At 59.2% G+C, this 46,243-nt stretch carries 34 protein-coding genes, 1 tRNA gene and 1 rRNA gene; 10 read left to right on the top strand and 26 right to left on the bottom strand.

Going from position 1 to position 46,243, the window contains the following annotated elements:
* Positions 1-127 precede the first annotated feature (127 nt).
* A complete protein-coding gene (locus AAA021_RS04560; protein ID WP_349088200.1) occupies positions 128-2,254 on the top strand; it encodes an MMPL family transporter in 2,127 nt (708 codons plus the stop codon).
* Between the two features lie 32 nt (positions 2,255-2,286).
* Entirely contained in the window at positions 2,287-4,716 is a 2,430-nt protein-coding gene (locus AAA021_RS04565; protein WP_349088202.1) for a hypothetical protein, read from the top strand.
* A gap of 438 nt (positions 4,717-5,154) precedes the next feature.
* Here AAA021_RS04565 and AAA021_RS04570 read toward each other — a convergent pair whose 3' ends face one another.
* From AAA021_RS04570 to AAA021_RS04620, 11 genes are all read right to left on the bottom strand, one after another.
* The gene (locus tag AAA021_RS04570; protein ID WP_195193108.1) at positions 5,155-6,216 is read right to left on the bottom strand and encodes an SIS domain-containing protein; all 1,062 of its coding nucleotides are present in this window, start codon (positions 6,214-6,216) and stop codon (positions 5,155-5,157) included.
* A 267-nt stretch (positions 6,217-6,483) separates the two neighbouring features.
* Entirely contained in the window at positions 6,484-7,329 is an 846-nt protein-coding gene (locus tag AAA021_RS04575) for a sugar phosphate isomerase/epimerase family protein (protein ID WP_006235884.1), read from the bottom strand.
* 111 nt (positions 7,330-7,440) lie between these two features.
* Positions 7,441-8,265: a PTS system mannose/fructose/sorbose family transporter subunit IID gene (locus AAA021_RS04580; protein ID WP_197032845.1), complete on the bottom strand. Its 825-nt coding sequence runs from the start codon at positions 8,263-8,265 to the stop codon at positions 7,441-7,443.
* A complete protein-coding gene (locus AAA021_RS04585) occupies positions 8,255-9,028 on the bottom strand; it encodes a PTS sugar transporter subunit IIC (protein ID WP_006235882.1) in 774 nt (257 codons plus the stop codon). Before AAA021_RS04585 ends, AAA021_RS04580 begins: the two co-directional genes overlap by 11 nt.
* Before the next feature lie 294 nt (positions 9,029-9,322).
* On the bottom strand, positions 9,323-9,805 hold the full coding sequence (locus tag AAA021_RS04590; protein WP_055252644.1) for a PTS sugar transporter subunit IIB: 483 nt from the start codon (positions 9,803-9,805) through the stop codon (positions 9,323-9,325).
* 57 nt (positions 9,806-9,862) lie between these two features.
* Positions 9,863-10,282, bottom strand: a complete 420-nt coding sequence (locus AAA021_RS04595) for a hypothetical protein (RefSeq protein ID WP_006235880.1) — start codon at positions 10,280-10,282, stop codon at positions 9,863-9,865.
* Between the two features lie 21 nt (positions 10,283-10,303).
* On the bottom strand, positions 10,304-11,365 hold the full coding sequence (locus tag AAA021_RS04600; RefSeq protein ID WP_195193108.1) for an SIS domain-containing protein: 1,062 nt from the start codon (positions 11,363-11,365) through the stop codon (positions 10,304-10,306).
* Between the two features lie 275 nt (positions 11,366-11,640).
* The gene (locus AAA021_RS04605) at positions 11,641-12,354 is read right to left on the bottom strand and encodes a GntR family transcriptional regulator (RefSeq protein WP_006235877.1); all 714 of its coding nucleotides are present in this window, start codon (positions 12,352-12,354) and stop codon (positions 11,641-11,643) included.
* Entirely contained in the window at positions 12,339-13,106 is a 768-nt protein-coding gene (locus tag AAA021_RS04610; protein WP_349088204.1) for a GntR family transcriptional regulator, read from the bottom strand. Before AAA021_RS04610 ends, AAA021_RS04605 begins: the two co-directional genes overlap by 16 nt.
* A 35-nt stretch (positions 13,107-13,141) precedes the next feature.
* Complete coding sequence (locus tag AAA021_RS04615; protein WP_117770536.1) at positions 13,142-13,633, bottom strand: hypothetical protein; 492 nt, start codon at positions 13,631-13,633, stop codon at positions 13,142-13,144.
* Between the two features lie 248 nt (positions 13,634-13,881).
* Positions 13,882-14,910, bottom strand: coding sequence for a LacI family DNA-binding transcriptional regulator (locus AAA021_RS04620; RefSeq protein WP_349088206.1), 1,029 nt, complete (start codon positions 14,908-14,910; stop codon positions 13,882-13,884).
* A 183-nt stretch (positions 14,911-15,093) separates the two neighbouring features.
* Here AAA021_RS04620 and murB point away from each other — a divergent pair, with 183 nt between their 5' ends.
* Complete coding sequence (gene murB, locus AAA021_RS04625) at positions 15,094-16,056, top strand: UDP-N-acetylmuramate dehydrogenase (protein WP_349088208.1); 963 nt, start codon at positions 15,094-15,096, stop codon at positions 16,054-16,056.
* A 218-nt stretch (positions 16,057-16,274) separates the two neighbouring features.
* Here the strand turns inward: murB and AAA021_RS04630 are convergent, their stop codons facing one another.
* A complete protein-coding gene (locus tag AAA021_RS04630; RefSeq protein WP_349088210.1) occupies positions 16,275-17,480 on the bottom strand; it encodes a hypothetical protein in 1,206 nt (401 codons plus the stop codon).
* Positions 17,481-17,746: 266 nt separating this feature from the next.
* Between AAA021_RS04630 and galE the strand changes: the two genes are divergently transcribed.
* The 3 genes from galE (at position 17,747) to glgP (ending at position 22,930) form a co-directional block, all read left to right on the top strand.
* Positions 17,747-18,808 carry a UDP-glucose 4-epimerase GalE gene (galE, locus tag AAA021_RS04635; protein WP_006235870.1) on the top strand — a complete coding sequence of 354 codons (1,062 nt, stop codon included), beginning with the start codon at positions 17,747-17,749 and terminating at the stop codon, positions 18,806-18,808.
* 208 nt (positions 18,809-19,016) lie between these two features.
* Positions 19,017-20,534, top strand: coding sequence for a 4-alpha-glucanotransferase (malQ, locus tag AAA021_RS04640; protein WP_349088212.1), 1,518 nt, complete (start codon positions 19,017-19,019; stop codon positions 20,532-20,534).
* A 128-nt stretch (positions 20,535-20,662) separates the two neighbouring features.
* On the top strand, positions 20,663-22,930 hold the full coding sequence (glgP, locus tag AAA021_RS04645) for a glycogen/starch/alpha-glucan family phosphorylase (RefSeq protein WP_349088214.1): 2,268 nt from the start codon (positions 20,663-20,665) through the stop codon (positions 22,928-22,930).
* A gap of 456 nt (positions 22,931-23,386) precedes the next feature.
* Here glgP and ugpC read toward each other — a convergent pair whose 3' ends face one another.
* The 5 genes from ugpC to AAA021_RS04670 all read right to left on the bottom strand — a co-directional run bounded on the left by ugpC (position 23,387) and on the right by AAA021_RS04670 (position 28,779).
* Entirely contained in the window at positions 23,387-24,586 is a 1,200-nt protein-coding gene (ugpC, locus tag AAA021_RS04650; protein WP_035137764.1) for a sn-glycerol-3-phosphate ABC transporter ATP-binding protein UgpC, read from the bottom strand.
* A gap of 68 nt (positions 24,587-24,654) precedes the next feature.
* Positions 24,655-25,494 (bottom strand): carbohydrate ABC transporter permease, encoded by an 840-nt coding sequence (locus AAA021_RS04655; RefSeq protein ID WP_022095055.1) that lies wholly within the window; start codon positions 25,492-25,494, stop codon positions 24,655-24,657.
* Complete coding sequence (locus AAA021_RS04660; RefSeq protein ID WP_006235864.1) at positions 25,494-26,348, bottom strand: sugar ABC transporter permease; 855 nt, start codon at positions 26,346-26,348, stop codon at positions 25,494-25,496. The genes AAA021_RS04655 and AAA021_RS04660 overlap by 1 nt, the downstream gene beginning before the upstream one ends.
* A gap of 88 nt (positions 26,349-26,436) precedes the next feature.
* Positions 26,437-27,753, bottom strand: coding sequence for an ABC transporter substrate-binding protein (locus tag AAA021_RS04665; RefSeq protein WP_006235863.1), 1,317 nt, complete (start codon positions 27,751-27,753; stop codon positions 26,437-26,439).
* Positions 27,754-28,059: 306 nt separating this feature from the next.
* Positions 28,060-28,779, bottom strand: a complete 720-nt coding sequence (locus AAA021_RS04670; protein ID WP_055285612.1) for a GntR family transcriptional regulator — start codon at positions 28,777-28,779, stop codon at positions 28,060-28,062.
* A gap of 229 nt (positions 28,780-29,008) precedes the next feature.
* Between AAA021_RS04670 and AAA021_RS04675 the strand changes: the two genes are divergently transcribed.
* The 4 genes from AAA021_RS04675 (at position 29,009) to AAA021_RS04690 (ending at position 33,752) form a co-directional block, all read left to right on the top strand.
* Complete coding sequence (locus tag AAA021_RS04675; RefSeq protein ID WP_349088217.1) at positions 29,009-31,459, top strand: PTS transporter subunit EIIC; 2,451 nt, start codon at positions 29,009-29,011, stop codon at positions 31,457-31,459.
* Positions 31,460-31,584: 125 nt separating this feature from the next.
* Entirely contained in the window at positions 31,585-32,598 is a 1,014-nt protein-coding gene (locus tag AAA021_RS04680) for a polyprenyl synthetase family protein (protein ID WP_349088219.1), read from the top strand.
* 138 nt (positions 32,599-32,736) lie between these two features.
* Positions 32,737-33,642, top strand: coding sequence for a peptidoglycan-binding protein (locus AAA021_RS04685; RefSeq protein WP_022094145.1), 906 nt, complete (start codon positions 32,737-32,739; stop codon positions 33,640-33,642).
* Between the two features lie 38 nt (positions 33,643-33,680).
* Positions 33,681-33,752: transfer RNA gene (locus AAA021_RS04690), tRNA-Gln, on the top strand.
* Positions 33,753-34,098: 346 nt separating this feature from the next.
* Here AAA021_RS04690 and AAA021_RS04695 read toward each other — a convergent pair.
* The 9 genes from AAA021_RS04695 to rrf form a co-directional block, all read right to left on the bottom strand.
* A complete protein-coding gene (locus AAA021_RS04695; protein WP_349088221.1) occupies positions 34,099-36,273 on the bottom strand; it encodes a hypothetical protein in 2,175 nt (724 codons plus the stop codon).
* Positions 36,274-36,456: 183 nt separating this feature from the next.
* The gene (locus AAA021_RS04700; protein ID WP_196033790.1) at positions 36,457-38,346 is read right to left on the bottom strand and encodes a carbon starvation protein A; all 1,890 of its coding nucleotides are present in this window, start codon (positions 38,344-38,346) and stop codon (positions 36,457-36,459) included.
* 792 nt (positions 38,347-39,138) lie between these two features.
* Positions 39,139-41,523, bottom strand: a complete 2,385-nt coding sequence (gene tsaD / locus AAA021_RS04705) for a tRNA (adenosine(37)-N6)-threonylcarbamoyltransferase complex transferase subunit TsaD (protein ID WP_260699345.1) — start codon at positions 41,521-41,523, stop codon at positions 39,139-39,141.
* The gene (tsaE, locus tag AAA021_RS04710) at positions 41,510-42,016 is read right to left on the bottom strand and encodes a tRNA (adenosine(37)-N6)-threonylcarbamoyltransferase complex ATPase subunit type 1 TsaE (RefSeq protein ID WP_006235849.1); all 507 of its coding nucleotides are present in this window, start codon (positions 42,014-42,016) and stop codon (positions 41,510-41,512) included. Before tsaE ends, tsaD begins: the two co-directional genes overlap by 14 nt.
* Before the next feature lie 12 nt (positions 42,017-42,028).
* Complete coding sequence (locus AAA021_RS04715; RefSeq protein ID WP_349088223.1) at positions 42,029-42,649, bottom strand: uracil-DNA glycosylase; 621 nt, start codon at positions 42,647-42,649, stop codon at positions 42,029-42,031.
* Positions 42,650-42,657: 8 nt separating this feature from the next.
* Positions 42,658-43,803 carry an alanine racemase gene (gene alr, locus AAA021_RS04720; protein ID WP_349088225.1) on the bottom strand — a complete coding sequence of 382 codons (1,146 nt, stop codon included), beginning with the start codon at positions 43,801-43,803 and terminating at the stop codon, positions 42,658-42,660.
* Between the two features lie 2 nt (positions 43,804-43,805).
* Positions 43,806-45,422 carry an NAD(P)H-hydrate dehydratase gene (locus AAA021_RS04725; RefSeq protein ID WP_082222952.1) on the bottom strand — a complete coding sequence of 539 codons (1,617 nt, stop codon included), beginning with the start codon at positions 45,420-45,422 and terminating at the stop codon, positions 43,806-43,808.
* Positions 45,423-45,962 (bottom strand): holo-ACP synthase, encoded by a 540-nt coding sequence (acpS, locus tag AAA021_RS04730; protein WP_006235843.1) that lies wholly within the window; start codon positions 45,960-45,962, stop codon positions 45,423-45,425. It lies immediately after the preceding gene.
* A gap of 174 nt (positions 45,963-46,136) precedes the next feature.
* Positions 46,137-46,243, bottom strand: a 5S ribosomal RNA gene (rrf, locus tag AAA021_RS04735); the annotation flags it as partial.

Below are 46,243 nucleotides of genomic sequence, written 5' to 3' on the forward strand. Positions count from 1 at the left end.
TTTTGGCTCCGGGACCGCGTCAATCGCATATCTTTATGGCGCCTTTATCCTACACATGTTGTATAACTACCAAATGTGGAATATAACAAAGAGCAAAACATAGGCTGAGCGTTATGGAGGATTGAGGTTGAAAGAGAAGCTATTTCGATGGGTCGTGAAGCACCGCAAACCCATCATCGCGTTCTATGCGGTGGCAGCACTGGTATGCCTGTTCCTGCGCCAGTTTGTAGGCGTTAACTACGACATTACGAGCTATCTGCCCGACGAAGCGGCGTCGACCGTCGCTCTGAATACCATGGGTGATGAGTTTGAGGGTGACGTTCCCAACTGTCGCGTTATGGTGCCCAATGTCTCGATCGCTCAGGCGCTCAAATACAAGGACAAAATCAAAAAGGTCGACGGCGTCGAGGAGGTCCTATGGCTTGACGACGCGGCAGATATCGATCAGCCGCTTGCCACGCAAGACAAAGACACCGTTGAGACCTATTACAAAAAGAACAACGCCCTGTTTACGGTGACGGTTAATTCCGAAAAGGAGATCGAGGCAACCGACGCTATTCGAGATATCGTGGGCGACGAGGGCGCCATTACGGGCTCGGCCATGTCTAACGCGCTCGCCACCACATCGACCGAGCAGCAGATCAGCATTATCACGGTCGCTGTCATAGCGATTATCTTCGTGATTCTGGTCATCACGACTACCAGCTGGGCCGAACCCATCCTGGTGCTGCTGGGCCTGGGCGTCTCGGTGTTTATCAACTGGGGCACCAACCTCATCTTTGGCGAGATTAGCTTTGTCACCAACTCTGCGGGCTCCATTTTGCAGGTTGCCATCGCGCTGGACTTCTCGGTCTTTTTGCTGCACCGCTTTAACGAGGAGCGTGGCCGCCACGGCAGCGTTGCCGAAGACATGGTGCAGTCGTGCTGCCTGTCCTCGGTCGCCGTGTTTTCGAGCGGTTGCACGGTCTGCATCGGCTTTATCGCGCTTGCCGCCATGCAGTTTAAGATCGGCCCCGACCTTGGTCTTGCCCTTGCAAAGGGTATCGCCATCAGCCTGGTATCGGTCTTTACCTTTGTTCCTTCGATGTTCGTTCAGTTCGATGGCTTTGTGCAAAAATCGCAGCACAGGCCCTTTGTCCCGCCGCTGGGTAAGTTCGCCCGTCTGGTGCTCAAGGTCTGTATCCCCGCTGCCGTCGTGATCCTCGCCGTGGTTTACCCTGCGCGTGTGGCATCGACCTCCAGCGATATCACGTACTACTACGGCACTTCGCACATTTTTGGTTCGGATACGCGGCTTGGTCAGGATATGGACAAGGTCAAGGAGGTCTTTGGCAACTCCGATACCTACGTTGTGCTCGTTCCCCGTGGAGAGGTGAGCGAGGAGCAGGCACTCTCCAATGAGCTCAAGGCGCTCCCCGAGGTCAAGTCCATCCAGAGCTATGTTGACGTTGCGAGTCCCTATATCCCCACGGGCATGGCCGAAAAGGACACGCTCGATCTGGTGGAGGGAGAGCACTACAGCCGTTTGGTGCTCACGGTTACCGCGCCCTACGAGGGTCCGAGTACATTTAAGCTGGTCAAGAAGATTCGTTGTATCGCGGACAAACATTATCCGGGTAAGGCAATGCTCGCCGGCGAGGGCGTGAGCACCACCGACCTTAAGGACACCATCACCGTCGATAAGGGCAAGGTCGACCTCATCGCCGTCGTGGCCGTGTTCGCGGTCTTGCTGCTGGCCACCAAGTCGCTGAGCCTGCCGATCATCTTGGTGCTCGTGATTGAGACCTCGATCTGGATCAACTTTGCTGCACCGCTCTACACCGATATGCACGAGTTCTTCCTCGCCTACTTAATTGTGAGCTCCATCCAGCTGGGCGTTGCCGTCGACTACGGCATCCTGATTGCTGACCGCTATCGTGAGGACCGCGTGACCATGCATAAGCGCGAAGCGCTACTCGAGACCATGGAAGCTTGCACGATTCCTGTTTTGACCTCTGGATCGGTTCTGCTGATCAGTGGCTTCCTGATCCATGCGATCTCGAGCCACGGCGTGCTCAAGCAGATCGGCTGGTTCCTGGGCGTCGGCGTGAGCATCTCCCTAGTCGCCGTACTCTTTGCGCTGCCGGGTTTCCTGTATGTGCTCGATGGCCTCATCGGCAAGACCACGCTCAAAGCTCATTTTTTGCCCAAGGATGCCCAGGATCCGGTTTCGGATACCACCGAGGCATCGGCTGCGGACGGCTCCGCTCAGTAACGTTTTACAAAGCAGTTGGAAGGAATACCGCAATGCATACCCATACCACTGATGCCGCTTCGAAAGAGCTCAAAGCCCAACGCGATCTTGTACGTCGTCCCCATAAGCGCATCGCTGCGCTCGCTCTTGCCGCCGGTCTGACCGTGGCCCTTACCGTTCCCGGTGCCGTTGTGTTCGCCGACGGCGTAGGGTCGACGAGCGCTGCCTCGGCTACGAGTGAACAGATGGCGACGGACTCCGATAACAGCACGCCGGGATATAAGAAAAACCAGGTCGTATACGTCAAAACCGATGCCGACGGCAATCGCACGGGTGTTTACGTGGTCAATAGCTTCGAGGCCAATAAGGGCGTCAAGATCGACGATGCCGGCACCTATAACAAAGTGACCAACCTATCGACGACTCAAAAACTAACGGACGACAGCGGGTCGGTTGCCGTTACGGGCCAGGGAGTGCAGGACTTTGTCTACCAGGGCGATCTGGACAAGAACACTCAGATGCCGTGGAACGTCACCGTGGCATACCAGCTCGATGGCCGCGATATCGACGCCAAGGATTTGGCGGGCAAGAGCGGCAAGCTCACCATGAAGCTCAAGGTCGAAAAGAATGACGCCTATACCGGTGGCGATTATGCCGATAACTACCTGGTTCAGATTACCGGTCAGCTTAAGGATGCCGAGGCACACGATATTGAGGCTGAGGGCGCCACGGTTGCTGCCAACGGCTCCAACACGCAGCTTACCTACATGGTGATTCCCGGCAGCACCGGAGACTACACCATTACGACCGATGTTGAGGATTTTGAGTTTGATGGCTGGCAGATTGTCGGCGTGCCGCTGAATCTTGCCATCGATGTGGACTCGAGCAGCATGGATACGAGCCAGCTCGTGGAGCTCTCCAACGGTATTGCTACGGCCAATAGCGGTGCTGGCCAGGTTGCCGACGGTGTCAAGACGCTCGCGGCCTCGCTTGCCACGGCCAATACCGGTGCCGGCACGCTGTCCAGTGGCGCCGCTGCGCTCGCGGCGGGTACGAGTCAGCTCAACGCGCAGGTCCCCACGCTGGTCGAAGGCGTGAGCAACCTTAATGCCGGTGCCGAGGGGGTTAATGCCGGTGCCGTGCAGCTTAAGGGCGGTACGTCCGATCTTTCGGCGGGCCTTTCCAAGCTGCAGGGGAGCGCACAGCAGATCTCGGGCGGCATAAGTGGAATTGCCGCTGGGTCCGATACGTACGTCGACGCGCTGACGCTGGGCAAGCAGGCTCAGGAGGCAAACCTTGCCAAGGCGCAGGCTGCGGCCAAGGCGGCCCAGGACGCCGTGACCGCTACGTCGGGCAACGCCTACAGCGCGCTGTACGGGCCGCAGGGTCTTACGGCGGCGCTCAGCGGCGAGGGGCAGTACCTTGCCGGTGCACAGCAGGCGCTCGGCGGGGCAAAGCAGGCCGCAAGCGCCATGGGCAACGATGCGGCAAAGGCTAACGCCGAGAGCGCAAAGGCTGGCGCCGAGAGCACCGTTGCATCTATTGCCGCTGCCAAGGCGGCGGTCGCCGATGCTCAGGACGCGCTGGATAACGCGGCCGATCTCGACTCCGCCAAGGCTGCGGCAGCCAAGCTAAGCGAGGCTACGGCACAGCTGGATGCCGCCACCGCAAGTGCCGGCAGTGCTGCTACCAGCGCGGGTGCCGCCGCCACGGCGGCATCGAGCGCCGATGCGACGGGTCTTACCGCGCTTCTCGATTCTGCATCCAATGCCGTTGCGGGCGCGCAGGGTCTTAACACGCAGGTGTCGCAGGGCCTTAAGGGTGCCGAGTCCATGTTTGGCACGCTTACCGATCAGGTTACGACTTTGGCCCAGGCGGCCGGCGCCCAGGGCGGCGCCCAGGGTGCCGTCACCGCGCTCGATAGCGCCATTCAGGGCTACACCACTGTCCAGGATGGCCAACAGCTGAGCCTGGCCGGAGCCATCGCCTATATGAACAGCGCGATCAACCCGGCAAACCCCACGGCCGTGAACCCCGGTCTTGTCGCCGGTGTTGGCTCTGCAGCAACGGGCGCGGGTCAGCTGAGCGATGGCGCCGCGGCTCTTGCCGCGGGCACCGACCAGCTTGCTGCGGGCACACAGCAGCTCAACGGTGCCACGCCCGCGCTTGCCAACGGCGCATCACAGCTCAACAACGGTGCGGCGCAGCTCAAGACAGGTGCTGCTAGCCTTGCTAGCGGCATGAATCTTCTCTCCTCGGGTGCAGGTACGCTTGCCAGCGGCGCATCCGAGCTCGGCAACGGCATGCAGGAGCTTACCGACCGAACGAGCAATCTCGATACTCAGGTCATCGACACCGTTAAGGACAAGATCGAGGAAATGCTCAACCCCGGCTTTACGCCGACGGACTTTGTCAACGGCGAGCAGGGCGGACATATAAATCGCGTGCAGTTTATCTATATGACGGGCGCGATCAGCAAGTAGGCAGCCGCGCCCTTGTGGCGATTGGCATCGATAGCAAGTTATGAGGGGAGGGCCGTCGGGCATTGTCTCGGCAGCCCCTCTTTGCTGTCAGCGGCCACTTCGCGTCTTTGCAGAAGCTGTACCGCAAGATTTGTGTTTGGAAGGAGACGCGCTTTCTGCAAGGGGCGGAGCGCGGAAAGCATGTCCCGGATTTGATGCTCGGAACGGGATGAGTTTTCCGGATCGGACCCCAAGCGGAAAGCGCGTCCCGTTTCGGGGCTTCAGAATGGGACGCATCCGGAAACCGCATCCCACTCTGAGCCGAAATTCCGGGATGAGATTTCCGCCGAGGACACCCTGCGCCGACGGCAACGCAAAAAGGGCGCCCGCGCGAATGCGGACGCCCTTGTGTAGGGTCGAGATATCAACCAGCCAAGATATCGGCCCTGCGGCCAGCTCTTAGTAGTCGAACTGGTGGTAGTAGCGGCGGTACTTGAGGTTGTGCTTGGTGACCAGCTCGTAGTTGCGCGCGAGGCGGTCGGTGGTCAGCACGGACAGGATCCAGGGGGACACGATGACGCGGAAGTCGTCGTCCAGGCCCGGGATCGCGTACTCGGCGGTGTCGATGATGACGTAGTCCTCGTCGCCGGTCACGCCGCTGGTGAGGAAGGCGCGGACGCGCTCGTCGAGGGCGCGGCACTCGTCCTCTCCCATGAACAGGAACACCGGGACGCCGGGCTCGAGCAGCTCGAGCGTGCCGTGGAAGAAGTCGTGCGAGGTGATGTGGCGGATACGCTTCCACTGCATCTCCTCGAGCAGGCACATGGAGTACAGGATGGTCTCGCCCCACAGCGCGCCCGAGCCGATGAACATGGTGTAGTCGGCCAGCGCGTACTTCCTGGCGAGCTCCTCGGCGCGCGGCTCGAAGCGTTTGCGGATGTCGAGCATGTCCTTCCAGACGTCCTTCGTCTGCTCGATGAACAGGTCGAACTTGGGGAAGCAGCCGCGGCGGTTGAGCAGGCGCAGGCCGAAGCAGTCGGCGAGGTAGTAGCCCTTCTCGCAGCCGCCGGCGCCGTGGTCGGAGGCCATCATGACGCAGTTCTCGGCGCCCACGGCCTGCCCGATCTTGCCCTCGGGGTTGGTCATGGCGAAGACGCGCACGCCCATCTCCCTCATCTTGCCGACGGCCTCGAGCACCTCGGGGGTGGTGCCGGACTCGGAGGCGGTCAGCACGACGGACCTGTCGGTCATGCGCTTGTGGCCCATGACGTTCCACTCGGCGGCGTGGATCAGGTAGACCTCGAGGTCGCGGTCGCCGAACTTGTTCATGAGGTACTCGAGCTGCATGAACTCGTCCCAGGTGCCGCCGACGCCCATCAGGAAGACGGCGTCGTAGCCCTCCTCGTGCACGCGGTCGGCCAGGGCGGTCATCCGCTTGCCGGCCTCGTAGACGTTCCTGCCGTCCTCGAGGTAGCCCTCCTGGTCGAAGTGCATGATCTCGATCTTCTCGGTCTCCTTCATGTGTGTCCTCCCATCACATGTGCGCAATTCTATACATCGCGCTTCTTGCTGATACCAATTATAGCCATACGATTGCTTGTTATTTAATACCAATCCAAACTCACGGAGATTTGCGGCGAACGGTCGGTTTCCTCGCCCGAGTGGTATTACAACGCCAATAGTTGTCTATTTCGAGCGCTACTGCCAACGGGTTCCCCACAACTCGCCAGCTATAAAAGCGTTGCGCCAGACCCGCCCAAGCGTTTCCGGCGCAACCGCGCAGTTTAGTTATTCGGCTTCCATCTCCGCTGTCACACGGCGATACATCTCGATAACCTGAGTCGTCGCCTTGGACGGATCCTGATAGTAGCGGCCATCACACGTCTCGGCCGAGACATAGCCCGTATAGCCGTGGCGCATGAGTGCCTCGAGGTCGGCACGCATATCACGCTCGCCGTCGCCCCAGGCAAGATGCGTCGTGCCGCCGCCCACATCTACAAAGTGGGTGTGAACGATCTTGTCGCCCAAAACCTCAAAGTAGCCGTCGATCGTGTCGCCGGCAACTTCCATGGCGCCAAAGTCGATACAGGCCTTCAGGTTGGGACGATCGACCGCCTCGAGGATGCGCGCGACATCCTGTGCGGTGTTGACCAACACGGACTCCGACGGCTGCAGGGCCTCGAGCGCGACGCGAATACCGCGCGTATCGGCGTAGGCGCACACCGAGCGCAGCATGGCAACGCTGCGGGCCCAGGCGTCCTCAGCCGGCTCGTCCAGATAGGCCCAACCACTCGTCACCAGAATCTGCGGCACGCCCAACTCAACGGCAACGTCGATCACATTCTTAAAGTACGAGAGGATGCGTTTTTGGCCCGCCTCACCGCGCACCGCGACGTTCCACGGCTTGGGGTTGTTCTGCTCGGGGCACACGCACACGATCTTGATACCGTATTGGGCGGCAAGATCGCGAATCTTATCCACCGAATCGTGCTCATGGCAATCCACATACAGGTGCATCGAGCCGGTCCACAGCTCGATATTGCGATAGCCGGCCTCACCTGCAGCCTTAAAAAACGTCTCGATGCTGTAGTAACGATGGTTGATGTTCATGAGCGAAAGCTCGGGTACGACCATAGCCCTCCCCTTTCGTACGGAGTTTTAAAAAACAGGGGGCCGCCGCAGATGCGACAAGCCCCCAAAGATCGACGCAACCGTTAGACGCGATGGAAGCGCGATTCGAACATATTAGGCAAGCACGCCAAAGTAAGCGCCGATGATGCCCACGACCATGGTGCAGAGGATCAGGACCATCGGGTTGATCTTCTTGGAGAGCAGCCAGTAGTAGAGCCAGAAGGCGGCCATACCGAGCATACCGGGCATGATGCCGTCCAGGATGTCCTGGAGAGTCTGGGCGGAGTCGCCCTGACCAATGGCGATGGGCAACGAAGCCCAGAACATGTCCTTGCTCATGGCGCCGACGACCATGACGCCGACAATGCCGACGCAGGCCATGATCTTTTGCATCAGGCCGGTCTTCTGAGCCTCGTCGAGGAAGCCAATGCCTAGCTCATAACCCTTAATAGCGCCAAAGATACGAATCAGGAACGCCGGGATGTTGTAGACGAGCAGGAAGGCGATGGGGCCAAAGACGTTGCCGGCCTGGCACAGGCTGATGCCCACGGCAGCGGCGACGACGCGCAGGGTGGACAGGAAGAAGGAGTCACCCAGGCCGGAAAGCGGACCCATGAGGGCGGCCTTGATGTCGTTGACGCTCTCGGGCTCAACCTCGCCACGAGCGACCTTTTCTTCCATGGCCATCGCGATGCCACCCACGAAGGGAGCGAGCTGCGGGGTGATGTTGAAGAATGCGCTGTGACGGTGCAAGGCCTCGGCGTAATCATCGGGACGGCCGGCATAGATCTTCTTGAGCATGTTGGCGACCATCAGGCAGAAGGCAATGTTCATCTGCTTGTAGTAGGTCCAGGAGAATTCCATGCCCAGGGCGCCGGTGTTCACGGCGCTCTTAATGAGGTCGGAGCGAGTAATCTGGTTCTCGGAATTAGAAGTCATCGTCCTCATCCCCTTCCACAGAAAGCTGGGACTGGGCGCCACCAAGGCCCAGCAGGTCGTACTTGTCGATGCCGATGATGATTGCGATCAGGGCGACGCCGAGGACGGGCACGTTGGCATAGGAGCACAGCAGGAAGCCCAGGAAGTAGAACGGCACGAGCTGCTTGGTAAGCACCAGACGGCCGAGCATGGCGAAGCCCATGGCAGGCAGGATGTTGGCTGCGACGCCAAAGCCATCGAGGACGAACGTCGGGATGAAGTCGAGCAGGCCCTGAACGGCGTCGGCACCCAGATAGAAGGAGACCGAGCACAGGATAAAGGCCAGGACGACAATCACGAGACCGATAATCCAGTGCATAGCGTAGATACCCTTGAGGTTACCCTTGCTGGCGAAGACGTCGGCACGGTCGACCAGAAGGGGCATACCGGCGTTGACGACGTTCTTAATGGCCAGGCACAGAGTGGCGATGGGCATCGCGAGCGCGATAGCGGCCTCGGTGCTCTGACCCAGCTGAATAGCGAAGGCGCAGGCGAGCACACCGCCAATACACTCATCGGGCGGCACGTAAGCGCCGATGGAGATTGAACCCATGAAGAGCAACTCGAGGCTCGCACCGATGGCGAGGCCGGACTGCAGGTCCCCGAGGACTATGCCGACGAGCGGGCACAGAACGATCGGGCGGAACGCATAGAGCGTACCGAGCTGATAATCGAGCTTACCGAAGGCAGCGATAAGTCCGATGAGGATCGCTTGAACAAGCATTGTTCCTCCCTTTGATCCCTCTTGGATCCGCGCGGCGATTCCCGACTTGTCAGCGCGCCCTTTTCCATGCCGACAATCGCCTAGACAGATCCAGCTTGTACCGGTGTGCTGTTAACACCTAAACCGGTGCAAATGATTTGATACCAATTATATAGTCATGAGAAAACTATTTAATACCAATCGCTCAACGGGCGTGTACTCCCGGTGAACGGTAGATGGGGGTAACGGGTAAAGCGTTTATCCGGTACGCCCACGAATAGGGGCGGCGCCGTGCGCGCCGCCCGTGGTTCTCAATTAGAGGGCGCTTAGGGCATCGACCTTGGGGTCGTCGGCCAGAGCGCGAATCTCGACCTCGACACCGCGGCCGACGAGCTCGCGAATGTCCTCTTCCTCGGCAGCAGTCACAAAGATCTGGCGGGAGATCTTACGGGCATCGGGACGCTGCTCGTCCTTGGACTTGGTGTTGCCCAGGTTGATGGAGGTGATCTGCGGGCAGCCGTCGACAAGCTGCTTGGCCTCGGCGATGCTGGCGACGCAGATGATCATCTTGTACTTATCGGTAACACCGGAGTTGATGGCCTCGATGGCGTGCTCCATGTCCTTAATGACGAGCTTGACGTTGGCCGGCTTTCCCATCTTGAGCGTAGTCTTCCAGACGGGATCGTTGGCAACCTTGTCGCCAACGCAGAAGATGCAGTCGGAGCCCAAGCCCTGGACCCAAGAGACGGCCACCTGGCCATGAAGCAGACGATGGTCGACGCGAAGCAGTTGAATCATGATTGACCCCCAAAGGTCTCATGCCGGAAACCCGGCCCCATTAATAGCAGGCGGTGACTAGAACTCTTCCTCGTCATCCGCATCGGTCAGCAGGTCGTTGACAAACTTGACGCGCGTATCGTCAGCCGCGAGGATCTCGCGGATAACCTGATCGGCGGGAGCCTCCTGGTCCGAAAAGAGCAGCTGGATCAGCAGCGGCAGATTCATGTTGGCAACCAGGTAGGTGTTGGGGCGCGTCTGGACGATCTTGGTGAACTCGTTGTTGACGCTGCCGCCAAACAGGTCGGTGCACACGATTACGTCGTCGGCGGGGTCGAAGGTCGCCAGGAGCTTGGCGGCCTCCTCGGCGACGTCGGTGCGGCCGTCGACAAACATCGACAGGTCGTGGACGTTATCGCGCGCGCCCGAGAGCAGCTCGGTGCTCTCTTTGATGCCTGTCGCAAAATGCGCGTGGCTGGCAAAGATGTATTGCCTCATTGCGGTTTCCCCCAAATGAAATTAGTAGTCGAACTGGTGGTAGTAGCGGCGGTACTTGAGGTTGTGCTTGGTGACCAGCTCGTAGTTGCGCGCGAGGCGGTCGGTGGTCAGCACGGACAGGATCCAGGGGGACACGATGACGCGGAAGTCGTCGTCCAGGCCCGGGATCGCGTACTCGGCGGTGTCGATGATGACGTAGTCCTCGTCGCCGGTCACGCCGCTGGTGAGGAAGGCGCGGACGCGCTCGTCGAGGGCGCGGCACTCGTCCTCTCCCATGAACAGGAACACCGGGACGCCGGGCTCGAGCAGCTCGAGCGTGCCGTGGAAGAAGTCGTGCGAGGTGATGTGGCGGATACGCTTCCACTGCATCTCCTCGAGCAGGCACATGGAGTACAGGATGGTCTCGCCCCACAGCGCGCCCGAGCCGATGAACATGGTGTAGTCGGCCAGCGCGTACTTCCTGGCGAGCTCCTCGGCGCGCGGCTCGAAGCGCTTGCGGATGTCGAGCATGTCCTTCCAGACGTCCTTCGTCTGCTCGATGAACAGGTCGAACTTGGGGAAGCAGCCGCGGCGGTTGAGCAGGCGCAGGCCGAAGCAGTCGGCGAGGTAGTAGCCCTTCTCGCAGCCGCCGGCGCCGTGGTCGGAGGCCATCATGACGCAGTTCTCGGCGCCCACGGCCTGCCCGATCTTGCCCTCGGGGTTGGTCATGGCGAAGACGCGCACGCCCATCTCCCTCATCTTGCCGACGGCCTCGAGCACCTCGGGGGTGGTGCCGGACTCGGAGGCGGTCAGCACGACGGACCTGTCGGTCATGCGCTTGTGGCCCATGACGTTCCACTCGGCGGCGTGGATCAGGTAGACCTCGAGGTCGCGGTCGCCGAACTTGTTCATGAGGTACTCGAGCTGCATGAACTCGTCCCAGGTGCCGCCGACGCCCATCAGGAAGACGGCGTCGTAGCCCTCCTCGTGCACGCGGTCGGCCAGGGCGGTCATCCGCTTGCCGGCCTCGTAGACGTTCCTGCCGTCCTCGAGGTAGCCCTCCTGGTCGAAGTGCATGATCTCGATCTTCTCGGTCTCCTTCATTCCCGCTCCTTTCACGAGCAGTTTGAATTGTCGCACGGAATGGACAGGCTTGCCGCCCCGTCTCGCCGCTTAACCTTGTGGACATCTTGGCCCCAAGCTCAACAATTCAAAGGTTCTTAATACCAGTAAACGATTACAGGTTAGCCGTTTTTAATACCGATTTTATGATTTCATCCTCCCCTCTCGGTAGACGGTCAGTTTTTGCCGCTCATCGGTCAAGCGACATATATCCGTAAAAACGAGCGCCCCCGCCATGCGCAGGGACGCTCTAGACGCTAATAGTTGTAGGTATATCCGCCGGCGTCGCCGCGGGTAAAAGACTTGGCATGCTCGATTGCCTGCCCACTCGAGTCATAGGTCAGGCCTTCCAGCACGAGCGCCAGATCGCCCGGCTCAAGATTGAGCAAACTCGCATCGCGTGCGCCCAGCGCCTCGATATCGAGTTTCTCTACCGACTGATCTGGCTTGCGTCCCAACATATCGTAGGTCTCGAACAGGCTGAAGACCGAAATGTCCACGTCTTCGATGCCCGGAAACAGCAGGCACGGAATCAGTGTCATCTCGATCGATACGGGCTCACCATCGATGCAGTTGAGGCGGCGCACCGAGTAAAGCAGATCGTCCTCGGCGATGCCAAACAAGTCGGCATAATACGGGCCGGCGTAGCGTTTGGAGCGCGCCAGGATGCGCACCGACGGCGTCGCGCCCGATGCCAAAACCGACTGGCGGAAGCCGCCCTTGCGTTCGTGCTCGTCAAACCACTTGTGTCCCACAAAGGCGCCTTTGCCCTGCACGCGACGAATCTGGCCACTTTTGACCAGCTCGTCCATGGCGCTTCGGATTGTCAGGCGTGTCGTGCCAAACTCCTCGGCCAGCTCGTTTTCGGACGGAATCATCGAGCCCGTCGGGTAGTCGCCGCGCTCGATTCGCTCCGCAATGCAGCGGCGAATTTGTTTGTAAACCGGCAAGTCTTCTACTGCATCAGCCATTCGACACCCACCTTCGTCGCAACGCCGTCTGCCTCGCCGTTATCGGCAAAACGATACTTGGTCGGCAGAATCACGGACTTGCAATACTCGACAAAGCCATCGGTCTCGTCGCGCTCGTGCGAAGCCTTGTAAAACACCGGCGTGCCCTCCTGAGCATTCAGCAACTTGGCCTCGTCGGCGTTCAGACGGCTGATGGAAATATGCTCCTTGCCGTGCGTCACATGGACATTCCCCTCCTTGAGCAAAACGTCGTAGAGGCTTTCCTGCTCAAAATCGTGATCGGGAAGCGAGGGGCACAAAGACAGATTGACGTAAGCCGTCTCGATCGATGCCGGGGAACCGTTGACCACACGCACGCGCCGAATGCAGAAGAGCGGCATGCCCAGGTCGATCTGGGCTTTTTGGGCAAGATCGATATCGGCATACACGACCTTGGACCAAACCAGGCGCGCGGTCGACTTTGAGCCAACCCTCTCCACCGCCTGCGTATAGTTCCATGTTTCCTGAAAGATGTTCAGCGGTTTGGGAGGACACACATAGGTGCCCGAACCGCGGCGGCTTTCCAAAGTTCCGCACGAAATAAGGCACGTGATCGCAGCACGCAACGCCGTGCGCGACACGCCCAGCTCTTCACAGAGCACACGCTCGGCGGGCAGCCGGTCGCCACTCTGCAGGTCATAATGTTTGATATACCAAAGAATGCCCTCAAAGGCGCGGTCTTTGGGCGGAATCGCATATGGTTCACTCGACATGGGCAAGGCTCCTCAACTGCTTGATGCTGCAGGAATCATTGCTCCGGACGCCTCATGGCGTCGAAGGCTTCTTTGATCTGCTCCGCAACGTTCCGATACGACCGATATAGGCCGGAGTCTCGCTTGACTTCGCCCGCGGTCACCGGAATCTCAAGCTTCGAAATCTCATCCTTGCCGGTTTGCACGACAACGATGACACCCATACCAAGGCACATATTACGCTTGGCAGCGTTGTTTTTGGTAGCCTGAGCTGGATTAATCAAAATCTGCTGAGCCAGTTCGCGTTTGCTGAGCTCCGGCACATCCTCGGGATTTCCGGTCTCGGCAATCTCGCACTGCAGCACATCCGCATAGTCAAAAATCTTCGGCTCGCCGCCGCGCTGATGCACGGCCCACTTGCGGCGCGTGGCATCCTGGTAGATAGCCGGCAAAAACGTAAACCGCGGTGGGTCCAAAATCGTATCCGTGATGGTAAACACATCGGGATCAAAGGCATCCTGCGGGTTTTTCTTCTTGAACAGCCCCATATCACCCTCCCGTACTAGCATTAAACAACTCAAGCTGAATATAGCACCAATTTCAAGCCGCCACTTTACCGTATCGGTACGCGGCGTCTATGGCTCGCCCAGCGGAAGAGTTTACGGACGAGGGCCGGGGTGCCTGCCTTGTTTTGAGAAGTTCGCGGAGCCCACTTTTCAAAACAAGGCAGGCACCCCGGCCCCGCCGGCAAATAGCGGACACTCCGCATGCAATCTATGCAAACAAACAAGTACGCTTAGCTACATTCGGTAAGCTCGAGCACGCTGCCCTTAACGATAAGCGCCGGCTCCAGGACGACCTCTTCGGCACGCCTGCCGCCCCTACCGGCAAGACGCTTGGACATGCAGCCAAAAGCATGCTCCGCAAGGACACCAGGATCCTGCTCAATCGCGGTCAGCGCCGGCTCAAAGAGAACGTCGGCCGCCGAGTTGTCATAGCTCACCACCGAGATATCGCCCGGGATGCTCTTCCCCATCTCGTGCAAGCGCTTGAGCAGACCGAGGGCGATGTTATCCGAACTTGCGAACACAGCGGTGGCATCAGTTGCGAGCACCGCCTCCGAGGCCTCATAGGCACTCGGAATGTAGTACTCGCTCTCAAACTCCAAACGTGCGTCGATAGGCAGGCCAACCTCGCGCAGCGCGCGCTCATAGCCGGCAAGTCGCTTACGCCCCGTATTGGAACGGCGCGCGTTAACCAAGCAGGCAATGCGACGGTGGCCCTGCTCGATCAGATAGCGAGTGACCATGTAGCCACCCATCTCGTGGTCGAACATCACCTTGTCGCACTCGAGCCCCTCAATGGCACGGTCGACCATCACGGCAGGGATAGGCAGATGGCTGACTTCTTCGCGCAGGGCGCGGTCGTCGGAGAACTCGTCGCCTACGACCAGGAAGACGCCATCAACGCCGCGCGTCACCAGCTGGCGCAGCAGCTCCAGATCGTCATCGGCGCTTCCGCCCGAGCTGGTAATGAAGAGCGCATAGCCGTCCTCGCGGCAGCGCTTTTCCAGGCTACCGGCGAGCGAGGCAAAAAAGCGGCTCTCGATGTTAGGGACGATAAGGCCCAGGGTGCGCGACTCGCGCATGACCAGGCTGCGCGCGATCTGGTTGGGAACATAGTGGTTGCGCGCCGCGACCTCTTTGATGAGCTTGCGGTTTTCTTCCGAGATGCGACAGGGCCGATTATTGAGCACAAGCGAGACCGACGAGGGGGAAAGCCCCACCTCCTGGGCGATCTGCTTGAGGGTGACTTTGTTGGCCATCTCGCTCCTTCCGGGTTTACGCGCAATCTCTTGAAAGTATAGCGACTACCCCTCTACCTCGGTGATAAACACTTTACCAATCCGGTAGACGGCTGTTTTATCGCCGCCAGCGCACCAAATCCGTCCGGGTGGGGTATATTGCAATCGATTGATGACAACGACCACCAAAAGGCGGATATTCGTATGCACGAGAACGACTTTTTTAACGAGGACCTGCTGTGCGCGCTTGCTGGCGTTGCCGGCGAGGACAACGTACTGATGAGCGAGCCCATGCGCGAGCACACCACGTTTAAGATCGGCGGCCCGGCCGACGTCTTTGTCACGCCCGATACCGAGCAGGGCCTCGTCGCCACGCTCGATACCTGCTATCGCTGCGATCTGCCCCTCACCATCGTGGGCAACGGCTCCGACCTACTCGTCGGCGACAAGGGCATCCGCGGCGTCGTCGTGGCGCTGGGCGAAGGCCTCTCCGACATTACGATCGACGGCACGCACGTCACGGCGGCAGCCGGCGCGCTGCTTTCCGATGTCGCAGCCGCGGCAGCCGAGGCCGGTCTCACCGGCATGGAGCCCATCTCGGGCATCCCCGGATCGGTCGGCGGCGCCTGCTACATGAACGCCGGTGCCTACGGTGCCTGCATGGCCGATGTGCTGGAGTCCGTGCGCGTCTACAAACCCGCTCGCCAGCTCGACGACGGCACCCGCGGCAGCGGCAATATCATCGAGTTCGATGTCGACGAGCTCAACCTGGGTTATCGAAAGAGCCGCATCGCCGATGACGGCTTTATCGTGCTTTCGGCCACCTTCAATCTCGCCCCGGGCAACGCCGCGATGATCAAGGCCGACATGGACGACTACCGCCAGCGCCGCGAGGACAAGCAGCCGCTCGACATGCCGAGCGCCGGCTCCACTTTCAAGCGCCCCGAGGGTTACTTTGCCGGCAAACTCATCATGGATGCCGGCCTGCGAGGACACGCCGTTGGCGGCGCGCAGGTGAGCGAGAAGCACTGCGGCTTCATCGTCAACGCCGACCACGCCACCGCCGCCGATGTCGACGAACTCATCCGCCACATCCAGGCAACCGTCAAAGACCAATTCAACGTAGACCTAGAACCCGAAGTCCACCGAGTCGGCGAATTCCTTTAACAAAGAAGGCCCCGAAAGGGGCCTTCACCATATTTATTCAGATAACCCAGTCCGGTGTGTCGCGCTCAGGACCCGAGAGGGCCGGGACAGTCCGAGAGGCATAAGGTTGATCGCGAGTTCCGCACGAGCCGGAGAGCACTTAATGTGCTCTCCGTGCGAGCAGGACTGCCCGAGCAGGCAACCTTATGCCTCTCGGACTGTCCCGGACCAAACCGCCGTTACGACAGTGCAATACCGCCAAGCCAGCCCCAGCGCACGCCAGAGCCAGTACCATAAAAGCTAATGAACGAATCGAGCGACTTCGATGTAATGGCACCCTCGTTGCTCATAACGATGCCGCCGCCAACGTAGATACCCACATGACCGTAGATAAGGCCCGGAGCACCCGTGCCGCTGTGCGAGGAATCGGCCACGATCATGCCCACCTGCAGCGCCGAGCGGTCGGAGGTATAGCACCATGCGTTAAACATATCGCACGCGTTACCGCCAAAGTAGCCAACGCCAGCGTTACGGAAGACATTGGTAACCCACGCCGCGCACCAGTTCTGACCCGGCGAAGGCGTGGAGTAGCACGCGTTGACGACAGCCTGCTGCTTGCCCGAGCCGGCATTCTGCTGCGGAGTTCCGGGCGCATACGATCCACCACCCGAACTCGAACCACCCGAGTAGGAATTGTTCTTGTTCGCGGCGGCAGCGGCAGCGGCGGCCTTCCTGGCAGCCTCCTCAGCCTGGGCGGCAGCGAGGATCTCGGAATCGCGCTGAGCCATGAGCTCCTTGACGTCGTCGGAAAGACCGTTCAGCACGGTCTGGACTTCTTGCTGCTTGGCCTGCATATCCTGCATCTGAGCCGTCTGCTGGTCCTTGAGCTTCTCTAAGTCGGCTTTCTGCGACTCAAGCTCGGTCTTTTGCGCATCGAGCTCTTCCTGGATGGTCTGAATGTCCTCGATGGCGTCGCGGTCGCTCTTGTTGATCTTCTCAACATAGTGCGCATTAGCGACGAGTTCCTCAAACGAGCCAGAGGCCAGCAGCAGCGACAGGATGTTCGTGCCGCCGGACTTGTAGCTGGCGGCCACGCGATCGGAAAGGTCATTGCGCTTCTTCTTGAGCTCGGCCTTCTTTTCATCGATCTGGGCCTGCGTGTCGTCAATCTTGCCCTGGACATTCTCGATGTCGTTGAGGGTCTGGGCATTCTTGTTGGCCAGCGCCGCATACTCATTTGCGATGCTGTCGAGCTGGGCCTGAACCTCGTCGAGCTGGGCCTGGGCGGCATTCAGTTTATCGGTGGTTTCTTTGGAAGCCTCCGCCGCATGGGCGCGAGCGGGCAGGCCAAAAAGAACTGCCGCAGAAGCGGCGCCGAACAGGGCCTTGAGGGCAGTGCGGCGCGAGAGCTCCTGGGAAAGGATAGAATCGCTGTTTGGTGACATATGTACTCCGTTACATGCTTATTTATATGTCGCTCAACTCATACATATTAGCGTACATATGGCGCGTCCCAACGATTTCCACGAACGGCAGGAAACTACAAGGTCAGCGGCTCGTAAGCAAATGTCAAAGATCAGGTTATGCGTACGCAAGCTCTTCTATGAGTACGTTAGCACAATCCTCTGCTTTTCCTACAGCGCACGATTTGGGCGTCCCTGCCTGCGCTATACTCCCCTGAAGAAGTGTTCCTGATTCGATAGGAGACTACATGTCCAAAGCACTCGACCCCAAAGACACCTGTGTCCTCGTTACCGGTGGCGCCGGCTTTATCGGCTCGCACACCGTCGTTCAGCTGCTCGAGGGTGGCTACCAGGTCGTCATCGTCGATGATCTCTCCAACTCCAGCGCCGTCGCCGTCGACCGCGTCAAGACCATCGTGGGCGACGAGGCCGCCAAGAACCTCACCTTCTACGAGGCCAACGTGCTCGACCGCGATGCGATGAACAAGATCTTCGATACCCATCAGATCGACCGCGTCATCCACTTTGCCGGCTTTAAGGCCGTCGGCGAGTCGGTGAGCAAGCCCGTCGAGTACTATCACAACAACATCGAGAACACCCTGGTGCTCATCGACGTCATGCGCAACCATGGCTGCAAGTCCATCATCTTCTCGAGCTCCTCGACCGTCTACGGCGACCCGGACAACCCGCCCGTCACCGAGGAGGATCCTAAGAAGCCCGCGACCAACCCCTATGGTTGGACCAAGTGGATGATCGAGCAAATCCTCATGGACGTCCACACCGCCGACCCCGAGTGGGACGTCGTGCTGCTCCGTTACTTCAACCCCATCGGCGCTCATCCGTCGGGCCTGATCGGCGAGGACCCCAAGGGCATCCCCAACAACCTGGTGCCCTATGTCGCCCAGGTTGCCGTGGGCAAGCTCGAGGCCGTTCAGGTCTTTGGCAACGACTACCCCACCCCCGACGGCACCGGCGTGCGCGACTACATCCACGTGTGCGATCTGGCCTCTGGTCACGTTGCTGCCCTTAACTGGATGAACGGCAAGACCGGCGTCGAGATCTTTAACCTGGGCACCGGCACCGGCACCTCGGTACTCGAGGTCGTCGCCGCCTTCTCCAAGGCTTGTGGCAAGGAGCTGCCCTACGTGATCCGCGAGCGCCGCGCCGGCGACATCGCCGCCAACTGGTGCGATGCCTCCAAGGCCGAGCGCATGATGGGTTGGAAGGCCCAGTACGATATCGCGGACATGTGCCGCGATAGCTGGAACTGGCAGAGCCACAACCCCAACGGCTTCGCCGACGCCGAGTAGCAAAAACCTACATACCGCTCTTGCCCCGATCTCACGTTGTGAGGTCGGGGCTTTTTCATGGCATGTAACCATTCGCCGAAAATCGACCAACTTTTTTATCTTGCCTGTACATGTTTAAACAACATGTTTTACAATAAGCGTATCGAATCAGAACATCGGAGGCGGACTGCACACCCATCGGCAGGCCGACCCCACAACAAGAAGGTTGGTGAGCGCATTCATGGAGCGTGCAAGCGGCGTCCTCATGCCCGTCTCATCTCTGCCCGGACCATACGGAATCGGCGGCTTTGGCTGGAATGCCTACGACTTCGTCGATTTTCTCGCCTCGTGCAAACAACATTACTGGCAGATTCTGCCCCTTACGACGACCAGCTATGGCGATTCGCCCTATCAGTCGTTCTCGGCCCGCGCAGGCAACCCCAACTTTATCGACTTTGCCGAGCTTATCGAGGCCGGCTATCTGGAGCAGCACGATATCGACGGCGTGTACCTGGGCTCCGATCCCAGCAATGTCGACTACGGTGCTATCTTTGGCGGCCGCCGTCAGATTCTCGACCGAGCCGCTGAGCGCTTTGCTGCCGACAAGCCGGCCGATTTTGATGACTTTATCCAAGCCAACGAGGACTGGCTCATCCCCTACTGCGAGTTCATGACCGTCAAAGAGGAGTGCGGGCTCAAGGCCTTCTGGGAGTGGCCCGAGGAGCTCCGCCGCCGCGGCGAGGCATCCAGCAAGATCTGCGCCGCCCATCCCGAGCGCATGCTCTACCACCAGATGACGCAGTACTTCTTCGATCGCCAGTGGAGCCGCCTCAAGGCCTATGCCAACGAGCGCGATATTCTCATCATCGGCGACCTGCCCATCTATGTCTCGCGTGACTCCGTCGAGATGTGGGCGACGCCTGAGCTCTTTAAGATCGACGCCGCCGGCAATCCCGTGAGCGTCGCCGGCACGCCGCCCGACCAGTTCTCGGCCACCGGCCAGTACTGGGGCAACCCCATCTACGACTGGGACGCCATGGAGTCCGACGGCTTCTCCTGGTGGGAGGGCCGCATTCGCGCCGCCCTCGACATGTACGACGTCATCCGCCTGGATCACTTCCGCGGCTTCGAGGCCTATTGGGAGGTGCCGTTCTCCTCGCCCGATTCGTCCTACGGTTCGTGGACGCAGGGTCCCGGCCTCAAGTTCTTCAAGACGCTCGAGAAAAAGCTCGGCACGCTGCCCATCATCGCCGAGGACCTGGGCTTCCTCACCCCCGGCGTCATCGACATGCGCGACAACTCGGGCTTCCCCGGCATGAAGATCCTGCAGTTTGCCTTTGAGGGCACCAACTCGTACTACCTGCCGCATAACTACATCGCCAACACCGTCGCCTATGTCGGCACCCACGACAACGAGACGGCGCGCGGTTGGTTTGAGGGAACGGCCACCCCGCGTCAGCGCGAGCAGGCAGCCCTGTACACCCATCAGCAGGCCGGCGAACCCATGGCAGATGCACTCAATCGCACCATCGCCGCCAGCGTGAGTGACACGTGCATCTACACCATGCAAGACCTGCTCAACTTGGGCAACGAGGCGCGCATCAACACCCCTGCCACGCTGGGCGGCAACTGGACCTGGCGCATGCTCGACGGCGCCATCACCCGCGAGCTCGAGCACAAACTCACTGACTGGACCGAGACCTACTTCCGCATCCCGTCGGAAGCCGAAATCGAGCTTCCTCAATAGGAGCTACCGCGCCCGACCCCTCCCCACCGTGCGGACGCGCTTGCTTTTCCCGCGCGAGGCCACCCCAATCCCCTCGCGCGGGCTTCTTATGAATTGCAGACATGAAACAACCCATCACAGGAGAAAACATGCCCCAAATTAACCTCATGGAACTCGCCGAGCAGTCTTTTGGCACCTCGCTCGAGCAGCTCGACGACCGTCGCATTTACAAGCTGCTGGTCAAACTCGTGCAGGAGCGCTCCACCGCCTGCCCGCTCAACAACGGCAAGAAAAAGCTCTATTACATTTCCGCCGAATTTTTGATCGGCAAGCTGCTCATCAACAACATGATCGACCTTGGCATCTACGACGAGGTTAAGGACCAGCTCACCGCCGCAGGCCACGACCTCAACAAGATCGAGGAGTTCGAGGTCGAGCCGTCGCTCGGCAACGGCGGCCTGGGCCGCCTGGCCGCGTGCTTCCTGGATTCCATCGCCACGCTGGGCTTGACCGGCGATGGCGTGGGCCTCAACTATCACTACGGTCTGTTCCGTCAGCGCTTTGTCGACAACCAGCAGAAGGCCGTCCCCGACGAGTGGCTCGGTGAGCAGGACATCCTAGTCGACGATGACCGCTCCTACACCGTCGAGTTCGGCGATTTTGCCGTTACTTCCAAGCTCGTCAACATCGATGTGCCCGGTTACGGCCAGCCCACCAAGAACCGCCTGCGCCTGTTCGACCTGGCGAGCGTCGACGACGGCCTGGTCCCCGGCAGCTCCATCGACTTCGACAAGACCGAGATCGCCAAGAACCTCACCTTGTTCCTCTACCCCGACGATTCCGACGAGCAGGGCCGCCTACTTCGCATCTATCAGGAGTACTTCATGGTAAGCAACGCCGCCCAGCTCCTGATCGACGAGGCCATCGAGCGCGGCAGCAACCTGCACGATCTGGCCGACTATGCCGTTGTCCAGATCAACGACACGCACCCCACCATGGTCATCCCCGAGCTCATTCGCTTGCTCACCACCGAGCATGGCATCGAGTTTGACGAGGCCGTGACCATCGTACGATCCATGGTCGCCTACACTAACCACACGATTCTTGCCGAGGCGCTCGAGAAGTGGCCGCTCGCCAGCCTGCAGAAGGTCTCCCCTGCCATCGCCGACATTATCGTCAAGCTCGATGAGATCGCGAAAGCCGAGCACGATGACCCGCGCGTCGCCATCATCGACGAGCACGACACCGTCCACATGGCCCACATGGACATCCACTTTGGCTTCTCCATCAACGGCGTAGCCGCCCTCCACACCAAGATCCTGGAGGACACCGAGCTTCATCCGTTCTACGAGATCTATCCCGAGAAGTTCTCCAACAAGACCAACGGCATCACCTTCCGCCGCTGGATCCATGGGGCCAACCCCGCGCTCGCCAGCCTGCTCGACGATGTGATCGGCACCGACTGGCGCAGCACCGGCGATCTGAGCAAACTCGCCAAGTTCGCCGACGACAAGGACGTTCTTGAGCGCCTGGCCGCCACCAAGGTCGAGGCCAAGGCCATCATGCGCCAGTTCATGGCGCTCGAGCAGGGCGTGACCATTCCCTCCAACGCCATCATCGACGTCCAGGTCAAGCGCATCCACGAGTACAAGCGCCAGCAGATGCTCGCGCTCTACATCATCTGGAAGTACCTCGATATCAAGAACGGCAACAGACCTAAGCACCCCGTCACCATCATCTTTGGCGGCAAGGCGGCGCCTGCCTACACTATCGCGCAGGACATCATCCATCTGATCTTGACGCTGTCGCAGTGGATTGCAAACGACCCCGACGTAGCTCCCTACCTGCAGGTTGTCATGATCGAGAACTACAACGTCACCGCCGCCGAGCGCGTGATCCCCGCCGCTGATATCTCCGAGCAGATCAGCCTGGCCTCCAAGGAGGCGAGCGGCACATCCAACATGAAGTTCATGCTCAACGGCGCCCTAACCCTGTGCACGCTCGACGGCGCCAACGTGGAGATTGCCGAGCTCGTGGGCGACGAGAACATCTATACCTTTGGTGCCTCGTCCAAACAGGTCGAGCAGCTCTATGCCGACGGCACCTATGACGCCGGTGTGCTCTACCGCAAGCCCGGTATCAAGCTGCTGGTGGACTTTATCACCAACCCCGCCTTTATGGCGACCGGCAACGCCGAGCGCCTGCAGCGCCTGCACGACGACATTAAGGGCAAGGACTGGTTTATGGCCCTGCTCGACATCGAGGAGTACATCCAGACCAAGGAGCGCGTGCTGGCCGACTATGAGGACCAGGACACCTGGATGCGCAAGACGCTCATCAATATTGCCAACGCCGGCACCTTCTCGTCCGACCGCACCATTTCCCAGTACAACGACGAGATTTGGCACCTGAGCTAATTTCGTTTCCTTTACCCATCCTCTTGAAAGCGGAGTCGTGGCAACACGGCTCCGTTTTTTGTGCCCGCACGTTACCCTGTGACCCGACTCGGCCAAACAATCTCGATCTGTAACAACTACTCGGTAAAAACGGTCCCAGCTGTTACAGATTGAGACATACCGGCCCCTCCCCTTGGGTTTATCTCGATCTGTAACATCTAGCAGCTGAAATTCACCTTTGGTGTTACAGATTTAGATGAAATGGTTAGCTCAGCGGAACCGTCTCGATCTGTAACATCTAACGTCCGAAATCAGCCTCACCCATTACAGATCGAGACAAACGACCGGTCAGACAGCCCCAACACAAAGAAAGGCTCCCCTCTCGCCCAGTGGACGGGAGGGGAGCCTTATATGTGACCGCGGCAAAAGGATGGCAATACCGCAGTCGCCCAAAGGGAGGGCCTGGATGCACCGGGCCTAGATAAGGTTCTTGCCAGAGACCTTATCGAAGAGGTGGGTCGCGTTCTTCTCGAACTTGAACCAGATGGTGTCGCCAGCCTTGAGCGCGCCCTTGGCCTCGAGGTCGACGACGGGGATAATCAGAACAAACTGGCCGTCGGGAGCGGTCACGTGGACATGCTCGGTCGAGCCCATGAGCTCGGTCACCTCGACGGTACCCTGGAGCGCGCCCTCCTCGCCCTTGTCAGCAAGCAGGATCTGCTCGGGACGCACGCCGGCCGTAATCTCCTTCACGTCGCCGCCGTCCCAGTTGAGGGCAAGTTGAGCGCAAGTCTCGGGGGCGAGTGCCACGTTCATATCCTCGGTCTTGACGGTAAAGCCGTTGCCCGAGCGCACCAGCTGGGCATCGAAGAAGTTCATCTGCGGCACGCCGATGAAGCCGGCGACGAAGATGTTCGCGGGATGGTTGAAGACCTCCTGCGGCGTGGCGATCTGCTGGACGACGCCGTCCTTCATGACCACGATACGGTCACCGAGGGTCATGGCCTCGGTCTGGTCGTGAGTAACATAAATGAACGTGCCCTTGATCTCGTGGCGCAGCTTAATGAGCTCGGCACGCATCTGGTTACGAAGCTTGGCGTCCAGGTTGGACAGCGGCTCGTCCATCAGGAAGACCTTGGGGTCACGCACGATGGCGCGGCCGATAGCGACACGCTGGCGCTGGCCGCCGGAGAGTGCCTTGGGCTTACGGTCGAGGTACTCGGTAATGCCCAGAATCTCGGCAGCAGAGCGAACCTTGCGGTCGATCTCGTCCTTGGGAACCTTCTTGAGCTCGAGCGTAAATGCCATGTTCTCGTACACCGTCATATTGGGGTACAGAGCGTAGCTCTGGAACACCATGGCGATGTCGCGGTCCTTGGGCGCCACGTCGTTGACACGCTTGCCGTCGATGAGCACATCGCCCGAGGTAATGTCCTCCAGGCCGGCGACCATGCGCATCGTCGTGGACTTACCGCAGCCAGAGGGGCCAACGAGGACGACGAACTCCTGGTCGTGAACGGTGAGGTTGAAGTCCTCTACAGCGAGCACACCGTCCTCGGTAACCTTGAGGTTGTGCTTCTTCTCCTCGGTCTTCTTCTTTTTGCCAAAGAAGCCCTTCTTTTTTGACTCGTTGTTGGGATACACCTTCTGAACATGTTTGAGAACGATCTCGGCCATGTCTCTACCTTTCGATATGCGGCGCCGCGCTGAGGGGCGCCGCAGAAACTTGCAAAACAGTTACGGCATCAGCCCTTGACGGCACCTGCCACCACGCCGTCGATGATGTACTTCTGACAGAGGATGTACATGATAACGATGGGGATAACGACCATCATGATGCAGGCCATCATGGGGCCGAGCTCGACGTGGCCGTAGCCGCCGCGGAAGTACTGGATCAAGATAGGAATGGTCTTGTACTTGGTGGAGTCGAGCGTAAGGTAGGGCAGCAGATAGTCGTTCCAGACCCACATGGTCTCGAGGATGCCGACCGAAAGATAGGTGGGCTTCATGATGGGAAGGACGATCTTAAAGAACACCTGGACCGGGTTGCAGCCATCAATCATGGCCGCCTCCTCGATCTCGAGCGGGATGTTCTTTACAAAACCGGCGAACATAAAGACCGCCAGGCCCGCGCCAAAGCCGAGGTAGATAAAGCAGATGTTGAACGGCGTGTTGAAGCCGATGCGGTCCGCCAAATTGGACAGCGTGAACATGAGCATCTGGAACGGCACGACCATCGAGAACACGAACAGGTAATAGAAGAAGTTCGAGATCTTGTTGTTGACACGAACCACGTACCAAGCGCACATGGAGCAGCACACCAAGATCAGCACGACCGACGTGACCGTGATGATGAGCGAGTACATAAATGCCGAGGCAAAGCCCTGCTCGTTAAGGGCGTGCATGTAGTTTGCGAGGCCGTTGAACGTCTCGGGCGTGAGCAGATCGAATGCCGTGGTGGTGCTGATTGCGGTCGCTTTCTTAAAAGAATTAAGCGCAATCATGAACACGGGGTAGATCCACGCGAGCGACAGGATCGTAAAGAAAATCGAGAGCGCGCGGTTGATAACCTTATCGCGTTTCATTACTGCTGCACCTCCTTGGACCTCGTGGCCTTAAGCTGGATCATGGAGATGGCCACGACCAGGATGCAGAAGATAACCGCCTTGGCCTGACCAATGCCCTGCCATGCGATACCGGCACGCGAATAGAACGTGTTGTAGATGTTCAGGGCGAGCATCTCGGTGGAGTGCGCGGGGGCGCCGCCGGTAAGGGCGAGGTTCTGGTCGAACAGCTTAAAGCCGTTGGTGATGGACAGGAACAGGCAGATGGTGATGGTCGGCATCAGGTTAGGGATCTTAACCTTCCAAAACGTCTGCCATGCCGTAGCGCCGTCGACCTTGGCAGCCTCGATGTAATCGGACGGAATGGACTGCAGACCAGCGATGTAGATGATCATCATGTAGCCGACCTGCTGCCACAGGGTCAGGATGATAAGGCCCCAGAAGCCAGCAGCAGAGTTAAGAGCGATGAGCTGGGCGCCCACGTTGGAGAGCAGGCAGTTGATCAGAATCTGCCAAATGTAGCCCAGCACGATGCCGCCGATCAGGTTAGGCATAAAGAAGATCGTACGGAAGATGTTGGTGCCTTTGAGCGCCTTGCGGGTGAGCGCCTGCGCAATGGCCAGGGCGATCACGTTGATGAGCACCGTCGACAGGAAGGCAAACGCCACGGTAAAGAAGAACGACGTGGAGAACTGCGGATCGGACAGCGCGCGCACGTAGTTCTCGATACCGACAAAGTGCGCGTTACTAATGATAATAAACTGGCAGAACGAGAGATAGAAGCCCTGGATAAAAGGGATCACGAACCCGATCATAAACGCCAGGCACGTGGGCAGCATAAAGAGCGGCCACCAGCGCTTGAGTGCTTTGCCCATAAAAGGGTCCTTTCAATATGCAGGGGGCGGGCAAACCAACGTCTGCCCGCCCCCCTGTCGCTAATCAGATAGCTTGGGCAGCAACTGCTTACTCGGAAGCGGCCTTCTCGGTCTTCCAGCCATCGACGAAGGCGTTCTTGACGCCGTCCCACTTGCTGTTATCGGCAGCGTAGGCAATCAGAGCCTGCTTGAGGTTCTTCTTCCACTCCTCGGAGGGAATGTAGACGAAGTCCCAAGCGACGGTCTTCTTGCCGTCCTTGGCCATGGCAACGGCCTGCTGCGAGAAGACGTTGGTGGTCTCCTTGGCGCTCTTGAACGGAGCGGTCAGACCCATCTTGTCGGCGATGATGCTGGTCGGGGTGTCAGCGGTGACGCACCAATACATGAAGTCCTCGGTGGCCTTCTGGGCATCCTCGGAAGCCTGGGAACTGACGCACCAGTAGTTCTCGCCGCCGGAGCACAGGCCCTGGTTCTCCTCGCCGTCAACACCGATGTAGATCGGCATCATGCCAATCTGATCGTCGGTCATGCCGGCCTTGACGAGGTCAGAGTAGGCCCAAGAGCCGTTCTGGTAGAAGACGGCCTTGCCGGTTGCGAACTCGTTGGTGGCGTCGTCGCCGGTCTTGGAAGCAAGCTGCGAAGGATCGCAGGTGGAGTCGGTGATGTACAGGTCGAAGATCTGCTTGTAGTTGTCGAGGAACTCACCCTTGATCTCGTCGTCCTCCTGGTTGTGCTCCTTCTCAAACTCGTAGTAGAGCGGCATGTTGGCAAGGTGGGTGGTGTAGCGCCAGCTGGAGGAGTCGTCCATGCCGGCGGAAGTGAAGGCACCCTCGACACCAAGCTCGTCCTTGCGGGCCTGGATGTCGTCGGCACAAGCCTTCAGCTTGTCGAAGGAGTTGATGTCCTCGGCCTTGTAGCCAGCCTTCTCGAGCAGCTGCTTGTTGTAGATGATGCCGAAGCTCTCCTGGACCCAGTCGATGCACACATCCTTGCCGTCGGACTGCAGAGCCAGGGAGTCGTCAATGAGCTCACCGCGGAGCTTGGTATCGGACAGGTCGGCGCAGTAATCCTTCCAGTTCTTAAGACCGGTGGGGCCGTTGACCTGGAACAGGGTCGGAGCGGAGCTCTTGGACATCTCGGACTTAAGCTTCTCCTCGTAGGTGTTGGAAGCGGCGGTCACGATCTTGACCTCGACGCCCTTCTCCTTCTTATAGGCCTTGGCGATCTCCTTCCACTCCTTGTCGACCTCGGGCTTGAATTGGAGGAAGTAGACCTCGGCAGCGTCACCAGAAGCAGAGGAGCCGGAGCCGGCAGAACCACCGCAACCCACGAGGCCCAGACCAAGAACTGCAGCCGCGGAACCAGCAAAGCCCAGGAACTGCCTTCTGCTCATTTCGTTCTTCATTACAATCCACCCTTTCACACCGTGGCGGCACCCTTTGCCGCCGCCTTCGGAGATTGGCTCGGGGACTTTGCCCCTTTTGCTGATTTGAACGATACGCCATTTGGCTAGTTGTTTGAACAAGTATTACTAGAGCGGTAGAAAAACTTCGGTGAACGGTAATTTCAACTTGATACTTGACAAGTTTTGTATAAACAATTATTTGTTATCTAATGCAGAGAAAACGCCCGGTCAAGCCGATGTACCGTCGGTTTGACCGGGCGTTTTCTCTTTGAGGCCATGAGTCTCGTCAGGCTGCGAGCTAGCCGGCTATCGCTTGGAATTGACGCGGTAATGGAAGATCTCGGGGTGTGTGCGAGTGTGCGTCACCTCAAACAAGATGCCATCCGAGGTGTACGACTGACTCTCCATGACGGCAACGCAGTTGTATTTGCCGAGGTCAAGATAGCTGCAGTCCTCATCGTTGGCGAGCTCGACACTCACCGTACGACGGCTCGCCATCACTTTGACACCGCGCTTGTGCTCCAGATAGCCGTAAATAGAATCTGCCGCGATCTCGGGAGTCAGGCCCTTGGCGATCGACGCCAAAAAATAGCCATGGTCCACTTGGCGCGCGTTGCCGTTGAGGCTTCGGACACGCACTACGCGAATCAACTCCTCGCCCACCTTAAAGCCCAGGTGACGAGAGAGTTGCTCGGTGCAAACCAGATGTTCGAAAGACTTAACGTCCGTCGATGCAACGGCATTGTTGCGCTTTGCAAACTCGCCAAACGACTCAACCTCTTCGAGTGCGCCCAACATGTCGGTTTCGCCCTTAAGCCAAATAACGCGCACGCCTTTGCCGTGTATGGGCTGCACAAACATCCCGTCGGCCAGCATGCTCAAAGCGCGGCGGACGGTATTGCGCGTGCAGCCAAATTCCGCGGTCAGCTCGGCTTCGGTTGGCAGCATCTCCTGAAACGCATAGGTCCCATTAATGATGCGCGAGCGTATTTCTCGGTAGATTCCTTCGTATATCGCTTTTGGCATTGTTTCACCTCTACATTATTCATTTCCGGCTAGGCACGATAGCATTTCTTAAAGTTGTTTAAACCGAATATCGGTGAAGCGACAGGATTTAGCCGTTGACGGTTTCTGTCATGCCCAAATCGGTTTCGCTCAAAACTGCCGGTACGACACTCGTCTGGTCCTCTACAATGAATCCATTGTTTAAACGTTTCCCCACGCGCAACGCGCCTCGATATTCGGAAGGCAGAACATGCTGCAAAAAATCCAACGCTTTGGCGGGGCAATGTTCGCGCCCGCCATGCTGTTTTCTATATCAGGCCTCATGGTCGGCGTCTCCGCTCTCGCAACGACTGCGGACATCGTCGGCGATCTCGCCGTATACGGAACCCCTTGGTACGCTTTTTGGACCATCATCCAGCGCGGCTCGTGGACGGTCTTTAAACGCCTCCCGCTCCTTTTTGCCGTAGCGCTGCCCATCGGTCTTGCCCAAAAACAACCGGCTCGCTGCTGCCTCGAGGCTCTCGTCGCCTATTTTGCCTACTGCTTCTTTTTGAGCGAGATCATTAAGCTGAGCGGAGACAATCTTGGACTTAAGTACCCGTCGTCTTTGACCTCCGCTAGCGGCATCACCATCATCGACGGCATCAAGACGCTCGACACCGGCATTATCGGCCCGCTGGCGGTATCGGCAACCGTCGTCGCCATCCATGACCGCTTCTACGATGCCAAGGTTCCCGATTGGCTCGGCACCTTCTCGGGCTCCTCGCTGGTCTACCTCATCAGCTTTTTTGCCGTGTTTGCCCTTGCCGCTATCTCGGCCGCCATCGTGCCCTCCGTATACGCAATGACCGAAACGCTGCGCCATGCACTTACGAGCGTCGGCCCCTTTGGCGTGGGCATCTTTGTGCTTTTGGAGCGAGCGCTCGAGCCCATGGGGCTGCACCACCTGCTCTACATGCCGATCTACTACGACAACCTGGTCATTAACGACGGCATCTACGCCACGTGGAGCAGCTTGCTCCCCATCCTCTCCCATAGCACGCGCCCCCTTAATGAACTTGCGCCGTGGGCCGGTTTTACCGCCACCGGCTGGGTCAAGCTCTTTGGCCTTCCCGCCATCGCAGCCGCGTTCTACTCCACCGCAAAACCAGAGCGCCGCGCCGGCCTTAAGGTCATCCTTTTGCCCGCCATCGTCGCCTCGGTGGTTTGCGGCGTTACCGAGCCACTCGAGTTTCTCTTTATGTTCACCCACCCCGGGCTCTTTTTGCTCTACGCCGTCTTATCGTCTTGCCTTGCCACAACCATGAATCTCTTTGGCATCGTCGGCATCTTCTCGGGCGGCCTCATGGAGATGGCAGCCTTCAACTTTATTCCGCTCATGCGCACGCATGCCGGTGCCTATCTTTTGGCGCTCGGTATCGGCCTTGCCTTTAGCCTCATCTTTTTTGTTAGTTTTCGAGCACTCATCTTGGTCTATGACCTTAAGACACCGGGCCGCGAGGATCATGTTGCCAATCGCGCGGCAATCGATTGTTTAACGGGAAGCGACTTTGCCAAAGAGCAATCCCCCAATGACGAGGTCGATAGTCGATCCGATCAAGATCACGTCCTCGCTGAGCGGGTAATTCAGCTTTTAGGTGGCGTTGGCAATATCGTGGGCGCAACCAACTGCGCCACGCGCCTGCGCGTCGAGGTCGCAGACCCTTCCATCGTTGCAGATAACGCGTCGTTTGTCGCGGTGGGCGCCAAGGGCCTCATCATTACGGGCAAGACCGCCCAGGTGGTCATCGGCATCTCCGTTCCCCGCGTTAAAGAGCATTTTGACCAGATCATGGGCCTCGAGCCGGAATTTGTGCCCACTACCTCGGCCTCCCCTGCCGCCAGCGCAGCCCATAAGCGCGGCGATATCTGCTTCTTCGATATCGACGGAACGCTCGCCTGGCAAGACCCCAGGCTCGCCCAAGACCTTCCCGAAGACGAGCGGGACCTCTCCCCCTATCCCAACGAGGCGGTTTCGCAGGCAATCCGCGAGTTTGTCGCCAACGGCAACATGGCCTTTATCTGCACGGGGCGCACCCTCAGCTGCATCCACCCCAAACTTCTTGAGCTGCCCTGGACCGGCATCGTCTGTCTTGCGGGCGGTTACGCCGAGATCAACGGACACGCAATTCGCGATCTGTCGATGACGCCCAGTATGCTGCAGCGTCTTGCCCCCTACCTTGAGCAATCGGGCGAGGTCATCCGCTTTGAGGGCCTCAACGGCGTCGTGCGCATGAGTGCCGATGCGCCCGATGCTCCCGGATACGCGCGCACCCTGGGCGACGCAGTCACGCAGCTGCAACATTACAGTGTCTACAAGATCTTGATGTCTACATCGCTCGCCAACCACATTGCTCAAGATAAGGCACTTGAGCCGCTGCTGTGCTTTAATGAGCTCGAACTCGAGGTAACCGAAATCTCGCCCCGCGAATGCACGAAGCGCGGGGGCATCCAGTCTGTACTCGACGCCCTCGACCCCCACCACGGAACCGTATACGGCATTGGCGACGCCAGCAATGACGTCTCGCTGATGAACGCCGTCGATGTCGGCATTGCGATGGGCAACGCACCGGACTATCTCAAGGATAAGGCCGATTACGTGACCGACACCGTCGATCATGACGGTGTCGTTGCGGCGCTCGAGCATTTTAGGCTGATTTAGGCACACTCCATCAAACGCACGCCCGTTGTCCTAAATCGCCAAAACTGCCGCGCCAAACGCCCTGATGTGGCAATATGTTGTCTGCATATTGCATCAATGCAACCTCAGAAAGAATGCGAGAACCCGTGTCCAGTCCGTTTACCAGCTTTTTAGCCCAGCACTTTGACCAGATTAACGACTATCTGGCCACGTTCTTTGACGGACAGGCGACCTCTGCCGATATCGAGCGCTACCTGTACGCGCCGCTCTCGGCTTTTACGGCCAACGCCGGCAAGCGCCACCGCCCGCTTATCTGCATGCTCGCCGCAACCGCAGTGGGCGGTAGCTTTGAGAGTGCCCGCAGCGCCGCGGCGGCCATCGAGCATTTCCAGTCGGGCGCGCTGATCCACGACGACATCGCCGACAACGGACAGCTTCGTCGAGGCAGGCCCTGCATGCACCTTACCGAGGGCACGGGCCTTGCCATCAATTGTGGTGACCTGGCGCTCACCATGGTCACCAAGACGGTTCTCGACGACCCTACGCTGGAGTCCGACGTGAAGCTGCGCGTGCTCCACGAGCTTACCGAGATGATCGTCCGCACCATCGAGGGTCAAGCACTCGACCTGGGTTGGGTCCGCGACGGGCGCTTTGATATCTCGGTTGATGACTACCTGGACATGGCGACGCACAAGACCGCGTTTTACAGCGGAGCAACGCCGCTTGCCGCCGGAGCCATTATCGGCGGCGGCAGCGATGAGCAAATCGAAGCGCTGCGCGCCTTTGGCCTGCACACAGGCCTTGCCTTTCAGATTCAGGACGACCTGCTCAACCTTGTCGGCACTAAGGAAGCCGCCAACAAGGACTTCCGCACCGACATCACCGAGGGCAAGCGCACGCTTGTCGCCGTACACGCCCTCTCTGATGAGCGCCACCACGACGAGGTCGAGGCGATTCTTTCCTCAGGCACCGATGATCCCGCGCAGCTCGCACGCGCCGTGGAGATCTTCCAGGAGACCGGCTCCATCGATTACGCCCACACTTACGCGCTCGACCTGACCGCTAAGGCCAAAGCGGCCATCGAGAACGTTGAGCTTGATCCGCACGCACGCGAGCTGTTCCTCTCCATGGCAGATTTCTTTGTGGAGCGCCTTAACTAACGGGGGTTATAAAATCTGTCAGCAGCGTATTTAGGCACAACTTGCTACACTGTTGAGTGCATGTTTATGCATCCCTTTGCGTTGTCTATCCGACAGACGCTCAAATAGTACGAATGGTACGCCGAAAGGGGTTCGTTCATGGAACCTATTACAACGGGCATGCAAGGAGCAGCCGTCGAGGACGTGCAGTCTCGTCTCCTGCAGCTCGGCTACACGATTGATGCCGCCGAAGTCACCGACAAGTACTTTGGAGCCACCACTGAGCAGGCCGTCAGCACCTTCAGGCTCGACAGCGGCCTTGCTGCCGGTCATGCCGTCGATATCCCCTGTTGGAGCGCCCTTGTAGACGCTTCGTATAAGCTGGGCGACCGCACCCTCTATCTGCGCATGCCCAATTTCCATGGCGCCGATGTGCAGGCCCTGCAGCGCGCTCTCAACGTTTTGGGCTTTGCCTGTGGCGAAGACGACGGCTACTTTGGTCCGCATACCGAGGCCGCCCTGCAGCAGTTCCAGGAAAATGTCGGCCTGTTTGCCGACGGCATGGCCTTCCAGGACACCTACGCCTACATCAACCGCCTGCACCATGTGTGGGAGGGCAAGCCCTCGGTCACCGAAGCCGAGTCCCGCATCGGTTTTGCTCGCGCCGCCAACGTGCTCGAGCGCTTCCAGATTGCCGTTATCGGCGAGGACCCCATCGCACGCAGCGTTGCGTCGCGCATGTGGAATATCGCCACGGCAACGACCGACAACAGCGGCATGATGCTCTGTGACTCCGAGGTCCCAACCGACGTTGACCTGGTGCTCGAAATCGCAAGCGACGAGCTGCCCGCCGACGCCGCACCGCGCGCCACGATTGCCCTCGCCGAGTGCCACAACCTGGCCCAGCGCATCCGCACCGCCAATGTCGCCGCGCAGCAGAAGCCGGCTCGCATTCGCATTGAGCTCACGGGCATGACGCGCTACAACGGCACCTTCACGGCCAGCGACGCGCAGACACTCGCCGTACGCCTGCTCGATGGCGTTTGCGATGCCCTCGCAGATTAGGTAAACTAAACGAGTTGCTTTTGGGCAACACCACACATTGGGACGTAGTTCAACGGTAGAACTCCGGTTTTTGGTGCCGGCTGTTGGGGGTTCGAATCCCTCCGTCCCAGCCCTTAAGAACACAGCGCTCCAGGCCCTTATGAACCTGGAGCGCTTTCTTGTGGGCAAGCGGAGGGATTCGAACCCGCAAGGGTGCGGAGCCGAGGAAACGCGAAGGCGCCCCAAGCCCATTAGGACCAAGAGCGCCTAACATCAAGAAAATATCAGCCCAGTTCCGAAAAGCGAGCCGCATGCAACAACCAGGTAACCACAGGCCCCGGGAGAGCGGGGACACCGGCTTAGGTTTATCGCGAGTTCCGCACGAACAGGAGGCCACTTAATGTGGCCTCCGTCGTGAGCAGGACTGTAGAGCAGGAAACCTAAGCCGGTGTCCCCGCTCTCCCGGGGCCGAACGCCCTAGTTGTTGAGCATGCGGTCGAAGCTTCCCGAGTCGCCATCCCGATAGTCTGCGGTCATCAGAATCTCCTGCGGAATGCGCCCGCCCTCGCGCAGCACGTTGCGGAACTGCACGCGCGTAACCATGGGCAGATCCTTGATCGTCGCTGCCAGGTTCTGCGGCACACCCTGGTTGGCAGCCGCGGGCTCGCACTCTCCGCCGGCCTTCACGCGACGCTTATGCTCGGCGAGCATGGCGCGGTACATGCCGGCATGCAGGCGAATCTCAACCACATTGGCATTGCGAGCCTGCTCGACGATGCGCGCGCCCTCGCGATCGATATCGCCCACGTAGTAGACGTAGTTAAAGCGATAGCCAATCTCGGCCAGATAATCATCCAGTGCGTGCGAGACGCTCGCTTTGCAGCCGCCGCCAAAAATCACGCCGCCCACCTTGATGCCAAAGAGCTTGGCGTGCTTGCGGCCACGCAGCAGCTTGACGATCTCGTCGTAGGTGTCCAGGTTCTCGACCATAATGAACGGCTTGTCGGCTCCCAGCGTAAAGAAGCCCGTAAAGTGCACGGGGCGATTGGGGGCGACCTTGATCGCCTGCATGCTGATGCCCTTTTCGGTCATACGCCTGATCAGGCGCTCACCGTGCTTGCCGTCAAAAGCCTTCTCGTCGTTAAAGATCTGGTAGGCACGCTGGCGGCGCGAGGCAACCGGCGTATCGGCACCTCGGTTCTGCTCGATCCAAGCCTGGATGATTGCGATTTCCTCGGCAATCTTGCGGTTGGACATCTCGTTGTGCTGAGTGCGCTGCGGAGCCTTTTTGCCGTCCTTGCCCTCGACCTTTACGATCTGTGTCTGCTGCTCCTTGATCTTGGAGAGCGCCATAGGCGTGGGGACAACCTTGAGCAGCTGCCTGCCTAAAACGCGGGCAAGGGCAAACGCCGAGACCTCGCCGTGGGCGGCCGACTCGGGCTGCTGGGCAGCAGTATCTACTGCGGCAGACTCCGGCTTCTTCTGAGACTTGCGCTTAGAATCGCCTTGGGAATTGCGCTCGCGCTTCGGCATAGACGCCTGCTTCTGCGGACGATCGGACTTGCTCTCCTTCGCTGACTGGCGCTTAGGCTGCCCCGAAGAAACCTCGGCCTTCGCATCCTCGTTCTGCGGCGTGGTCTTCTCGGTTGCAGTCTCGGCATGGGAACTGCGGCCTCCACGATGGCGACGGCGGCGAGGCTTGCTCGACGCGCTCTGCTCCGTCTGCTCATCAGTAGGCTGCTGGCCCTTGGCCTCGGCATCAACCTCAAGCTGCGGCTCAACAGGCTTTTGCTCGCGAGCCACCGGCTCAACGGCCTTCTCGTCCTGGGTGGTCGAAACCGACTCGCCCTTCTCCTGACGCTTTACGGGATACGCACGTCCCGCAAAACCGCGGCCGGGACGACACGAACCCGGAGCCTTCTTGGCAGACTCCTCAACATCGTCTGCAACCTCAGAAGACTCTTCAACCTCACGCGCGGCATCCTGCGCTGCAGCCTTAAAGTGAGCACCGCGACGACGCTTGGGCTCTTGGGCCTCCACGGGCTTTTGCTCCTTCGTGGGCTTCTGCGACTCGGCAGCAACCTCGGTCTCAACAGCCTCGGCATCCGTCTCGCCCTTTCGAGCAACGGCGCGACGGAAGCGCTCCTGCTGGGCGCGGCGCTGTGCATCGCGCTTGCCGCCCCCGCCAAAACCGCCGCGTCCTGCCTTGGCCGTAAAGGCACGCACGACGTTCTCATCGAGCAACTCATCGGTATCGACATGCTCACGCGGAGCAGCTTCTTCCACAGCAGGCACGTCAGCGGAATCCTCGACGACAAAATCCTCGACGGACTCGGCAGGCTGCTCCTGGGCATCGCGGATCTCGGCATTGATGGTATAGAACGCCGGGCGCCCGTTAATGCCGCTACCCTCGATCTTGGTCACGATATTTGCCGCGATAAGCTCATCGCGCATCGCCTTGGTGTCACATTCCTTATCGACGGAGCGGAAAATTTGCGCCAGCGCGCTCGACTTGATCTTGAGCGCCTTGCGGCAAAGCAGGTCGTAGGCAACCAGCTTGGCACGCTCAGCAGAAAGCGATGTCTGGCTGCTCAGACGCTCAGCCAGGGCATCGACATTATTTTGGTTATCGGAATATACCGTCTTGGCCACGGGGCCCCTTTCATATGCACACATATACGTCTATATGGTACAACGCGCGCCCTTATCCACGCAAAACATCTGCGAGAGCACTCGAGCGTCACCCGCTTTTGCATGAAAAAAGACCGAGCCCGCGAAGTCGCGGACCCGGTCTTTCCGAGTCAAATGGATGGGAGATTCAACCCGTCCGACCGACTAGGCCTTGGCGGCCTCGGCGTCAGCGGGAGCCTCGGCGGCAGCGGCGCGACCGTACTCGGCCTTGCCCATCTCGGACCACTCGGGCTCCTCATCAGGCATGGAGCCAGCCTCCTTGCCGAAGAACTCCTTGAGGCAGTTGACGGCGACGATGAGGCCCAGGACCATCAGCAGGACGGCAAAGACGAGCTGCAGGCCCTTGGTGGCGGCGACGGAGACGGCGGCCGTGGTGGCGGTAGCCGGGATGGTGCCGAAGAAGCCGTAAGCCTGGACGGCGGCCATGCAGCCCATGGCGCTCTGGACCAGCGAGGTGAAGGTGCAGCAGAGCAGGAAGGCGACGGGCACGTAGAGCATCCAACCCTTGCGGCCGGTGCACTTGCAGAACACGGCGAGGGTGATCATGGTCATGCCGCCGAGCAGCTGGTTGGAAGCACCAAAGAGCGGCCAGATGTTGGCATAGCCACCAAAAGCGAGGGCGAGACCGGGAAGCAGGGTGACGACCGTGGCGAACCAGGGGTTGCCGAGGACCTTCATGTAGCCGGCCTTGGACTCGATGGCCAGGGCGTCGTTGGTCTGGGCAAAGAACTCGGAGAACGAGGTGCGGGCGATGCGGGCGACGGCGTCGAGCGAGGTCAGGGCCAGAGCGGAGACGTTCATGGTCATGAAGACGGTAGCGAGCGTGCCGTCAACACCGAAGGCCTGCATACCGCGGGAGATGCCAGCGGCGAAGATCTGGAACGGGGTGGAAGCGACACCGGCGTTGAGGGCGCCGGTACCGGCGGTGTTCATATCGGAGAACATGATGCCGGCAACGATGATGGCAAGGATGCCGACGAAGGACTCGACGATCATTGCGCCGTAACCGACCTTGACGGCGTCCTGCTCCTTCTCGACCTGCTTGGAAGAGGTGCCGGAAGAAACGAGGCTGTGGAAACCGGAGAGAGCACCGCAAGCGACGGAGACGAACAGGACCGGGAACATCATGCCGGAGGCAGTGGAGAAGCCGGTGAAGACCGGAGCGGTGATAGTGGCCTGACCGTTGACGCCCAGGACGACGATGCCGAGGACAGCGCAGACGATCATGACGATCATCATGATGGAAGTGAGGTAGTCACGCGGGGTCTTGAGCATCTGGATGGGCATAGCGCCAGCGAAGACCAGGTAGACCATGACGACGGCGAACCACTGGAACTTATCCAGGTAGACCGGAAACTGCATACCGACGGCGAACATGAGAACCATGAGGACCACGCCGGTGACGAACTCGGCAGCGCCGGTGAGGTTGAACTTCTTCTGGGCCCAACCAAAGGCGATAGCGACGAAGGTGAACAGGATGGAGATGGTACCAGCGCAGCCGGCGGCATAGGACTTGGTGAAGTCGATGGCACCGGTAGCAGCACCAGAAGCGTCAACGGCCGGGGTGAACATGAACGTCTTGCAGACCATGTCGGTAAAGGCGGCGATGACGATGATGCAGAACAGCCAGCAGAACAGCAGGAACAGGCGACGGCCGGTCTTGCCGATATACTTCTCGATGAGCTGAGCGAGTGACTTGCCGTTGTTCTTCATCGAAGCGTACAGGGCACCAAAGTCGTGGACGGCGCCAAAGAAGATGCCGCCGACGAGGACCCAGAGCACGACGGGCAGCCAGCCAAAGGCCATGGCGACGATCGTACCCGTGACAGGGCCAGCACCGCAGATCGAGCTGAACTGGTGCGAAAACGCAGTGAAGGCGGAGACGGGCGAGAAGCTGTTGCCGTCCTTCATGCGCTTGGCCGGCGTGAGGGCCTCTTTGTCAACGCCCCACTTGTTGGCCAGCCAGCGGCCGTAGCCCAGATAGCCGCAGGCGAGCACCGCCGCGGCCACAACCATGAGCAAAACTCCGTTCATTACATTTCCTCCTCTAAAAAGAACTTCCTAGACATAAAAAATGAGGGCCGTCGGTTGCGCTCGACGGCCCTCATCTTCATCAGCCGCCCGTTATCGTACGGGCTAGCTGTATGTGCTAACCCGCATCAGATAATTACTACGCTGATAATGTTTAGCTGATGCGTGAACATGTCTAAGAAATCCTCTTCAATCATGATGTGAACGATCCGTGCGTGTTCACATCCCCCAGTGGTTGAAAAGGAGTATGAAACTTTAGTTACCTAAAGTCAACGCAAATATGTAATGAATTATCAACTTTTTTTGAATTTCTCGGTATAAAACGCCACCGACCTCGGACTTTACCCGACAAAAGTTTTTGCATGAGAGATGCCTCTCGGGAGTGGGCGGGCGTATGCAAGGTTTCCTGCTCTACAGTCCTGCTCGCACGGAGAGCACATTAAGTGCTCTCCGGCTCGTGCGGAACTCGCGATAAACCTTGTATACGCCCGCCCGCTCCCGAGGGGCTCCCATCCCAAATGCGGAGCAAAGCTCCGCACGCCAACTTTTTCTTTCAGCTAAAGAACGCCGGAAATTCGACGCTGGCTTGTTAACCTTGCTGGACGTTGTCGACGCCAAACCAGCCCAGAAGCTATATCGATACAGAAAGGTCCCCGGACGGAGGGGCCGGATATAAGGTTTATCGCGAGTTCCGCACGCAAAGAAGGCCACTTAATGTGGCCTTCGTCTTGCGCAGGACTGTAGAGCAGGAAACCTTATATCCGGCCCCTCCGTCCGGGGACCGCGCCGTACCAGCTACAGCGTCATGTTTGGATCGGCGTCGACGTCGAACGGCGAGATTTCACCTCGGTCGAATTTACGGCGGGCGACCTCCGCGATCATGGCAGCGTTGTCGGTGCATGCCGAAAGAGGCGGCACCGTCACGCGGATGCCCTGGCGTCCGAGCTTCTTGATCATCATCTCGCGCAGATGCGGGTTGGCCGAGACGCCGCCGCCGATGCAGTATTCCTTGCATCCGGTAGCGTGCAATGCGTTTTTGGCCTTCTTGTACTGCACGTCAAAGACAGCTGCCTCAAACGAAGCTGCCAGATCGGGCAGGTGAATCGTGCGCCCGGCCTTGGTCTCCTGTTCAATGTAGAGCGTCACAGCGGTTTTAAGGCCCGAAAGCGAGAAGCGATAGTCTCCCCTGCTGTTGAGCGCACGGGGGAAATCAATCGCGCGGGGATTGCCTGTCTCGGCCAGCTTGGAAATGATGGGGCCACCGGGATAGCCCAGGCCCAACGCCTTGGCCACCTTGTCGAAGGCCTCGCCCACGGCGTCGTCGAGCGTCTCACCGAGCACCTCGTAGTCGCCCCACGCCTTCACGTGCACGAGCATGGTGTGCCCACCCGAGACAAGCGTGAAGATAAACGGCGGTTTGAGGTCGGGTTGCGCCAGCAGGTTGGCAAACAGGTGCCCCTCCAGATGGTTGACGCATACGAGCGGCTTACCGGCAGCGTAGGCAAAGCCTTTGGCAAAGGCAACGCCCACCACGAGGGCGCCCACCAGGCCCGGACCCTGTGTCACGCCCACGGCGGCAAGCTCGCTGGGGGCAATGGCTCCACCCTCAAGACCAAGCGATGCTGCGGCATCCTCGAGCGCCGCATCCACGACACTCACAATCACCTCAACGTGTTTGCGCGAGGCGATCTCGGGCACCACGCCGCCAAAGCGGGCATGAAAATCAATCTGTGTCGACACCTGGTTGGCCAGCATATTGCCATCCGCATCGATAATCGCCACGGCCGTCTCGTCGCAGGAACTCTCGATAGCGAGCACTAGGCGGCGGCGCTCAATTTCGGCACGCTCCCCCTCGGAGCGCCCAGGCGCAGGCAGCGGCCATACGCGCTGCTCTGCCGCCGTCGGCTCGGGCGAAGCATTGTCGACCGGAAGCACCAGGGGCAGCGGCGCCGTCATGACGATGGCATCCTTGCCGACACCGTAGTAGCCGCGGCGACGGCCAGCCTCGGTAAAGCCCAGAGCGTTATAAAGCGCGATCGCCCCCTCGTTACCGTCCTCGACCTCGAGCGAAGCCGTGGTGCAGCCGAGCATCTGGGCATCATAGCTCACGTGCGACAGCAGCTTGCGGGCAATGCCCTCGCGGCGATGTGCCGGGTCGACGGCGACATCCAGAATCTGCACATCACCGTCCACGACCATACCGCCGGCAAGGCCCAGCAGCTTGCCGTCGTCGTGTGCCACCCACCAACTACGCGGCGCAGCGACGTCCTCGCCCAGTTCGGACAGGAACATGCCCGGCGTCCACGCCTTGTGTCCGGCACCTTCAAAGCAGGCAGCCTCTAGCGCGCTCGCGCCCTCGGCATCCGCCGCGCCCATGGGACGGAACTGCAGATGACGACCGGCGAGCTCATCGGCAACGCCCGTAATTTCGCTTTGCGCACTCTCGGCAAGACCAAGACGCTTGCGCTCGTTTTCCTCGGCATCAGAAAGGCGCGTGTAAATCGGCAGGACGCGAGCCGGATCGCCGTCACCCGCAGCGTGCGCGAGCAGCAAGCCCTCGCCCGAAGGCCACCACAGGTCGCGCTCCACGCAGCGGGCGGTCTCGTCCTCACCCAGCAGCTTGCCATAGCGCACGAGACCGTCACCGGTCAGCTGAACCTGGTCCCAGTCCGCTGCTTGGCGCCACTCATCGAGCGCCACGGCGGCCTTGACCACGTGTTCGCGCTCAAATTGACGCTCGGGACCCTCATCGACCAGCATATACAGCGCCGGATATACCTCACCGCGCATAGCATCGGCCAAGATACCAAGCTTGCCGCGCACGCCAGCCTTCCACGCCGTCCAAGCGCAAGCGTCGAGCGTCGACACGCCCAGCAGCGGAACATTGGCACCGCGCGCGAGGCCCTTGGCAGTGGAGATGCCGATGCGCACACCCGTAAACGACCCCGGGCCGCGGCCGACCACGTAGTAACCAACATCGCTGCGATCCAGACCGGCTTGAGCCAGCACGCCATCAACGGTATTCACGAGCTCAACGTTGGCGTGACGGCGACACATGTGGTCGCCACTCACGAGCTTCGTCTCGCCCGTCTGCCCATCAATCCAGCTTGCCGCGCAGGCAAGCATGTCGGTCGAAGTATCGAGCGCCACCACCAGCGCGTTGTCGTTATGCAAGCTCATCTTGTACAGCCTTATCAATCAAATGGGAAAGCTCCATTGCGCGGTCACCGTGCGCCTCGAGCGTTATCGTTCGCACATCGCTGTCGCCCTCATCACGCTTGAGCGTCACCGAAAGATACTCATCCGTCAGCTCGTCTTGGAATTGTTCGCCCCATTCCAGCAGGCAAGCACCCTCATAGCCCAGCACATCAAAAATGCCCGTATCCTCGAGCTCGTAGGCATGCTCCAGGCGGTATAGATCAAAGTGAAACAGCGGAATACGGCCTTGATCGTGAACGGCCATGAGCGCAAACGTAGGGCTCGTAACCATATGCCCATCGCCCAGCCCGCGCGAGACGCCCTTGGTAAAGTGAGTTTTGCCCACTCCCAGGCCACCGGTCAGGATGAGCACATCGCCGTCCTCAAGGCACGGTGCAATTAGCTCGCCAAAGTACTCCGTATCGGCAGCGCAAGTCGTTTTGTAAGTACCTACCCCCAGGCGCTCCAGGGACATATATGCTCCTTATTATTCCGAGGCGTCCTCTGGTGCGGGATGTCGCTCCAGATAGTCGCCCAGCATCTTAAAGTCTTCCTCCAGCAGTTCCTGCCACGCCGGATTGCGTAGCGCTGCTGCCGGATGGAACGTGGGCATTACTACAAAATGCCCCATCTGGTGGAACCTGCCGCGCAGCTTAGTAATGCCAATCTCGGTCTTAAGCACAAAGTGCGTCGCGGGGTTGCCGAGCGTCACGATAATATCGGGCCAGATGCTTCGAATCTGCTCACGCAAAAACGGCGAGCAAGCCAGCACTTCCTCGGGACGCGGGTTGCGGTTTCCCGGCGGACGGCACTTAAGCACGTTGGCGATATAGACATCCTCGCGCTTAAGACCCGCCAGGGACAAAATGCCGTTGAGGTCTTCACCCGCCGCCCCCACAAAGGGCTCGCCCTGCAAATCCTCATTGCGGCCCGGCGCCTCACCAATAAACATCACGCGAGCGCGGGGGCTTCCCACGCCAAACACGATATTGTGACGCGACTGGTAGAGCTGGCAGAGGTGACAATCGCCCAGAACGGCCTCAATTTCCTCGAGTGCGACCTCACGTGGTGCCTGATGGGTATGGCCGGGGATGTGCATGACGCCCATAGCGGCTCCTACACGTAGACCTTGTCGAGACGCATGCCAAAGCCGCAGGCGACCTCGTAGTTAATCGTTCCGCGCAGTCGGGCCATCTCGTCCATAGTGATCTCGGCATCGCCATCGCGGCCGACAATGATCATCTCGTCACCATACTCGGCCTCGGGAATCTCGTGTGCCGGGTTGGACTGAATGGCGACCATAAACTGGTCCATGCAGATATTGCCAACCTGATGCACGCGCTCACCGCGATACAGCACATCCATACGATTGGAAAGCGTACGCGATAGGCCATCGGCATAACCGATCGGCAGCGTGCAGATCTGAACGCGCGCACGCGGTACGCGGTAGGTAAAACCGTAGCCCACGCCCTCACCCATCGCAGGGTGTGCCACGCGCGTCACACGCGCATGGACGCTCATAACGGGATCAAGCTGCATCACGCGGCCACTCAGCTCGCACGGCTGCATGCCATACAAGCCAACGCCGGCGCGGATCATATCAAAATGCATCGAGGGGTCGAGCATCGAGGACGGCGTGTTGGCGCAGTGCACGATACCGCACTCAAAACCCGCATCCTTAATGGCCTGAACGGCCTCGGTAAAGCGCTGACACTGCAGCTTGTAGTCCCAGCCCGAAGGTTCATCGGCCGTGGCGAAGTGCGTAAATACGCCGTCGCACTGAATACCGCGATGGAAATTTATACCGCGGACAAAGTCGAGCACCTGTGTGTAGTGTACGCCGATACGATTCATACCCGTCTCGATGGCGAGATGATACTTGCCCACCTTGCCCGCCGCGACGGCACATTCGCCATACGCAAGAGCAAAGTCAGACGTATAGACCGAGGGCATGATATCAAACTCGAGCAACGTCGGAATGGCCTCGATAGGCGGCTCGCTTAGGATGAGGATGGGTTTCGTAATCCCGCCCTGTCGGAGCTCAACGCCCTCGTTAACCGTCGCCACGGCAAACATGTCGGCACCGGCCGAATACATGATCTTGGCGCACTCAACAGCTCCATGACCATAAGCATCGGCCTTGACCACGCAGCACAGGCGCTGACGTGGATTCAACAAGTTCTTATAGGCCCTCGTGTTGCGACGGAGCGCCCCGCGGTCGATCTCGACCCAGGACCAGCGCGTCAAATCGGCTTTATTCATGATTAGTCATCCGACCCTTCGTCCATGATTCCCAGATCTTCGAGCGCATCCTTTGCCGCCAGCTCCATGGCAGGACCAATCAAGTCGATAAGATCGGTCGCGATAACGCTCTTCTCACCATACTCCGTCGCCGCGGCAAAACCGGCGTAGCTGTGAAGTGCGACGGCGTACGAATACAGCAACTCCCAACGATCCATCTCGTCGCGCATGGTGGCAAGCGTGCCGGCCAAAATACCCGCGAGAACATCACCCGAACCGGCAGTTGCCAGAGAAGCCGGACCCGAGAGCGGCAACAGAACGCGCTCAACGCCACAGATAGCCGTCGTCGGCCCCTTGGCAATGACCACCAGATTGTCGGAGCCTGCAGCCCAGACAACCTTCTGCGCGGCCGCAATCGCGGTACCAAGGTCGTTCACCTCGTCACCGGCAACCAGACGCGAAAGCTCACGATAGTGCGGCGTCATAACCAACGGCTGCTCGCGACGATACATCTCGGGGTTACTATCAATACCGTCAATGGCAATCTTAGCAAGGCAGTTGAGTGCATCGGCATCCAAAATAAGCGGTACATCAAGCTCGAGCAAGCCCGAAACCACCTGCATAGCGCCGGCCGACGTCGTCATACCGGGACCGCACAGTACGCAGCTGTACTTCTTTGCAATCTCGCACACCGTCATGCGCGCAGCGGCGCCAAAGGAGCCGCGGGAATCAGACGGAATAGCAAAGACGGGAATCGAAGGAAGTGCCATGCGAATAAGATTAGCGCAGGCGTCAGGAGCCGCGACTGCCACGTAACCAGCACCCGCGCGAGCTGCAGACTTGGCCGCCATAATGGCAGCACCAGGATATTGCGCAGATCCGGCGACAATAAGCACAGAGCCACGGGAATACTTATCGATATTCGTAGGAAGTGGAGCAAAGTAATCAACTAAGTCACCGGGCTCGACAATCTCGGCGGCGTGGTCGACATCATCGATGACCTCGTCAAGACGGTCGTAAAGATTGCCGCAGATCAAATCGCCAGCATACTCAGGGCCATCAGCGCTATACAGACCAATCTTGGGCGCAATCATCGTCACCGTATGCTCGGCACGAATGCAGTCGTCATCAACAACGCCCGTCTCGGCATTCAGGCCCGAGGGGACATCAATGGATACGACACAATCGGCGCATTCATTGACCGTAGGAATCCAGATGGAGAACGGCGCACGCAGATTCCCGTGGAAACCGGTACCAAAAATGGCATCGACAACAACATCGGCCTTATCGATCAAAACCTCGAGTTCATCACGCGAGGGGCCGACGCAAACGTGCACATCGCGGCCGGCAGTACGACGAGCAACATGACGTGCCAGAGCAGCAGGAATCTCATCCGGCTCAACCGGAGAAACGATATCGACGTCCACACCCTTATGGCTCAGAATATCGGCGGCAACCCAACCGTCGCCGCCATTATTACCAAAACCGACCAGAACGAGAACCCGATCGGGATTGAGCTTCAAGACCTCGTTGGCGGCAAACTCACCCGCTAGCTCCATAAGCTCGGCCTTCGAAGTCCCTTCGCGTTCGATGATATCCTCGAGACGAACGACTTCTTCGGTACTCAAAACCGGTTTCATCTATGCTCCTAGCGTATCTTGCGAAGCATCGCCCAGGTGCTCCGTCAATGCTGAATTCTGCAGCTGCTCAAGCTCATCTAAAACAGAGCGAGCCTCTTTAAATGTCTGCGCTACGCGTTTCTTGGTACTCACCTTTTCCTCTTTTGGCTTAGGCCGAGCATCTTCGGTAATCGCGATGGCATTCGCAACGGCTAAGTCTCCTGTAAGCGTAATGGAAAGAGCGACCTCAACAACACCCAGCTCTTGAGCGATCTCGAGAGCACGGCCCGAAAGCAGCGCTTTCGGTTTGCCGAGTTTATCACGCGTAACCGAAACATCCTTGCGACCAACGCCTTGACTAAAACCCGTGCCGAGAGCTTTAAGTACCGCCTCGCGCGAAGCAAAGCGGCTGGCATAGTGAGCAGCGGGGCGCGATGATGCATCACAATACGCACGCTCTTCTTCGGTAAACACACGCCGAGCAAACGACGGCGTCTTTTCAAGTATTGATTTCATACGGGAAATCTCGACGATATCAACGCCGATACCAGCTTCAGCCATGTTCACCTCCATATCGCACAGACTAAGTTATTGTAGCCCGTTCACAGAAGATGCGACAAACGAGGGTTATAAAACACAGCCACTATGTGAGACAAGAGCCCGTAAACGCAAAAAAAGGGGGAGGCCGCGAGGCCTCCCCCTTCCAAGTTCGATGACGGCTCGGTGCCGTCCACCGGTCAGCGGCGCCCTGGCCTCCCACGGGCTGACCCCGCAGTACTCTCGGCGCGATGGGGCTTAGCTTCCGGGTTCGGAACGGGACCGGGCGTGCCCCCCATGCTCTG

Origin of the sequence: Collinsella sp. CLA-JM-H32 (genome assembly GCF_040098165.1) — a bacterium.
Classification (GTDB): domain Bacteria; phylum Actinomycetota; class Coriobacteriia; order Coriobacteriales; family Coriobacteriaceae; genus Collinsella.

Coding starts and splice junctions, on each gene's coding strand:
- alr (WP_349088225.1), bottom strand. CDS start 43,803: ATGAATAAAGCCGATTTGACGCGCTGGTCCTGGGTCGAGATCGACCGC.
- AAA021_RS04590 (WP_055252644.1), bottom strand. CDS start 9,805: ATGATTCAACTGCTTCGCGTCGACCATCGTCTGCTTCATGGCCAGGTG.
- AAA021_RS04570 (WP_195193108.1), bottom strand. CDS start 6,216: ATGAAGGAGACCGAGAAGATCGAGATCATGCACTTCGACCAGGAGGGC.
- AAA021_RS04585 (WP_006235882.1), bottom strand. CDS start 9,028: ATGCTTGTTCAAGCGATCCTCATCGGACTTATCGCTGCCTTCGGTAAG.
- AAA021_RS04715 (WP_349088223.1), bottom strand. CDS start 42,649: ATGGGCGTCATGCACATCCCCGGCCATACCCATCAGGCACCACGTGAG.
- AAA021_RS04595 (WP_006235880.1), bottom strand. CDS start 10,282: ATGAGGCAATACATCTTTGCCAGCCACGCGCATTTTGCGACAGGCATC.
- AAA021_RS04655 (WP_022095055.1), bottom strand. CDS start 25,494: ATGAAACGCGATAAGGTTATCAACCGCGCGCTCTCGATTTTCTTTACG.
- galE (WP_006235870.1), top strand. CDS start 17,747: ATGTCCAAAGCACTCGACCCCAAAGACACCTGTGTCCTCGTTACCGGT.
- AAA021_RS04675 (WP_349088217.1), top strand. CDS start 29,009: ATGCTGCAAAAAATCCAACGCTTTGGCGGGGCAATGTTCGCGCCCGCC.
- AAA021_RS04670 (WP_055285612.1), bottom strand. CDS start 28,779: ATGCCAAAAGCGATATACGAAGGAATCTACCGAGAAATACGCTCGCGC.
- ugpC (WP_035137764.1), bottom strand. CDS start 24,586: ATGGCCGAGATCGTTCTCAAACATGTTCAGAAGGTGTATCCCAACAAC.
- AAA021_RS04615 (WP_117770536.1), bottom strand. CDS start 13,633: ATGGGGCTGTTCAAGAAGAAAAACCCGCAGGATGCCTTTGATCCCGAT.
- glgP (WP_349088214.1), top strand. CDS start 20,663: ATGCCCCAAATTAACCTCATGGAACTCGCCGAGCAGTCTTTTGGCACC.
- tsaE (WP_006235849.1), bottom strand. CDS start 42,016: ATGTCCCTGGAGCGCCTGGGGGTAGGTACTTACAAAACGACTTGCGCT.
- AAA021_RS04565 (WP_349088202.1), top strand. CDS start 2,287: ATGCATACCCATACCACTGATGCCGCTTCGAAAGAGCTCAAAGCCCAA.
- AAA021_RS04630 (WP_349088210.1), bottom strand. CDS start 17,480: ATGTCACCAAACAGCGATTCTATCCTTTCCCAGGAGCTCTCGCGCCGC.
- AAA021_RS04575 (WP_006235884.1), bottom strand. CDS start 7,329: ATGGTCGTACCCGAGCTTTCGCTCATGAACATCAACCATCGTTACTAC.
- acpS (WP_006235843.1), bottom strand. CDS start 45,962: ATGGCTGAAGCTGGTATCGGCGTTGATATCGTCGAGATTTCCCGTATG.
- AAA021_RS04725 (WP_082222952.1), bottom strand. CDS start 45,422: ATGAAACCGGTTTTGAGTACCGAAGAAGTCGTTCGTCTCGAGGATATC.
- AAA021_RS04605 (WP_006235877.1), bottom strand. CDS start 12,354: ATGGCTGATGCAGTAGAAGACTTGCCGGTTTACAAACAAATTCGCCGC.
- AAA021_RS04600 (WP_195193108.1), bottom strand. CDS start 11,365: ATGAAGGAGACCGAGAAGATCGAGATCATGCACTTCGACCAGGAGGGC.
- AAA021_RS04685 (WP_022094145.1), top strand. CDS start 32,737: ATGGAACCTATTACAACGGGCATGCAAGGAGCAGCCGTCGAGGACGTG.
- AAA021_RS04700 (WP_196033790.1), bottom strand. CDS start 38,346: ATGAACGGAGTTTTGCTCATGGTTGTGGCCGCGGCGGTGCTCGCCTGC.
- AAA021_RS04580 (WP_197032845.1), bottom strand. CDS start 8,265: ATGACTTCTAATTCCGAGAACCAGATTACTCGCTCCGACCTCATTAAG.
- AAA021_RS04620 (WP_349088206.1), bottom strand. CDS start 14,910: ATGGCCAACAAAGTCACCCTCAAGCAGATCGCCCAGGAGGTGGGGCTT.
- AAA021_RS04610 (WP_349088204.1), bottom strand. CDS start 13,106: ATGTCGAGTGAACCATATGCGATTCCGCCCAAAGACCGCGCCTTTGAG.
- AAA021_RS04660 (WP_006235864.1), bottom strand. CDS start 26,348: ATGGGCAAAGCACTCAAGCGCTGGTGGCCGCTCTTTATGCTGCCCACG.
- murB (WP_349088208.1), top strand. CDS start 15,094: ATGCACGAGAACGACTTTTTTAACGAGGACCTGCTGTGCGCGCTTGCT.
- tsaD (WP_260699345.1), bottom strand. CDS start 41,523: ATGAGCTTGCATAACGACAACGCGCTGGTGGTGGCGCTCGATACTTCG.
- AAA021_RS04665 (WP_006235863.1), bottom strand. CDS start 27,753: ATGAAGAACGAAATGAGCAGAAGGCAGTTCCTGGGCTTTGCTGGTTCC.